The sequence below is a fragment of the Arcobacter pernae genome (genome assembly GCF_049472135.1).
GTDB lineage: Bacteria > Campylobacterota > Campylobacteria > Campylobacterales > Arcobacteraceae > Arcobacter_B.
Genome location: NZ_JBMOVV010000009.1, coordinates 57,672 through 107,467, shown reverse-complemented (window position 1 = coordinate 107,467; position 49,796 = coordinate 57,672). Strand labels below are relative to the sequence as shown.

Genomic DNA, 49,796 nt, shown 5'->3' with positions numbered 1-49,796 from the left:
TTTCACTTGTGGAAACGTAGGCCGCTGCCAGCTCTTGAGTTTTTATCTAAAGCTTAGTTCAAAACATTTTTCACATGTTTTTAACTAAGCTTTTTTTTTAGCTATTTTTTTCCCTTATTATTCTTTTTTTTTCATCTCTTTTTATTTAATATTGTTACCCTTTTGAAATCTATTTTATTTATAATCTTTTTTATTTAGGAGTTATTATGAAATTAGTTTATTTAGTTCTCTCTGATGCAAAAGAATTAGAGTTTGAGTGTTTTGATGAAAATTATGATATTTTAAGATGTGAATATATCAAATATATGAGTTCTAGTAGGCAAGATGTTTTTTGGTTTACTTTTTTAAATGAAGATGAGTTATTAATAGATTTTAAAACTATTAATGCAATTTATTGTGAAGACTACGATGATGATTTTTTAGATGATCTTAATATTGATTTTGAAAATGAAGTAGAAGAGACGAAAGAAATTTAATTTCTTTCGTTTTTTAGTAAGAGTTTTTGTTTATATATATACCTAAGTTAAATCTCATAGCATATCTAGGTTTAAAGTTATTATTTCTACTATAATAGTTTTCAGGAATAGTATCTATATATAACCACTTTTTTATAAAGTGTCTATATTTTAATTTTAAAGCATATCTCTTTACTTTCATATCAGAGTCTATATTATTTATGTTTGTATTAACTGTATATCTTATATAGTCTTTATTTGTCAATTTTTGATCTAGATAAAGTGAACTATAAAATTCACTATCATTTTCTTTTTTTGACTGCCAATAATGTTGATAGAAGTTATGTGCTGAAAAAACTTCATTTATTGGTCTATCTATATTAAAATATGATGTTGATTCTAAATCATTTAAATTTGAATATTTGAAGGCTTGGCTAATAGTATAGATATAATTACTATTTAAATCTTGAAAACTTCTATTGGCTTCAGTTTTTATAAAAGGGTCTAGTTTTGATTTTATTTTTAATCCAACTTTAGTTTTTAGATTTATTTTGTTTTTAAATGTTTTATAATATGCAATTGCTAAATTTACATCATCTTTTTTACTTTCAGATGTTTTGCTTTCTACATTATCAATTGTATCTCTTTGTTCATCAGTTTCTATTTCTAAATGAATTTTTTCTTTTAATCTAGGAAGTTTTAGTTTTATTTTTACTCTTTGATCAAAAACAATATTCTCATGTTGATTTTGTGATGCTGAAAATTCTAATAGTCCATAAGCATCATGGTAATCTAAATTTTCTATTGTATCTTGAAAAAAGAAATTATCAACATTTCTTGAAGTATTAATAATTGATGAATGTACTGATTCTCTAAAATCATTTGTATTTTTGATAAAGTCATCTAAAAAGGTTTTATTATCTACTTCATTTGCATATGTTATTGAACTTAGTGTTAAAATAGTTAATAAAAGCTTTCTTTTCATTTTATACTCTTTTTTGCTTGATATTGTATATTTAACTTGTGACACATCTTTATTCCATATAGATATATTATCCATGAGACATATATCCAAAAGAATGTAAATAAAAGTGTAGCTAAAGAACCATATATTGTAGTGTATGTTTTATTATATATAACATAATATACAAATAGATTTTTTGTTATTGATAATATTATTAGTGTAATAAATGATGAAATTAGTGCTGCTTTATCATCAATATTCCTATTTACACTATATTTAAATAAAGAGTAAAATATTAACCAAGAGAATAGATATGAAAAAATTGTGTTTAAAATATTATTATCATAAAATGCTGTGACAATATTTAAAGCAGCAAATATTATTGGTAGCATTACTAAATATAAGGAATAAAAAATAAAAGAGAAGTGTATAGATTTTCTTTTTGATTTATGTATCTTATTTACAATATACTCATAATCTTTAAAGAACATTATAAATACGAACAACATATAAACTATTCCTAACCAACCTAATTTACTTGAGTTTGATATATAGTCTTTAAGTGTATTTACTATATCAGCTGAGTGAGTTGGATTAATTATATTAAAAATATAATCAATAAAAATATCTATATAAGATTGAAATTCTTGAAAGGTTGAAATGATTGCAATTAAAAGTGCAATTATTGGTAAAATAGAGAAGATAGTAAAGAAGCTTAGACTTGCAGCATAATATGTAGTATCATCATTAAAAAAATTCTCAATACCTAGTATTATTTTTTTAGCTAAGCTATCTTTTTTATCTTCACTATTCATTTGTCATTAAAGTCCCATCTTGAAAGGATTTAGAATATTATTTGGGTCAAAAGCTCTTTTTATACTTCTAAATAGTTCAATCTCTGCTTCATTAAATGCGATATTCATAAATGGTGCTTTTGATAAACCAATTCCATGCTCACCTGATAAAGTTCCACCCATATCACAAACCATTTGGAAAATCTCTTCAATTGCTTTGTGTCCATCTTCCATTTCTTTTGGATTTGTTTTATCTTTAACCATTACATTAACATGAATATTACCATCACCTGCATGCCCAAAACAAGGAACATTAAATCCATACTTTTCACCAATTGCATAAATTGCATCTAAGGCTTCTGGAAGTTTACTTCTTGGAACTGAAATATCTTCATTTAATTTCTTTGTTCCATAAATCATAGTTGCTGGACTTGCGTTTCTTCTTGCAAACCAAAGTGAGTTTCCATGTGCTTCATCTTTTGCTTCAATAAAATCAACTGAACCAAACTTTGCAAATGCTTCTTTTAGTGTTTGTATTTGTGAGTCAACTTCTGCTTGTGATGAACCATCAACATCTCCAACTAAAATTCCACCAGCATTTTCAGGTAATTCAACTTGTGGAAATTTTTCTCTTAAAGCTTTAATTACAAGTGCATCTAAAAATTCCATTGCAACTGGATTTGCACCACTTGCAAGTGATTTGAATACTGCATTCATTGCTTTATTTACATCAGGAAATACACCCATATATGTTTGTTTGAATTTTGGTTTTGGGATTAACTTTAAAGTGATTTCTGTAATTACAGCAAGTGTTCCTTCGCTTGCTATTAAAATACCTGCTGTATTATATCCTGCAACATCTTTAATAGTTTTTTTACCAGCAGTGATAATTTCACCATTTGGAAGTACTGCTCTTAAAGCAACTACATAATCTTTTGTAATTCCATATTTAGCAGCTCTCATACCACCTGCATTTTCACTTACATTTCCACCTAATGTAGAGTAGTTTTCACTTGCTGGGTCTGGTGGATAGAAAAGTCCAACTGCTTCTACTGCTTTTTGAAAATCCATATTAATAAGTCCAGGTTGAACAACACCAACCATATTTTCCATGTCAATTTCAAGAAGTTTATTCATATGTCTTTCAAGTGATAAAATAATACCACCATTTGAAGGTAAAGCTCCACCTGTAAAACCTGAACCTGCACCTCTTGGTACAATTACAATTTTTTCTTCATTACAAAATTTTAAGATTTTTGAAATATCTTGTTCATCTCTAGGGAAGACAACTGCATCTGGTTCAAATCTCTCTTTTGTTGCATCGTAACAGTATGCAATTAAGTGAGCTTTATCAGCTTTTACATTTTCTTCTCCAACAATAGATGTTAAATAATCTAAATGTTCTTGTTTTATCATTAGTTAATTCCTAAAATATTTTTATAATAGTCTTCATAGCTATTTTTGTTATATGATTTTTTATTATCAATTTTATCTTCTTCATCTAACAGAAAATTGAAAATTGAAAAATCAAAACTAAAATCAAAATCTAGAGGTGCACCTTTTATATCTTCTATTCTTGTATAGAAAGGCATTTCTGATTTTGCAGAAGTATATTTAATATCATAATTAGTTAATGTTTTAAATGTTTTTGCATCAACAACATATACTTTATTTTCAATTACAATAAATATAGTTCTTAGATTTTGTTTGATCGCAAACTCTTGAATAGACTTTTTAGAAGGTAGTTCTTCTTCATTTACTTTAAGTTGTGCTGCAAATATATCTGAGTGTAAGAAATTATTGTATTTAAAGTTTTCTCTAACAATCTGGAAAGATTCTTGATTTGGTGCTATTAACATTGATGAAGTATATAAATAGTTCAATGCTAAAATATCACCTTTTTGAACACCTCTTTTTGATGTAGGAAGAGCATCTTGTTTAATATCATCGAACTTACTAAATTCTATAGTTGAGCTTGTATCATCTGAGTTAACAACTTTTGCATTTGCAACAATAAGTCTTTTATCTCTATCATGTAAGTGAATAACAACTCCACTTTGACCAACTATTAAATTTCCAATATCAATAACTGTTTTATTATCTTTAATATTGTCAATTTTTATCCCAAATGCTTGATAAGAAAGTTTTTGTGTAGTTTCATTTGTATCAACTTTTTTTACTTCTTTTTTCTCAAGTGTTTCATTTGTTAAAAGATATTTATAGCTTAAAGAGTTTTGATTTGAGTCAATCTTAATATCTAAAACTCTCCATCCTTTCTCTTCCATGTCTTTGATTGAAAACTTTCCTTGACATAAACCACCATCTAGTTTAGTTGTTTCAATAGTTGATGGTGTGTTCCATTTATCTTTATAACAAACTGTAGTTTCTGCACTTGCAAGTGTTGCACTTAATAGTAAAGATGAACCAATAATTGTAATTTTATTTAAAAGTCTATTCATTATAAATCCTAAGTTTATGCTTCTTGTAGTTCTTGAAGTTTTTTTCTAACTTCTTCTACATGAACAATTTCAATTTTTTCACCTTTTACAGTTTTCTTTTTTCTTACATTTACTTTTTCCCAAATAGCAGCTATATCTCCTTCAGGATTAATGATAAATGTACTTCTTACTACACCCATGAACTCTTTGCCCATAAATTTTTTTAGTTGCCATACACCATAATCTTCACACATTTTTTTGTTAACATCTGCTAATAATGTGATACTTAAATCTTTTTTCTCAATAAATTTTCTATGTTTTTGAGCATCATCAGGACTTACTCCTAGAATAACTGCATCTAAATCATCAAATTGAGGATGTGCTTCTGTAAAATCACAAGCTTGTGTAGTACAACCAGGAGTCATATCTTTTGGATAGAAGTATAAAACAATCCATTTACCTTTTAAATCTCTTGAGCAAATCTCAATATCATCTTGGTTTGGTGCACAAAAATCAGGTGCTTTTGTTCCAATTTCTAACATATAATTGTCCTTTAGTTTTTTATTGCAATAAATGTGGCAAAATTTACCCATTTAAAAATAGTCTCACAATGTGAGAAACCAGCGTCTTTTATCATTTGTTTATTTTCATCTTCTGTATATGGTATTAAAACATTCTCTAATGCTTCTCTTTTTTGAGCTATTTCAAACTCAGAGTACCCTTGTGTTTTTTTGAAATCATAATATTCATCAATAGATTGTTTGTTTAATGTTGGGTTTGAAGAGATTACTTTCTCACTAAAAATAAAAATTCCTTTATCTTCTAAAGAATCATAAATTTTTTTTACTAATTTTTCTCTTTGAAGAGGTCTTATAAACTGTAAAGTGTAGTTTGAAAGTATTAATTTTGCATTGTCATAAGAAATGTCATGTAAATCTGCATTTACTAAATCAATTTCAACTCCAAAAGCTTTAGCTTTTTTTGAAGCACGACTAAGCATAGCTTCTGAATTATCTATACCTATAAGTTTTAAATTTTTTTCAAAATGTTTTGATAACTCAATAAGTGTTGAAGCTGTTGAACAGCCTAAATCATAGACTACGTCATCTTCTTCTAGAAAGTTACAAGCAAAGTTTATAGATAACCTTTGCATTTCTTTATAAAAAGGAACTGACCTATTTAACATATCATCAAATACTGATGCAACATCTTCATCGAATTCAAATTGTTTTGTTATTGATTTTTCAAATACTTTATCTACCATAGGGATATTTTATCCAAATTATTATTAATCTAGATGAAAATAAATTTTTTTATTTTAACAATTGAAATCAAATTGTAAATAAGAAATAGTATCATTTTAAATAATTATAATTAAGTTAATAAAAGTATAGAATTATTCTTTTTAATAGTTAAAAAAACAATTTTTTTATAGGAAATTTATCTTTTTTTATGAAAAACATTAAGTTTTATTATGTAAAAATAATGTAAGAGTATTGTAGTAATAATTTAAATTATTAACTTTGTATATATTTTAAGGAGATATAAAATGGGAAGTAATATTGTAAGGAATACTTTAATATCTACAGTTGTTGCAGGTATGTTAGTTGGTTGTGGAGGTGGAGGTTCTTCTTCCTCTTCTGGTGGAGCAGGTGGTTTACCATCTAAGGGACCTTTTGTAGTTGGGACAACAGTTAAAGCAGTACATTTAGATAATTCTGGTAATGAAATTGCAGAAGACAGTGCTACTACAACTATTGGATCTGATTATAAGTTTTCATTTTCTAGTTCAGATTTTACATGGAGTGGTCCTACTAAGTTTGTAATTGAAGATGGTCAGTACTATAATGAGGCCACAGGAGGGTATTCTCAGGGTACTTTAATGGCTATTGAAGAAGTTGGTGGAACTAGTGAATTAAAATTGAATATTAATATTCTTACTGATATAGCAGCGAAAACTATCTTAACTAAGATGCAATCTTCTCCTACTGCTGATATTTCTACATATAAAACAGAAGCAAAAGATGCTGTTGTTGAGACATTTAATATCTCTTTACCTTCAGGAACTGATTTAGAAGATTTAGACTTAACAAGTGGTTCTGGTACAACGGAAGAACAAGCTGCAAATACACAACTTTTAAAGCTTACTACGGCTATTTTATCTACAGATGACCCAGAAAAAGTTATACAAGATTTAGCTACTGACTTGGGCGATGGAAATATTGATGACGAGGCACTTGCTTCTTTAGAAGAAGTTCAGCAAGAAGCAGCTTCTGTTGATTTAGCTGTTGTTGCTTCAAAAATGGAAACAACTCTTCAATTAGAAAGTGTTCCAAATAGTGATGATTTACTTGATGGTACTTTAGCAATTGGACATGGTATTTCTTTTACAGCAATTAAAGATGCAGCAAGAAATAGTTCTTATACTGCTACTACAACTATCCCAACAAAGGCTATTTATGGTTCTTCTGCTACGATTAGTATAGCTAATGGTGAATATAGAATAAACGGTGGAGCATGGAGTACAACAGCTGGAACTATTAGTAATGGTGATACTTTAGAGGTTAGACATACTTCTTCAACTTCATATTCAACAAATACTATATCTAATGTTACAATTGGTGGAACAAAAATCTCTTTCGTATCTACGACAGAATCTGATCCATTTGTTGCAGATATTACACCTAATAGTTTTGATTTAGGGTATAAGAAAGGTATTACTCCAGGTACAACTAATGTAGAAAGTAATGCAATCACTGTAACTGGTGTAAACACAGATACTTCTATTTCAATCACTGGTGGAGAATATCAAATAAATGGTGGTAGTTGGACTTCTATTGCTGGAACAGTTCAAAATGGAGATACAGTAAAAGTAAGAACAGATGCTTCTTCTAATTTTTCTTCTGATACTGAAGCCACTTTAACAATTGGTGGTATTGAAGATACATTTAAAGTATTTACTACTTTAGAGGATAAAAATCCTGATTTAATTTCATTTGATAAAGTAGAAGATACAGAAATTTCTACATTGACAACAAGTGGAACTAAAACATTAACAGGATTTAATACTGCTATTGAAATTGATGTTGTTGATGAAGGTAATAATACTGAATATAGTATAAATGGAGGAAGTTTTGTAACAACAGCTGGAACTGTATCTGTAAATGACACTGTTCAAGTAAGACATACTTCTTCTTCAGAGTTTAGTACAGAAACAGTATCAAAACTTAAAATTGGTTCAAATGTATATGAATTTAAGTCAAATACAAAAGCTGACCCATTTGTAGCAGATACAACACCAAATGCAATAATATTCTCATTATTTGAAAATCAAGAACTTGATACTGAAATTACAAGTTCAGCAAGAACTATTACTGGTATAAATACAGATACAGCTATTTCAATTACTAATGGTACTTATTCTATTTCATCTGATAATGGTACTACTTGGTCTGATTTTACAAATGAAGCAGGAACTGTAAATCTTAATGATCAAATCAAAGTAATGCAAACTACTTCTTCTGAATATCAAACTAAAACTGAAACTGTTCTAACAATAGGTGGAGTTGCTAATAAATTAGTATCATATACTAAAGTAAAAGATGCTTTAGTTGATGCATTTACATTTACTTCTCAATCAGATGTAACACAAGATACTGAAATAACTTCGAGTACTATAACTATTAAGGGTATAAATGTAGAAGTTCCAGTTTCTGTTGATAATGGAGTATTAATTATTGATGGCATCGAATCTGGAACATCAGGAACAATTTCTGCTGGACAAACTTTAGCTGTTAAGCATACATCTGCTTTAACGGGTGGAGCTAATACTTATTCAAAAGTTACTGTTGGTACATATACAACTACATTTAAATCAACTACAGCCTATGCAGCACCTCAAATTTCAGGAACACCTTCATCAAGTGTTGTGACAGGTACTGCTTATTCGTTTATTCCAAGTGTTGATAGTGGAGATGAAATTACTTCTTGGACTATTTCAGGAAATCCTTCTTGGATGAAAATAAATAGTGTAACAGGTGAAGTATATGGTACACCTGCAAATGTAAGTGAACAACAATCAACTACAGGTATTACTATTACGGCAACAAATCCTGGCGGAAATGATACAATTGTATTTAATCTTTCAGTAGATAACTTTGTACCTGTGTTAAGTGTATCAAGTTCTGTAGAAGCAGTGTATAGAAATGGTGTATCAATTGTTACTAGTACAGAAGATACTTCAACTGATCAGTTAAGTTACAGTTTATCTGATAATACACCATCATTCTTATCTATTGATGAAAATGGAAAAATTACTAATAATAGAGATTTAACTACTGATGATGTTTCAGAGTATACATTTGGCGTTACAGTAACTGATAGTAGTTCTGCTACTGATACAGTTGAAATTACTTTGAGTATAATTGAGTGGGATACTGTAAACTTAACACCTCCAACTATTTCTGGAACGCCAAATACTACTGTAAATGAGGATAGCTCTTATTCATTTATTCCAACGGCTAAAGATAATAATAGTAATAACTTAACATTTGCTATTGTAAATAAACCTACATGGGCAACATTTAATGAAACTACAGGAGAATTAAGTGGTACTCCTACAAATGATAATGTTGGTACAACTTCTGATATAGTTATCTCAGTTACAGAAGGAAATGATACTGTTTCTTTAGATGCATTCAATATAGAGGTTGTAAACACTAATGATACTCCAACAGCTGCAACTATTCCAAATCAAAGTGCAGTACAAGATGTATCTAAAACTATAGATTTAAGTAGTTATATTAGTGATGTTGATGTTGGAGATACTTTAACTTATGATGTTACATATGCAGATGGTACTTTATTGCCAAGTTGGATGGAATTTAATGTAAACACAGCTGTATTAACAGTAAATGCTACAGCTGATAATTTAGGTGAACATTTAATGAAACTTACAGCAAAAGATGCTTCTGATGCTTCAGTTGTAAAAGAGTTTACTGTCGTAATTACAGATGGAAGTACTCCATTAAACTCAGATGTAGATGCAGCAATGAAGATTATTGAATCAATTGATCCTGAACTTGAAAATATAGATTCAAAACTTGATGAAGCTTATGCTTTAGTGGAGTCTAATACTTCAACAGAAGCACAAATTGTAAAGCTTTCAATTGAATTAGCAAAAATTTTAAATGATTCAGATATATCTTCATTATTAGTATTTGAAAATAATGATTCAACAGTTGATTTAACAGATACTTCTACTTTAAATAAAATTGTAAGAGCCATGACTAAAGATTTAATTGATTTAGATATTATGGATAATCCAATTGATTTAAGTTTAACAATGACTAATAAGTTAAACGCAATGGCAGATAAACTTTCATTAATTAGTGATGAGTTTGGAACTCTATTTACGTCATCAGATGCTGTATATGGATATGGTGGTGAAACAATGGATACAAATGATTCTAAAGCATTAAGAGCAGGTATTTTAAGTTTTGCTGCACAATTAAAACAATTGTCTTCTTATCAATGGATGGCTGATGCAGATGTTGCAATTCAGACTGAAGATATAGGTGGAGTTTTAACTGAATATTCTAATATTGATATTGATCCTGCAAGTGTATTAAATTCAGGTAGTGTATATAAATTAACATCAGCAGCTTCTACTAGGTTACCAGAAGCCAAGGAGAATTTAGTTGCTGCAGCAAATTTATTATTAGATTTACCTTTAGGATATGGCGCAGATGAGAATGATTCTTCTGATACTGGATTAACTCAAGAAGATAAAAATGATATGACATCAATAAGAGATGCCATTTCTGGAACTTCTTCTTATATTATGAGTATTGAAGATGATGATGAAATTAAAGAAGTAAAAATTGCTTTATCAAAATTATTTGATTCAACAACAGCTATGGATATTACAAGTCTAGGTTCAAATTGGCAAAACTTATGTAGTAATGGTGATATAGTAAGTATTGAAGAAGCTAAAATAAATGGTGTTCTTGAATGTAAAGTTCTTGATTGGTATGACTCATACAATGATGTAACATATTTCCATTATGAAGGTTCTGAGCCAGAGCCTCAAACAATGCCAACAGCTGAAACTTCTAAACTAGATGATATTGTTTTAAGTATTACAAAATTAGATGATACAATTCTAACAGGTCAAGATATGATTGACTTTATAATAGATGGTGAAGATAATGTAGAAGCTTTTGGCATGACTTTAGCTAATGTAAAAGATGATGAAAAATACTTAGTGAATGGAAATGATGTAAAAGCAGATGACTATTTTGATGATTTATTTATTAATGCTTATAAGGCTGATGGTATTGATTCAAGAGCAGAAGCTAAGAAAAATTTCACGACACCTAAATCAGAAGTAAAAGCAGAAATTAGTCTTAGTGATGTTGACATTTTATCAACAGATGCAACTGGACCAATTGGTAGAGGTGCTATGATTGCTTTTATGGACAATATTAATAGTGCAGGTGAAAAGCTATTTGTAAAACTTGATTTAAGAGATGGTGACACAACTGGAAAAATCAAATACTATGTTGCTAAATATGATTCAGAATGGGCATCAGAAGTAGAATTAGCAAATGGAACAATCACTTCAACTCAAACAGTTTATGAATATGGTGAATCTAAATTTGCAGTAAGTATAGCTACTGAAGGTTCTGATATCAAATTTAATGTATCAAAAGTTGATGACTCTGGAAATACTATAGAATCTTATACAGAGGCAGTTGTAACGACAGATGCTTCTTATGATTTAGGAATTGATTCAGTTAGATTTAGAGCTGAGGTTAGACTAAGTGGTGATGATGGTACACTATATGATCAAGTTACTACACCAACAAAGTTAAGGGTTCATGACTTTTTAGCAGTTAGTGCATTAGAAACTTTAACATTTGCAGAATTGACAACAGGAAACTTCTTATCTGTTGGTGATGATTGGTATGATGTATTATCTTTTAATTCAGCTAATAATACTTTATCTGGTATAGCTTATGATTATAATGATTCTAATAGTACATATGAAGAAGATGGAACATTTAGTTTAACTGTTACACCTGATTCTACAAATAACAAGTTAGCAAGTTATGTTGATTCAGAATCAGGAGAAGAGGGAACACTTACATTAATTAGTACATCTACTGTTAATGGTTATGATAATGTATATAAAACAATATCAAATATGGAGGTAACAACAGCTGCAACAACAAAAGATTGGGATAGATGGGATAGTGCTACGAATCATGGTGCAACTGATCTAAATAGTTTAATTGATTTATTTGTTTTAAATAATTGGTATACAGATAGAGAAAATGGTACTAAATTTATGTTAAATGATAACTTTGATGTTGTAAAAGCGACTGAAGATGCTATGTATGGTGCTTCTAGAACAACTGAAGTAATAGGTACTTGGTCTGAAGATACAGTTAATAATTGGATTAAAGTTGAATTATATAAAGATGGTACAACTGAATCTAATGAAGAAGTATATATTCATTTAGTTAATGATTCTGGAACTATGTTTATTGAAACATCAACTATTCTTTTAGCTGGATATACTTTTACAGAAGAGTTTATTTCTGCTGATAGTAACACTGTATTAGATACATTTATATCTGATAATTTTTAAGTAAAAGTAGAGCTTAGCTCTACTTTTACTAAAATTAATATATAATTACTTTTATTCAGTAAAGGTGATTTTTGAACTTTTTTTTTAAAATTAATTTTTTCATCTTTTTATTTCTATCTTATTTAAATGCTACAAAAATTATTTTATCTAATGTTAAAGAATATAAAATAGATAGTCAAAATATTAGATATAGAATAGAAGCAGAATTAAAAACAATAGATTATGATAAATTAAAAGAATTTAGGTTTTATAATAAAAAAGAAGTTTTATCAAACTCTTCATTTTATATTAATGGAAATTATTCAAAAAAAGATTTATTTATTAGTTTTAAAAAAGGTTATTTTCTTGAGGGTAGTTTGTTGTTGTTTGAAATAGAAGGTAACTATAAAAATATTCCTTTTAAAGCAAAGGAAGCAAAAGTTTCAAGAAATAAAATAGATTTTAAAAGAGTATTTATAACTTTAGATAAAAAAAGATACCGAAAGATAAAATACTCATTAAAATTAGATTAACTCTTTTAAATAGTTATTCGCTTCTTCAATATCCAAAAATATCTGTTTTTTTAAAGCCTCAAAACTATCAAATTTTTGATTGTCTCTTAGTTTTTCTAAAAATTTAACTTGTACGATAAACTCTTCATTTTTGATTTCTTCATCTAATATATGTGTTTCAACAGCATAGCTTCCATCTGTTGTTACTCTATGTCCTAAGAAAGTTATAGAGTTGTACTCTTTGTCATTTAAGATAGTTTTTGTAGCATAAACACCTTCATTTGGAAGTAAAAACTCTTCTACAAAAAGATTTATAGTTGGAACAAAACTTTTAGCTCCTAATCCTTGTCCTTTTATATGCTTTCCATATATTTTATACTCTTTGCCAAGTAGTTTATTTGCAGTTTTTATATCACCATCTTTTAGGTATTGTCTTATTACTCTTGAGTGAACAGCTATATCATCTAGTTTAACCTCATCAAGAACTTCAACTTCTCCATCAAAAAGTTCATTTAGTTCTTTTACACAGTTTTTTCTACCTTTTCCAAAACAAAAGTCAAAACCTACAACTATTTTTTTTAAGTTAGGATACTCTTCTTTTAAAAGTTTGATAAACTCTTTTCCTTCTAAATGTTTGATATTATCAAGTACATAGTAGTAAATAGGGTATTTTGAGTACTCTTGTCTATGGCTTTTAGGTGTTAAGTTTGCATAGCCAGACTCAATTGATAAAATAGCACCATTTTCATCAAGTCTTTCAAAAAGTTTTTGGTGAGCAGCATGCATACCATCAAATCCTCCTATTGCTATAGAAGTAATTGTATTTTTATTTACTAAAATAGAAGAGCTCTTCTTCATTTCCATCTTTTCCTTGCAGTTTACTTTTTGAGTTATATTTTAGTTCCCAGTTTAAAAGTTTAGTATTATCTAAAAATTTTGTTCTTGCATTTTCAATTGCTTTTTTATCTTTTACCACACCTTTTTTATCTCTTTTTACATTTGTTCCAACTTCAAATTGAGGCTTAAATAAGATTATAATATCTTTATTACTTAATCTATTTATATCTTCAATAATATTTAAAATAGAAATAAAAGAAACATCACAAGTAACTATTTCAAAACCATTTTCGTTCTTGTAGTCCCTTATATCTGTATTTTCAAAAAAACTAATTCTTTCATCAGTTTTTATTTTTTCGTGTAGTTGGTTTGATCCTACATCAACACAAGTTACACTTTTTACATTTTGATTTAGAAGTATTTGTGTAAAACCACCTGTACTACTACCTATATCAAGGGCAGTTTTCTCTTCAAGTTTTAAACTCGGTATCTCTTCTAAAAAGTGTTTTAATTTATACGCAGCACGACTTACATAAAACTCATCTTCTAATATTTCTATATTATTTGTTTCATTTACATCAAAAGATGCTTTAGTGATTATTTTGTCATCTACTTTTATTTTATTTGCTTTTATAAGTTCGCTTGCTTTGTTTCTACTTTGAATTTGAAAGTTGTCTTTTAGGTATTGGTCTAATCTCATGCGAAATTATAGTTAAATTTTTATCAAGAATAGTTTATATATACTATAATTTATTTTAATATAACGGGATTTTATTTGAAGTTTGTAAAAGAAGAGTTTGAAAACACTTATGAAGAGAAGAAATCAAAGTTTATTGCACATTTGATGCCTTATGATAAATTTGATGAAGTTATGAAAAGACTAAGAGAAGAGCATCCTAAAGGAAGACATTTTGTTTATGCTTATAGATATTTAAATGAGTTTGAACAAGTTGTTGAAAATAGTAGTGATGATGGAGAACCAAAAGGAACATCAGGTAAACCATCATTAGCTGTTTTAGCAGGAGCAGATATTATAAATAGTGCAGTTATTATTGTACGATATTTTGGTGGAATTAAGCTTGGAACAGGTGGTTTAGTTAGAGCTTATGGTGCAAGTGTAAATGAGGTTTTAGACAAAGCTGAACTATTTGAATATAAATCATTAATAACTAAAAAGTTGTATTGCCAGTATCATGAATTATCAAAATTAGAATATCTTTTGAACTCTTTGAATATTGATATAAAAGATAAAGATTTTACTGATAGTATTGTTGTTTATATATCCTTAAGTAAAGAGGAGTGGAACAGTTTAGTTACACAGCTTCCAAGAACAATAAAATACGAATAAATAACAATTTGTTTTAAGAAAAAAACAATATAATTATATAAATTTCAAAAAAGGTTACATATAGTGAAAAAAGCATTTTCTTTAATGGAGTTAATGGTAGTAATTATAATTTTAGGATTACTAGCTGCTTTTGTACTACCAAATCTTACAGGTAAAAGTGACGAAGCAAAAGATAAGATAGTTTGTATTCAAATGAAAAGTATTGCACAAACTTTAAAAATGTATAAACTAGATAATTCTACATATCCTCAAACACAAGAAGGTTTAGGTTTATTAGTTGAAAAGAAATATTTTGAAGATGGTAAACTTCCAAAAGATGCTTGGAATAATGAGTTTATTTACATCTCAAATGAGAGTGGATTTGATTTAGTATCAAAAGGTGCTGATAAAAAAGAGAGCACTGAAGATGATATTTACTACTCAAAGTGTAAATAATAAATGAGTAATATTAGAGTAAAAGCTTTTACTCTAATAGAGCTTACTATTGTAATAGTTATAATTTCCACTACATATTTTTTAGTTTTTTCAACTAATAGTTTTAATTCAAATACTCAAAATAAAAAAATTAGTTTAGAAAACTTGAAAAAAACTCTACTTGATACTTATGAGTTTAATAAAAATTTAGAATTTATTTGTATTGATGATAGTTTTGATTGTTTTGTAAAAATAGATAACACATTAAATGAAACAAAAGTTGTTGAAAAGTTTTTTTCAGTAAAGCCAGAAGTTTATGAATATGATCAAATACAAGTTCAAAAAGAGTTTGATACAGCAAGAATTGATGATATTGATTATGATGTGGTTTTTAAGTTTAAAATAAATAGTGATTATAAAACAAATGAGTTTATCCTAGATACTTTAGAAAACAAAGTTTATGTTTTTAATTCTTTGTATGAAGAAGTTTTTGTTTATGAGTCATTAGGTGATGCATTTGATATGTTTAATAAAAATATAGTTGAGGTTAAAGATGCTTTTTAAATATCAAGGTATTGATTCAGATGGAAATAAAGTAAAAGCTAAACTAGAAGCCTCAAATTTACAAGAAGCTAAAGCTAAATTAAAAGCTAGGAGTATTTTGTATACTTCTTTAGAAGAAGAAAACTTTAACTTCTCAAAAATCTCTCTAAAAAGAAAAAAGAGTTTAGATTTATCAACTCTATCTTATATAAGTAGAGATTTAAGTATTTATCTAAATTCAGGCATTTCTTTAATTTCAGCCATTGAACTTTTGAAACAAAGATATAAAAAACATAAAGTATTAAGTGCTTTTTTTGAATCAATAGGAACTTACTTAGATGAGGGGAAAAACTTTTATGTCGCACTTGATTCTCAAAGTGTAGTAAAGCTTCCAGAGTTTTATAAACAATCAATAAAAATAAGTGAAAATGGTGGACTTTTAGAGTCTGTTCTTTTAGAGTTAGCAACTTTTTTAAAAGAACAAGATAGAGTAAAAAAACAAGCAGGACAAGCTTTGGCTTATCCTTTATTTATTCTATTTATTTCACTTTTTATGGTTGGTTTTATGCTTAGTTTCATAGTTCCAAAAATTACTGATATTTTTACTCAAATAGATCAAGAACTTCCACAAAGTACTAAAATTGTTATTGCTTTAGGGGATTTTTTCTCTAATAATTATAATTATATTCTTTTATCAATAATAGCTGTGGTGTCTTTATTTGTATTTTTGATGAAAAAGTCCACAGCTTTTAAATATGCTTTTGATAAATTAGTTTTAAAATTACCATTTTTCTCAACTATGATTGAGCAAGCAGAGCTTTCAAGGTTCTCATATATGAACTCTATTTTGATAAAATCAGGAGTTCCAATAGTTCAAGCTATAAACTTAAGTGCAAATATCTTAAAAAACAGTGTAATAAAAAAGGTTTTTGTAGATGCTTCTTCAAGTGTTGTCGAAGGTAAGAAACTATCAAGTTTACTTCACTCAAATAAAACTTACAAGATTGATGAAGCTTTTATTCACTCAATAGCTATTGGTGAAGATACAAGTAGGCTATCAGAGATTTTAAATAACTTAGCAAGTTTATATAATGAAGCAAATAAAGATAAAACTACACTATTTTTATCTTTATTAGAACCTGTTTTTATGCTTTTTGTTGGTGTAACTATTGGGTTTATTGTAATTTCAATGTTGCTTCCAATTTTCTCTATGAATTTAGGATAGTTAGGGTAGTTTTGAAAAAATCAATTGTTCTTTTAGTCTCATTACTTTTTATAACTGCTATTTCAACATTGATATTGAAAAACTTAGATGATACAAATGAGTATATAAGTGAGCAAAACTATAAACTAAATCAATCACAACTTTTGATGATGATAAACAATGCAAAAAATGAAGCTTCTAAATTTATAGAAAAGTATCCTGATGATTTAAAGGCTTTAGAAAATATTCCTTTTACATTAAAAGATGTTGAATTACAACTTTCGCTTATTGAGTATGATAAATATGATTTAAATCTATTAAGAGAAAATGATATAGAAAAATATAAGAGTATTCAAGAGTTTTTTTGGGATAACTCTGTAGATGGTTTTGAAAATTTACAATATCTTTTAAAAGGTAGTGAGCCTATCTCAAATAGTAAGCAACTAGATGATATAATAACTACTTTTATTAAGCAAATATACAGTGATGATATTTTAAAAATAAAAGATAGTTTAGGCTTTATAAAAGCCCCAGATGATAGTAAACTATATGAACTAAAAATAAGAGTTAATTATCTAAAACAAATGGCAAAGGCATATTATATTTTAGATAAAGATGGAAAGGTTAAATACTTTGAGCTTAGTTTCAAATAAACATAAAAAACTCTTTTTATGTTTAGATAGCAAATTTGATGTAAAAGAAAGAGTAGATATTATACTTTCACCTGAGTTTTATTGGGTAAGAATTTTTGATATTCCTGTAAAAAATACTACTCAAGCAAGACATGTTCTTCCTACACTTTTTGAGGATATTTTAGAAAATACTTTTGAGTTATCATATCAAGTATTGAAACTTGAAGATGGTAAATATTTATGTTTTGCATATATAAATAAAAAAATATTTGAAGCTATTAAAAGTGCTGGTATTTCAAACTCACAAGTAAACTCAATTTATTTTGCCCAAACAGAGTGTAAAGACTTTCCTCAATTCAAGATTTGCAATAAAGCTTTTTTATATACTAATGAAAATATTTTAGTAAAAGTTCCTTCCTCTATTTTAACAAACGATATTGATTTGGAAAATAGTCTTCAAGATTTAAAACTCTCTTCAAACAAAGTTGATATTAAACTTTATAATAGTTCTTTATCTCAAAAACAGATTTATTCACTGTTGATAGTGATGTTAATTGTTTGTTTTGTAAATATTTTTAAAATCTTTGATTACAAAAGTGAACTCTCTTTATTAGATGATAAAATAGATTCAACTAAAAAAGCAAGTAAACTTCCAAGCTCTATGATTCAAACAAACTCTATACTAGATTCATACAAAGTTACTTTTAAAGAACAAACTAATATCAGAGAAGCAATTTCTTATATCCTAGAAGATAGAAGATTTGTGTTAGATAGTATTGAAATAAATAAGCAAAATTTTGATTTAGATTATAAGAGCGTGTCTATTGATACTCTAAAGGCTTATTTATCAAAAAAATATGAGATTGTATCTATAAGAAAAGTAGGTGATATAGTAAAAGTGAGGATTAAAATATGAATAAAATAAATCCATTATATATTCTTGCTTTAATGTTTACTTTTGTAGTTTTATCGTTTGTACAAGTAGATGAATCAAAAAACAGTTTTATGCAAAAAGCACAAGAATTTGAGAACTTAAAATATAAAGCAAAAGAGTATAAACAGCTAAGTGCTTCTTGGGCAAGTAAAGAAAATAGTATAAAAACAGTAAATCAAATTGTAAATAGTGCTCAGTTTAGAAAACATAAGATTTTAAAAGTTGAGACGCAAAAAAACATAAAAGTAAAAATAGAATCACAAGATGCAAAAGTTTTAAATAGTTTTTTAAATAAGATTTTAAATAAGCAATTAATCATAAATAAAATGGAAGTTCAAAAAGATTATATTGCTTTGGAAATAGGGTATAGATAATGAAAAAGATATTTAAGTTTTTAGTATATTTGTTTTTCTTTGTATTTATATCTTTAGTTTTATTACCAAAACAAGAGCTTTTTTTTGCACTAGAAAAAGAACTTGAAAAACAGAATGTTATTGTTTCAAATGAAGAGTTTAAAAATAAAGCTTTAGGCTTTGATATTAAGTATGTTGATATATATTTAGAAGGTATAAATGCTGCAAATATTCAAAACATATCAATTGATAGTTATCTTGTTTATAATAAAGTAGCCATAAAAAATGTAAGATTATTAGATAGTTTCAAAACAATGTTTCCTACTCCTTTGACAAATATATATTTAACATACTCTATTTTAGATTATGAAAACATTCAAATAAACGCAGATGGTATTTTTGGAAAAGTTGAAGGCTCTTTAAATATATTTGATAGAAAGGCTACTATTTATTTAGATGCTTCAAGTAGTATGAAAAGTTCTTATTCAAATCTTTTAAGACAAATGAGATTAAAAGATGGAAGGTATATTTATGAATACAAGTTTTAATAAATTAGTTCAATTAGCTATACCTTTTATTTATTTAACATTAGTTGTTTATATTGTTATGAGTGTACTAAGTTCTTTATTACCAAAAACAAGTGTAGAGTATGTAGATGAATCAAATACTTATGTGGAATTCAAAAAGTATGATGGTTTTTATAATACTTCAATCCCAAAACAAACAATAGTTAAAAAAACACCTAGTTCAAGTATAAAAAATCTTTCTTCTTATAGTTTAAAAGGTATATACTCTACTGATTCAAATGGTGGTTGGGCAATTATAGAGAATAAAAGAGATAAACAAAGCTATTTTATAGCGCAGTATGAAGAACTTGATGGATATATCTTAACTAAGTTATATAAAAACCATGTAATCTTTGAAAAGCAAGCAAAAGAGTATAAACTTCAAATAGAAAAAAAAGACGAAAATGTAAGCTATGAAGTTTCAAGAAAAACAAATAATATAAATGAAAATATTGTAGTTGACAATGATAGTGTAACAGTTAAAAGAGATTATTTAAACTCATATGTTCAAAATCCTCAAAAGGTTTGGGATAATATTGCTATTAGTGAAATAAAAGAAGGTTCTAAAATAAGTGGTTTTAAAGTAGGACGAGTAAATCAAAACTCAGTATTTGGTAAACTTGGACTTAAACCAGGTGATATAATAAAATCTATAAATAATAAAGTTTTAGACTCATATGCAGATGCATTTGCAGTTTATAATAATATAAATAATACAAAATATTTAAATATTGAAATTCTAAGAAACAATGAGATAATGGAGTTAAACTATGAAATTGATTAAGGTGCTGTTTGTAATTATATTTTTAAGTCTTACGCTTAGTGCAAGTGAAAAGATAAATATAAACTTTAAAGATTTAAAGATTATGGATTTAGTAAAAATTACATCAAAGATTATTGATAAAAATATTTTGCTTACTACTGAAATAAAAGGTAATGTTGATTTTATTTCAAATAAGCCTTTACAAAAAGATGAGTTAGTTAAAATACTGATTTTTGTACTTGAATCAAAAGGTTTTACACTAGTACAAAATGATGAGATTTTAAGAATAGTAAAACTAAATGAGGGTGCTAAGAAAAATGTTCCTGTTTTAAACTCTTCAAAACAAAAAACTCATTATCAAATGGTTACAGAAGTATTTACAGTTCATAATGCAAATGTTGATTATGTAGCTTCAAAAATCAGACACCTTATCTCTCAAAACGCAAAACTTGTTACTAATAAAGAATCAAACTCTTTAGTACTAACTGACTTTATTGATAATATAAAAACAGTAAAAAAAGTAGTATCTATCATGACTTATGGAGCAAAGAAAGATACAAAGATAGTTGAACTTAAAAACATTCAAGCAATTGAAGCTAAGAAAAATCTTGATGCAATCGCAAAATCTAAATTTGATGTAAAAATTGAGACTCAAAAAGTTGATATTATTGCAAATAAAGATGATAACTCATTGATTTTTATAGGTCAAAAACAAAATATTGATTACCTTGCAAAATATGTAAAAAGTGTTGATGCAAATGATTCATTAGTAAAAAGAGTAGTTGAAGTAATACCTTTAAAAAATGTAGAAGCAAAAAATGTAATCAAAATAATTGATGGTGTAATTGGAAAGAAAAAATATATAGACCCAAATGACAAACCCTTATCTTCTATAGATGAAGAATCAAATGCCATAGTTCTAATGGGTCCATCAACAGAAATTGCTTATATAAAAGAGTTATTAAAAGAGCTTGATAAAGAAAAAGCTCAAGTATATGTTCAGGCTAGAATTATTGAACTAAATGATAGTTTAGTAGATGAAGTTGGTATAAAATATGGAATATTAGGTGGAAAATCTGGTAATAATGGTTTAGGAACATTTTCATCATCTTTAAATGGTGGAGAAGCATTAGCTTTTAAACCTGATAGTATTGGACTTAAGATTCCTGATATTACTTCTGGTTTAGCTTTAGGAGCATCTATTAGTTTACTAGATCAAGATGGAGCTTTAGATATTGTTTCTGAACCATCTATTTTAGCTATTAACAATAAAGAAAGTTCTATTTATGTTGGTGAAACTATTTCTGTTAAAACTTCTTCAACTGTTACTGATGGTGGAACAACAAATGAAAACTTTAAAAGAGAAGATGTTGGACTTACTTTAAAAGTAAAACCAAGAATCTCAAATGATAATAAAGTTACATTAGAAATAAATACTATTTTAGAAGATGTAAAAACAACTGAAACAACAAGTGGTAATGCTGATACAACTAAAAAAGAAGTAATTACTAGTGCTATTGTTAAAAATGGTGAGTCTGTAATAATTGGTGGATTAATAGAAGATAAAGAAGAATCAACTGAGAGTAAAGTTCCTGTATTGGGAGATGTACCATTACTTGGTAATTTATTTAAACATAATAAAACAGACTTTAGAAAAAGAAGTTTAGTTATTGTTGTAACTCCTTATATTATTCCTAAATCAAAAGATTTATCATATGTTAGAAATCAGTTAGCTCAATTGAAATTATTAGAAGACAAATATTTAAAAGAGTCATTAATAAGATTAAAAGAAAAGCAAATTGATAAACTTGAAAGAGAAAAAGAGTATCAAAAAAAGTTAGAAGAATTGGAAAATAAATATACTTCTTTAAAAAACAATGAAAATTTAGAACAAAAAGTTGATACTCAAACAGAACATGAAAAAAGAGTAGCAGAGATTTTAGGAAACTAGTATGAATATAAATGAAGTTCACAATTTAAATCTTACTGCTTATGAGATAGATAACTATTCAACTGCTTTAAAAAACTATGTTCTTTTCACTCAAATTGACGATGAAATAGTTATTGCTATTTCAAAAGAGCATATGAGTTTATCTTTAGATTATTTATCTAAGTTAAACTATGAGTATGAAATTGTATTTTTAGATGAAATCTCTTATGAAAAGCTTTATAATAAGTTTTTAGAGATTAAAACTGATAGTGAAATGAGTGCTATTCAACAAGAGCAAGAAGATGCTACTTTAGAGGATGAAGATTTCTCTGTAAGTGACTTTTTAAAAGTTGGAAGTGATATTTTAACTTCTGAAGAATCAGCTCCTATTATCAAGTTTGTAAACTCACTTTTCTATCAAGCAATAAAGAAAAAATCATCAGATATTCATATTGAAATGCATGAGTTTAAAGCTGAGGTTAGATATAGAGTTGATGGTGTTTTAGTTAAGCATATTGAGCTTGATAAGAATATCATGTCTTTAGTAATCTCAAGAATTAAAGTTATTTCAAATCTTGATATTAGTGAAAAAAGAGTTCCCCAAGATGGTAGAACACAAATCAAAATTGCAGGTAAGACTTTAGATATTAGGGTTTCAATTCTTCCAACATTTTATGGTGAAAGAGTTGTTATGAGGATTCTTATGCAAAGTGAAGATATTTTAAGTGTTGAGGAATTAGGTTTCCCTTCATACATCACTAAAGAGCTTGAAAATGTTCTTCAAAACTCATATGGAATGGTTTTAGTAACTGGTCCTACAGGAAGTGGTAAATCAACTACTTTACACTCATTATTACATCAAGTTGTAAGCGATGAAAAAAATATTATTACAGTTGAAGACCCAGTTGAGTATAAATCAAACGAGTTTTCTCAAATACAAGTAAATACAAAAGTAGGGCTTACTTTTGCTTCAGGACTTAGATCTATTTTAAGACAAGACCCAGATATTATTATGGTTGGTGAGATAAGAGATAGTGAGACTGCTTCTATTGCTGTTCAATCAGCTCTTACAGGTCACTTACTTTTCTCAACTCTACACACAAACAGAGCCCCTGCTGCTATTACAAGACTTATAGATATGGGAGTAGAGAAGTTTTTAATCTCTTCTTCATTACTTGCTGTACTTGCTCAAAGATTAGTTAGAAAACTTTGTCCTCATTGTAAAGAAGAGGATAATTCAGAAGGCTCACATAAAGTATTTGGTTTAGATAATAGTACTAAAATTTATAAAGCAAATGGTTGTAAGTCTTGTAACTTTACAGGATATAGTGGAAGAGTTGCAATTGGTGAACTTTTTGTTATTGATGAAGATATAAAAGAGTATTTAAAAGGTGAAGTTGACGATACTACACTTATGAAAAAAGCTATTTCAAATGGTATGATTTCATTAGATAAACAACTAAAACTTATGCTTGAAGCAGGTGATACTTCTGTTGATGAAGCAATTAGAATAGGTATAAAATAAAAAATGAAAAAATCTTTTTCTTTGATGGAAGTAATCGTTGCTGTTATGGTTTTAAGTGTGGTAATGGTAGCGCTTCTTCAAGTAAAAAGTGACAATATCTTTTTGATTAGTAAAGCAGATGAAACAAAAGAGTTTAAAGAGTATTTATCTATGGCTTTTAATCTTGATGAAGTTGAAAGTAGAAATGAAAACATCTTTTTAAGTAGAAAGTTTGATTTTGAAGATGATAAACTAAGAAGAGAATTAAAATCTATCAAAGTAAAAGTAAAAGATGAGCTTATTGATACTAAGTTAATCAAAAATGATTCATATGATTTTAATGTGGTGACATATGAAACTTCATATAGTATTGATAAAAAAGTTCAAAAGAAAATATATAGTTTTAAAATAGAGTTATAATGAAGACAAAAAAAGCATTTACATTACTTGAAGTAGTTATTTCAATAACTCTTTTTATGGTTTTGATTATATTTGTATATAAAACTCTTGACCAAACAAAACACTCAAACAAAATCTTTGAGAAACAAACAACAAGTATAAAAAACTCCAATAGGATTTATAATATTTTTTTAGAAGATATAGGTGAATCTTCTGAACTTTCATCTATTAGTTATGATAGAGATAAAAATGCAAGATTAATCTTTAGCTCAAATAATACTTATCATAATCCTTTTTATACAAATATAGCCTATCTTATTTCATCAAACAATAAGTTAGTTAGAATAGAAAGTAAAGATAAATTTAAATTTGAAAATACAAGTTATGAGTTTTATGAAAATGCATATGTGGATATTTTATTGGAAGATATAGAGTATTTTGATATAAAAAAAGATAAAAAACAGTATGTCTTTGCTATAAAACAAAAAGGTAAAAAAAGAGTTTTATATAGTACATATCTGATGAATTAGGAGCAATTTTGAGATTAGTATTTGTTTGTTTATGTTTAGTTAGTTTTCTTTTTTCCCAAGAAGTAAAAGAAGAGAATAGAGTGGTTAAAACATCAGAATTAGAGCTTTTTTTATTTAAAGTAGGGTTTCAATCTTTACTAAGTGATGTAGATATAACTAAAGATAAAGCAATAGAGAATGAAAAGAGTATAGTAGAACTTAAAAATAGAGTAAAAATCATAATGGATGAAGTTTATAAAGATAAAAGAGTATTAGTTGAGAAAAATGAGAATATCTCTTTAGATAGAACTTCTAAAGATGAACTTTTAAAATTAAAAGAACAACTTGAGTATTTACAAAAAGAAGTTGCTTTATTAAAAGAGATTAAAAATAAAACTATAATCAAAGAAAAAATAGCAAATAATGTTTTTGTAAATACTTCTAATTCAAATGTAAGAGTAAGACCCAATACAGATTCTAAAATAGTTTTTACTTTGAATAAAGGTGAAAAAGTAGATTTAAAAAGTTGTAATAAGTTTGATTGGTGTGAAATAGAAGTAAAAAATAAAAAGGGATTTATTGCTAAGTTTTTGTTGAATCTATGATTCAACAAACTTCATTAAGTTATCCATTACTTCAAGATTAGCCATTGTACTTCTAGGATTTTTAGAGTTTAAAATTCTATTACAATCTGCACAAAGTGTGATAATATTCTCAAGATTATATCCTGCTCCATCTTCTATATCTTTTACAAAGATACTTACTGAATCATTTAATTTTACTGTTTTAGCACATCTATTACATTTGTGATTATCTCTTGCCCAAGCAAGTTCTTTTCTTTGTGGCCAGTCAGCAGGTAGTTTTACATTATGAGCAGATTTCTCATCATATCCTGTCCATAGTCTATCTTTACTAACAGTTCCTTGTGTTTGTTTTTCATATTCATAGTTAAAGTATTGAGCTACTATGTCTTCAACAATTATAGTTTCTCTAACTCTTATGTCTTTTTCATCTGCTGTTTTTTCAACTATTGAATAATTTATTGGAACTTTTGGATGTTCTTGTTTCATATGATTTTTCACAAGATCAAGAAATGGCTCGATATTACCACTTCTATAAGCAAAGGCAAAAACTTTTTCTCTATAGATATAAAGAGGAATGATTGATGCCACTAGAAGTGATGATAATACAATAAACTCTATATCTAAAACCATGTTTTGCCTTTCTTTAGATTAAATAATTTCAGGGTTTACTTGATGTTTTTCAAGTGTTTCTTTTGCTTCTTTGTGATTTCCTGAAGCTAATTTTTGAAGTTCATTAATATGAACTACTGGAATAGCTACTTCTCTTCCACAAATTTTTTCTAACTCTTTTCTATTATAATCAAACATATAGAAATCTTCTTCTGTATCTACGATTAATAAATCTGCACCTGCATCAAATGCTTCTAATAAAATAGTGCAAGCAACAAATAGTGAGATTGTGTTGTTTTTGTTAAAAGTATTTTTAGATAAGTCTAATTTTTGTGATTCTAATTTTACTTTTTTTGCTTTTAAAGAATCTATTAATTTAGTATATTTATCTTGTGTATTTGAAGAGTAATATGCTAAAGTAAACTCATTAAAGTCATGTTTTACTTCATATTCATCTTCAAAGTTACCAAAATCTAAAATTAAAGTCTTGTTTAATCTGAAGTTTTGTTTTTCAATCTCTTCATATAAATCTAATGCTTTTTGGATTTTAACTATTCTTTCTTCATAAGAGTTGTCAAAATCTAAAATTATATTTTTTGAACTATTGTAGAAATCAGCACCAACTTCGTATGCTTTGATAGTTTTTAATATTTCATTTTTAGTTTCATTATCAGCTCTATCCATTATCATTGAAGCTAAAATTAAAATAGAGTCTCCAATATATGATGTGTCAAGATTTAAAGTATTTGAAGCATAGAAGTATGGTTTTAATTCTTGATAGACAGTTTTATCATCTTCAGAAACAAACTCTTTTAAAATTTCTAATCTTTCATTAAAGTCATCATCATTGATTAGTAAATCATCACAAGCTCTTCTAATTGAGATAGGCTCAATTTTGATATCTGTTCCAAATTGTTCTTTTAATCTTTTTAATTCAATCCCTGCTTTTACATAAATACCATTTACAACTAAGTTAAAGTTTTCGCAGTTAACAAAACCTAATTTTTGTTCTTTATTGATATTTCTTAAAATATCAAGAAGTGTAGTTTCTTCTTTTGTTTTTATAAAGTGTTTTGTATAGTATGGTAAATAATCAGAGTCTTTGTCAAATTTAAATAAAGATATTTCTAGTTTCATATTAGTATTGTCACCTTTTTTGTAGTTGAATAAATTTTATGGAATTTTAACTTAAAGAAATGACAAGAGTGTAGTTTTTTCTCTTATCATTTAAAAAGTGTCCTATTCTGTAAACCTTTTTACATCAGCACCGATTGATGTAAGTTTACCTTCTAGGTTTTGGTATCCTCTATCTAAGTGATAGATTCTATGAATATTTGTTTCACCTTTAGCAACTAATGCAGCTAAAACTAAAGCAGATGAAGCTCTTAAATCTGTTGCCATTACATCTGTACCATTTAAAGTATGAGCTTGACCGTTGATAGTTGCTATATTTCCATTTAAGTGAATATCAGCTCCTAATCTTAAAAGTTCACTTACATGCATAAATCTATTTTCAAATAGTCTTTCATCGATTGTACTAGTACCGTTTGCTTGTGTTGCAAGGGCCATAAACTGTGCTTGCATATCAGTAGGGAAACCTGGATATTCACTAGTAATAATATTAACTGGTTTTATTTCATCTGTAGGAAGAATTGTTACGCTATTTTCATCTTGAAGTATTTCAAAATTCATCTCTTCTAATTTTGAGATAATAGCTTCTAAATGTAGAGGAACTACTTTATTTATTTTCAATTTTTTATTTGTAATTGCAGCTGCACACATATAAGTTCCAGCTTCAATTCTATCAGGAATAATATCAAAATCTTTAAACTCTAATAACTCTTTATTTGAACCTTCAACTTCTAATTTTGAAGTTCCTATACCAGTTATTTTAACACCTGCATTAATAAGAACTTCACAAAGTTGCTCTATCTCTGGCTCTTTTGCAGCATTAATGATAGTAGTTTTACCTTCTGCTAATGCAGCAGCCATTAAAATATTCTCAGTTCCACCAACAGTAACTTTATCAAATACAATTTTAGCTCCTTTTAAACCCTCAGGTGCAGTAGCTTGAATATATCCATGTTTGATGTCAATTTGTGCACCCATTTGCTCTAAAGCTTTTAAGTGTAAATCAACTGGTCTTTGACCAATAGCACATCCACCAGGTAGTGAAACTTGACAGTGCCCAAATCTAGCAAGTAAAGGCCCTAAAACTAAAATAGAGGCTCTCATTGTTTTTACAATATCATATGTTGCTGTTGTTTTATCAATTTCATAAGTATTGATTTTAACAAAACCATCTTCTTTTATAAATGTTCCACCAAGCATATCTATTAGTTTTAAAAAAGTATTTATATCAACTACGTTTGGCATATTTCCGATTTTGATTTCATTTTTTGCAAGTATTGTTGCTGCTATTAAAGGAAGTGCAGCATTTTTAGCTCCTGAGATTTCAACTTCTCCAGAAATCTCTTTTTTTCCTACAATTTTTAAGTATTCCATGTCATTCCTACAATTTATATATCTAAACAAAGCTAATATATTATCTAAAAAAGCCTTTAAAAATTAATACTAATAATCTTTTTTTAATATGAGAAGCAATACAATTGCGATTTTAAAAGGTTATATATGGAAAATAGTGTCAAATTAGGCGTTAAATATATGTTATTTGCTGCAATGTTATTTGCATTAATGGGTGCAGCAGCAAAAGAATTAAGTAATTCAATGAGTTCAATAGAAGTAGTATTTTTTAGAAATGTTTTTGGGGTTGTATTAATTTTACTTTCAATTTATAAAAGCCCTCTAAATCAAATCGGTGGAAAAATGTGGCTTCTTATTTTTAGAGGAATGGCAGGTTTTATAGCCTTATTATTCTTCTTTTACAATATTGCCAATATACCTTTAGGTGAAGCAATGACTTTCTCTAAAACGTCAGCAATATTTACAGCAATTTTTGCTTATATATTTGTAAAAGAAAAACTAGGGTTTAGAGGTTGGATTGGTGTATTTGTTGGGTTTATAGGTATTTTATTTATAACAAAGTTTGATGGTTCATCATTAGATAAAACTGATTATTTAGGAATACTTTGTGGAGTTGGAGCAGGACTTGCATATACTTCAATTAGAGAATTAAGAAAATATTATGATAGTCGTGCTATTGTTTTATCTTTTATGACAATTGGAACAATTGGCCCTATGATTCTTTTAATTATAGGAGAGTTTTATACAAATGATAAGTTAGACTTTTTGTTTGCACCATTTGTAATGCCTAAAGGTGACGATTGGTTATTTATTATTTTATTGGGAATTTTTGCAACATTTGCACAAATTTATATGACTAAAGCATACTCTTGTGCAAAGGCGGGTATCATAGGAACCATAGGTTATAGTAATATTGCCTTTTCTATCCTTTTAGGATTGATTTTAGGGGATAGTTTGCCTGACATTTGGATTAGTTTTGGTATACTTCTAATAGTGCTAAGTGGCGTTTTAGTTTCCATGAAAAAGGATTAAAAAATGGATATTTTTTTATTATATTTTGAGATTATTGTACTTGTATTTTTTATTATAATTACAGCTTGGTATGTACATGATAAATATGTACAAAGGGATCATCAACTTTTAGTTAACTATCCAATTATTGGTAGATTAAGATATGTTTTTGAAGAGGCAAGAGAGCCTTTTAGACAATATTTTGGTGATGAAAAGTTTTATGAGTCAAAAGATAAATTAGATTGGGTTTACAAAGCAGCTAATGATGTACCTAATTATGCTTCTTTTTCTCCTTCTCAACCTTTACCAAAACCTAAGTTTATGATTAGACATGCAAATATTGTATTAAATGAAGACGAAGTTGATACAAACTTTGAAGTTACATTTGGTGAAAATAGAAAGTATCCATATACTGCAAAGACAATTATTGCAAGAAGTGCGATGAGTGATGGTTCTATTTCTCCTGAAGGAACAAGAGCTTTTGTTAGAGGTTCTCAAATGGGAGGTTTCCCTATAAACTCAGGTGAGGGTGGTGTTACATCAAACTTTTTTGTTACACATAAATCTTATAAAAAAGAGTATATGAAAATAGTTCATGGTACTTCATTTGCTAAAAAAATAAAAGATGTAGTTCAATTCTTTTTTAATGGTGCAATGGCTGCTGATGTTTATAGAAAGTTAGTTTTTAAAAAAGACCCTGAAGCAGAAACATATGTATTTGATTTAAAATCACAACTTTTCCATAGAGTAGATTGGGATGCACCAATAGAAAACTTCCCAACAGAAGTTCCAAAAGATATGCCTGATATTATTTTACAATTAAGTTCAGGACTTTATGGTGCTAGAGATAAAGATGGAAACTTTGATCCTGATAGATATCAAAAAACTATGAGATTCTGTAAAATGACAGAAATCAAAATAGCTCAAGGTGCAAAACAAACAGGTGGAAAATTAGCAGGACATAAAGTAACTCCTGCAATTGCATATTATAGAAATGTAAGACCATATACTGATGTTTTCTCTCCAAATAGATTTCCTTATGCAAATTCAATTGAAGAGTTATTTGATTTTATAGGTAGATTACAAGAATTATCTGATAAACCTGTTGGAGTTAAGATAGTTATTTCTGATATTGAAAATATCGAACCTTATGCAAAAGAGATTAAAAAAAGAATAGATGCTGGTGATACTAGATATCCTGACTTTATTTCTATTGATGGAGGTTCAGGTGGTAGTGCAACTGCGCCAATTGAAATGATGGAAAGAGTTGGTTTAAATATTAGAGATTCTATTTATTTAGCTAATAAAGTATTAGAAAACTTTGGTATTAGAGATAAAGTTAAACTTGTTGCAAGTGGTAAAATTCTAACTCCTGATGATATTATTGTTATTATGTCGTTAGGTGCTGATTTTATTCAAATTGCTAGAGGGTTTATGATGAGTGCAGGGTGTATTAGAGCTAGATACTGTTCTGGTACAACAGGGCATGATTGTCCAGTTGGTCTTGCAACACAAAATAAACAAAAAAGACAAAAATACTTTGTTTATAAACAAGCTAAAAAAGTTAGAAACTACCATAATAACTTATTAAAAAGTGTAAGAGGTATGCTTGCAATTATGGGACTTAAAAATGTTAACCAATTAAATAAACACAGAATTCTATTCTTAGATAAAGATTCAAGAGTGCATGATAACATTGATAATGTATTCAAAAGAAGACTTGATATAGGAAAAGATTTAGAGGACGAGTACCATGAATCTAGATAAAGTTATTTCAGGATTTTTTATTATCCTTGCAATGACTATTAACTTTGGTTTTTTCTATGGAGATATGTATTCTTTAGAAAGCCATAGTAAATATGAACTTTTTGCTGCGATTATTATTAACCTTATTGCCACAACATTAAAAATTGGTGATAAAACGCAAATGGGTTCAGTATTATTAGCAACTTCATTAGTTGCAGATATTCAGCTAATTGCTGCGGCACTTGTATGGACAATTGCTGCATACGCATATACAATTGATGCTGAAATTATTGCTACTATTGTATCTTTATCGGGTGGAGCATTACTTGCAAATATAGTTTCTGTTACACTTTATGTTGGAGATACTTTAAAGTCAAAAAGATAGATTAGGAAATATTTTTGGAAAATAGCTCACTATTTATCATTCTTCAAAGAATGAGAATACCTTTTTTAGTAATTGTTATAACATATACTATAGCAATTACTGGGCTTATTCTAATTGATGGGGTTGATGAAAATGGTAACCCTTATCATATGAGTATTTTCGATGCTTTTTATTTTGTAACTTATACTGCTACGACTATTGGTTTTGGTGAGACTCCTTATACTTTTACTTATCCTCAAAGAATGTGGGTTACCTTTTCTATTTATTTAACTGTACTTGGTTGGTTTTATGGAATAGGAGCATTAGTTTCTTTACTTCAAGATAAACTTTTTTTACAAGAAATTCAAAAAACTAAGTTCAAAAGACAAATAGGTGATTTAAAAGATAAATTTATAATAATCTTAGGCTATAACCAAATTACAAAAGAGATAATTTATAAAGCAATTGAACAAGGCACAAGAACTGTAGTTATTGAAAAAGATAAAAAAAGAATAAATGAACTTTTATTAGAAAGTTTTACTCCAACAGTTCCTGTTCTAACTTGTGATAGTTACTCAATTAAAGTTTTAGAAGCAGCAGGTATAAAAAAATCAAATTGTAAAGCAATTGTTTCCTTATTTGAAGAAGATAGTATGAATTTAAGAGTGGCATTAACTGCTAGGCTTTTAAACAAACATGTAAAAATAGCAGCAAAATCTACAACCACAAATCAAACAGAAAATTTAAAAGATTTAGATGTTGAAATTATTGCAAATCCTTTTTCTATTATTTCTTCAGAAATAAATATAGCTTTAACAGCACCAAATATTTTCAGATTAGAAAAATGGCTTTATGGACTAGATACCTTAGTAGCAAAACTTCCAGTTTTTCCAAAAGGCAAATATATTATTTGTGGTTATGGAAGACTAGGGCGAAAAATATATGAAAAATTAAATGCAAATAATATTGAACTTGATTTAGTTGAACTTGATATAAACAAAGCTCAAAGCTATTCAGATGAAGAAATATCTCATGTAAACTTTGGAAATGCAGATGATAAGCAAATGCTTTTAAATGTTGGTGTAAAAGAAGCAACAGCAATTATTGCTGCTACAAATGATGATACAACTAACTTATCAATTTTAGCAACGGCTAGAAAGTTAAACCCACAAATTAAGACAATAGTTCGTGAAAATGAGATGGAAGATTTTTCAATTTTTAAAAATGCTAATATTGATCATATTTTTTTACCATCAAAGATTTTAATAAATAAAACTACAAATGCTCTTATTAGACCATTATCAGATAAATTTATAAGATTGATGCTAAAAAAAGATGAGAAATGGGCAAGTGAATTAGTAAAAAAACTTATAACAGTAATAGATGAAGATCCGTTAATATTTGAATTAAGTATTGATGAGCTTGAAGCACCAGAAGTATATAAACATTTAAAAAGTAATGAAACTTTAAATTTAGAGTTTTTATTTAGGTCGTTACATAATAAAGAACAGAGCAATAATGTGGTACCATTATTGCTTAAAAGAAAAGAGGAATATACTCTTTTACCTCAAAATAATTTGGAATTAGAAATAGAAGATAAAATACTAATTGCATGTGATAAATATGCTAAAAGTGATATTGAATATATCTGTCAAAATATTTATGAGTTTCATTATGCCTTAACAGGTAAAGAAAAAGAAACAATTTTTAAAAGGAATTAAATGAAGATTTTAACTGGACCTTGTGTTTTAGAAGATAGAGATACAGTAATGAGAATTGCTGAAAAGCTAAAGCCTTTAAGTGAAGATAAAAGAGTAGAATTTTATTTTAAGGCTTCATTTGATAAAGCAAATAGAACAAGTTTAGACTCATATAGAGGACCAGGACTTGATGAGGGTTTAAAATTATTCCAAGAGATTAAAGACCAGTTTGGATACAAACTAGTAACTGATATTCATGAATCATATCAAGCAGCACCAGCAGGTGAGGTTTTAGATATTTTACAAATCCCTGCATTTTTATGTAGACAAACAGATTTATTAGTAGAAGCTGCAAAAACAAATTGTAAAATCAATATTAAAAAAGGACAGTTTCTAGCAGCAGGAGCTATGAAACATCCAGTTGAAAAAATATTAAAAACTAGAGGTGTTCAAGAAGTTAATTATGAAAACTCAAATGAAAATGGTGTTTGGCTTTGTGAAAGAGGAAACACATTTGGTTATGGGGCATTAGTAGTTGATATGAAAAACTTAATTGCTATGAGAGAGTATGCACCAGTTATTTTTGATGCAACACACTCTGCACAAGTTCCAAGTACAGGTGGAACAACAGGTGGTAACTCAGCTGTAGTACCAAGTCTTGCAAAAGCAGCAGCAGCAGTTGGTGTTGATGGTTTCTTCTTTGAAACACATACTGATCCAAGTGTAGCTTTAAGTGATGGTCCTAATATGGTTCAAGTTGATGAACTGTATAAAGTAATTGAAGATATTTTTGCAATTCAAGAAGTATTAGGTTACAACAAATAAAAGCCATTTTTAGGCTTTAATCAAGTTTTGGATATAATCGCCAAATATTATAGAAAATTCGGAGAAATTTTATGAAAATTATTGAAGGAAAAATGAGATTAAATGGTAACGAAAAAGTTGCTATTATCAATGGAAGATTTAATCACATTATTACAGACAGACTAGTTGAAGGTGCTAAAGACGCATTTGTTAGACATGGTGGAAATGAAGATAACTTAGATTTATTATTAGTTCCTGGTGCATTTGAAATTCCTTTTGCATTAGAAAAAGCTTTAGCTTCTGGTAAATATGATGCAGTATGTTGTGTTGGTGCAGTAATTAGAGGAGCAACTCCTCACTTTGATTATATTTCTGCTGAAGCAACAAAAGGTATTGCAACAGTTGCTTTAAAATACGGAAAACCTGTATCAAATGGAGTTTTAACTACTGATACAATTGAGCAAGCAATCGAAAGAGCTGGTTCAAAAGTTGGAAATAAAGGTGCAGAAGCAATGACTACAATCATTGAAATGTTAGACCTTTACGCTGAAATGGAGAAATAATTTGGCTACTAGAACACAAGTAAGAGAGTCAGTTATTGGTTTACTTTATGCTTATGATTTAGGTAATGAGGGTATTGCTAAATTTGTTGATGATATTTTAGAAGATAAAAAAATCAGAAATAAGCAAAAAGAATTTGCATTAAAACTTTTCAATGGGACAGTTGAAAATATTGAAAAAATTGATGAAGAGATTATAGGTCATTTAAAACAAGGTGGTTTATCTGATATTGGTTCAGTTGAAAAATCTATTTTAAGACTTGCAATTTTTGAAATTTTTGATGGTTTAGATAAGGCTATTGTAATTAATGAAGCAATTGAATTATCAAAGAAACTTGCAAGTGATGGTGCACCTAAGTTTATCAATGGACTTTTAGATAAAGTAAAAAAGGCTTAGTTTATGAGTAATGCTATGAAACTTTGTGTATCTTTGGATTTACCAACGGCAAAAGAAAACTTAGAAATCGTAAAAGAAATCAAAGATTTTGATGTATGGTTAAAAGTAGGTTTTAGATCGTATATAAGAGACGGGAAAGAGTTTTTAGAGGAATTAAAAGCTATAAATCCTAATTTTAAAATATTTTTAGATTTAAAACTTTATGACATTCCAAATACTATGGCTGATGCAGCTGAAGAAATAGCTAAATTTGGTTTAGTAGATATGTTTAATGTTCATGCAAGTGCAGGAACTAAAGCTATGAGTACAGTAATGCAAAGAATTAAAGATATTCCAAATAAGCCTTTAGTTTTAGCAGTAACTGCCCTTACTTCTTTTGATAATGAGTCATTTAAAGAAGTATATAATGAAGATATTGAAACAAAAGCTACTAAGATGGCAAAAGATACACATAACTCAGGAATTGATGGGGTAGTGTGTTCTGCTTTTGAAAGTTTAGATATTAAGGCTAATACTTCAGATAGCTTTATTACTTTATGTCCTGGAATCAGACCTTTTGGTGAAGATGCAGGTGATCAGCAAAGAGTTGCAGATATTCCTTTTGCAAAAGAGAATAAAGTAGACTTTATTGTTGTTGGAAGACCTATTTATAAAGCTTCTAATCCTAAAGAGGTAGTAGAAAAAATATTAGCTAATATCTAGTTTTATTTCTTCCACTATTTTTTGCTTCATAGAGCAGTTTATCTGCTCTTTGAATTACACTATCTAAACAATCATTCTCTAAGTCAAACTGGGCACAACCAATACTTATTGATACATTATTTTTAATTTTCTGTATATTTAATCTATGTATTTCTTCTCTAACCTTTTCAGCAAGTAAAAAAGCATTTTCTAGATTAGTATCTATTAAAACTATTAAAAACTCTTCTCCTCCATATCTTGAAACTAAATCAGTTTTTCTTAGTGAGTCTACTAATGTAGAAGAAACAGATTTTAATACTATATCGCCAATTGCATGGCCATAGGTATCATTTATTTGTTTAAAGTTATCAATATCAATTAATAAAAAAGAAATATCATTCTTTTGCCTTTTTGCAAGTTCTAAAAGTCTTAAAGACTCTTTTCTTATGGCTCTTCTATTTAAAAGTAGTGTTAATGCATCTTTATTTGCTAAGTTCTCTATTTTTGTTACAAGTCTAGTAAGATAATAAGACATGTAGACAATTGATAAAATAAATAAAAGAACTAATACTTGAGACATAGACTCTTTAATTATTATTGCATGTTTTAAAGAAGGGTTCTCTTTATAAGCTAAAACAATTTTATCATTAAGTACTTTGCGAATTATTAACTCTTTATTTTTTATATCAAGTTTATCTTTTTTATTAAAATTTGTTGTGGATGAAATAATAGAGTTATTGTGATTGAGTAAATAACTATTTCCACTGAGATAATCTTTTTTAGTAAAAAGATTATCTAAAAAGTCAAGTTTTATATCTATTGATATTACACCAACAAGATTATTATAATCATCTGAAATCGGTAAAGATAGGGTAGTTAATAAATCATTACTAACACCATCAATATATAAATCAGTCAAAACTATATCTTGTGTTGGGTTGTTCTTTTTTATTGCTTCTACCCAAAAATTCTTTTCGTATTGCTCTTCTATAAAATTTGCTGTAGGAGTAAAACTATAAGGAGCAAGAAAGATATATTTTCTATTTGATGTAAAATATATCCATTTTATATCAGGTAGTGTTTCTAAAGCAGTTTTAAAAATATAATCAAGATTAAGTATTTTATTGATTTCTTTTTTATGCTCTTTTGAAATATTATTAATATTATTGCCAATACCATAAAGAGTAGAGTTAAATTTATTGTCAATTAAATATTGAATATTGTATGTATCTTTGATATTTAAAGCTTTAGAATAGTTAGAGCTTAGAATATACTCTTTTGTTCTATTTGAATTAACGGCATTTTTAAAAGTATATAAAATTGTTTTTGATATATAAAAATACTCTTCAAGTATTTTTTTTTGATTATCTAAGTATGTATTAATATTTTTTTTATGGTTGTTTTCTTCTTTTTTATAAATATAAAAGATGCCAACAATAAAAATAATAGTTAATATTAATAGAATATAATAATTTTTATTCAATTTTTTCAACATTTTTTATCCCATGATATTTATTTAATTTTACAATTTTAATCATTTAAATCTAAATAGTGTGACAAAACAGTTACAAACACTTATTAAAACTTATGTTTTGAAAAAAAAACAAAAAAATATTTTTATTGAAGATAATTTAAGTAATATTTAAGTGTATTACTATTATAATTCCCATCCAAATTTGATACATTGTTATCAAAAACGACGGATAGATGGGTGAGTTGGCTGAAACCACATCCCTGCTAAGGATGCGTACTGGCAACGGTACCGAGGGTTCGAATCCCTCTCTGTCCGCCATTAAGTGAGGGTCTATAGCTCAGCTGGTTAGAGCACTCGGCTCATAACCGAGTGGTCGAAGGTTCGAGTCCTTCTAGACCCACCACTTAATGCGGGAGTAGCTCAGTTGGCTAGAGCCTCTGCCTTCCAAGCAGATTGTCGCGAGTTCGAGTCTCGTCTCCCGCTCCACTAATAAATAGAGTTGGTAAAGCTATTTATTTTTTATTAATTTACCATTTGAGCGGGAGTAGCTCAGTTGGCTAGAGCCTCTGCCTTCCAAGCAGATTGTCGCGAGTTCGAGTCTCGTCTCCCGCTCCACTTTTATTTTTATTAACGCGGAATAGAGCAGCTAGGTAGCTCGTCGGGCTCATAACCCGAAGGTCACAGGTTCAAATCCTGTTTCCGCAACCAATTTAGCCATAGTGTCAAGGTAGCTCAGCTGGCTAGAGCGCTGGTCTCATAAGCCGGAGGTCGAGAGTTCAAGTCTCTCTCTTGACACCATTTTAAAATGCATGAAAATGCTTTTAACAAACACACTACGGAAGCTGGTGTAGCTCAGTTGGCTAGAGCAGCTGATTTGTAATCAGCAGGTCGGGGGTTCAAGTCCCTTCACCAGCTCCACTTTATTTATAAATTACACAACATTATTTCAGACTCAGAATGGGGTATCGCCAAGCGGTAAGGCCACGGTTTTTGGTATCGTTATTCGGGGGTTCGAATCCCTCTACCCCATCCACCTAATTAAATCTAAATTCATTTTTCACAAATATTATTACGACCATTGTTTTTAACTTGATATAGAGCATCATCTGCATTTTTAATAATATCTTTTATATCTAAACCATCTTTATATACACTAATCCCAAAACTTGCGGTACAGTTGTTTACAGTAGTAAAATTATAGTTTTCTATTTTATCTTTTATTTTTTTTGCTATGATTAAAGTCTCTTCTGAATTTGTTTTAGGACAGATGATTATAAACTCTTCTCCACCCCATCTTCCAAGCATATCTGTTTGCCTAATATTTGATTTTAAGATATGTGAAAACTCCTTAAGAATAATATCTCCTATTTGATGTCCATAGGTATCATTTATTTTTTTAAAGAAATCTATATCCAATAAAATCAAACTAAAAGACTCTTTGTATCTTTTTGCATATTTATATTGTTCTTCTAAAAAACTATCTATTTTTGTTCTATTGTATAGCTTAGTTAACTTATCTGTAATAGATAATTCTTCAAGTTGTTTGTTTAATTTTGTTAGTTCATTTGATTTTCGCTCAGTTATCTCTAGAAGCTTATTTTTTTCTTTTAAAAGAATCTCTATTTTTGATTTATCATTTAATGCATTTTGTTTTAAAAGTTGTTCCAACTCTTTTTCTTGTTCTATCTTTTTAAATTTATAAGATATTAAATAAGATAAAATCAATGCTTCAATTATTATACCTATTCCTATACTACGAGATGAGATATAGTTAAAGTCAGCTATTCCCATGTAAAACATAAGACCATAAAGACTAAATAGTATATAAAAAACATGTGCAGTTAAGAAAATCTTTATAAATTGATTACCTTTTTTATAAATTGTTATACTAATTAATAAAAAGATAATTAATGAATAGTTTAGACTTAAAGATAATAACTCTAAGGCATGATTGAAATTTATGACTGCATAAATTACATTTGATAAAAGTAAAACTATAATACTATTTAAAAAGAGATGTTCTGTTTTATATTTTTCTTTAGTTTCAAAAACTGATTGAATGAATAGAGCTAAGAAAATAGGTGTAAGCATCAAGGCAAAATTAAACCTCATGGCTAACTCTCCATATATATTAAAATAGTGAGATAATGAGCCATACATATATAGTATCCATACAGTAGCACTTAACAGATAGAGAAAGTAGTATAAATACTCTTTATATCTTGTTGATAAGAAGATTAGCAAATTATATAAAGCAAGAGCTATTAATAAGCCAAAAAAGAAAATTCCATCAGCTTTTTCATAAATCAAATATTTTATTGATTCATCTTTTGTTAGTATAGAATAATCATAAAAATGGTAAGCATAAGTTTTTTGATTTATGTATATAAATTTGGTTTCATTTTTTTCTAGATTTATAGAATAAACGCTATTAGCTCCTAAAAGTTCTGATTTCTCTTTTGAGTAACCTGTATGTATTTCTGTTTTTTTTATAAGTTCATTTTTTATATTTGTTTCATAAAATACAATTTCTTTAAATGTAAAAGCTAAGTTTTGATGAATAAATAGTTCAATTGTATTATTTGTGTTATTTGTTAATTTAATCTTTAACCATGTATTTGTAATATCTGTACCTAAGCTATCTTTATTCTTGCCTTTTTTAAATTCAACTTTACTTAGATTTTCAAAGCTGATATTTTCATTGTTATTTATAATATATTCAAGTTCAAAGTCTGTTAACTTTGAAGTTTCCTTATTTATATCTATAGCATTTAAAGTACTTATTTGTATGAATAATAATATTAAAATGAAAAATGGTTTCAATGTTTTGCCTTAAAAATAATTAATATTTGATGTTATTAAATTATAACATTTATTTACAAAATATATTTAAAACAGCTTCTTATATAAAACTATTAATATAACGTCTTTTATAACAATAATATTATTTATATGTAAGATTATTTTATATATAATTACAAAAAAATATCTAAAAAGGGTTAATTAGTGACATACATTTTTAACTTTATTTTATTAACTTTCATAATTATAATATTCTCAGAAAATATTGATAGATATTTTACTTCAGTAGCAAAATATATAGTTGAGAATTTAGTATAATATCTAAAAAATATATTAAGGCTATAAATGATTAAAACTCCTTATTTAAGTGTTGATGGAATTATCAAATTATATGATAACAATAATAATTTTAAAGGTATTGTATTTATCGAGAGATTAAATAAACCTCATGGTATTGCAATACCTGGTGGTTTTGTTGATATCGGTGAAAGTGTTGAATCAGCATTAATTAGAGAAATGAAAGAAGAAACTTCATTAGATGTAGAGATTGAAAGTTTGATTGGTGTATATTCAGACCCCTCAAGAGATCCTAGATTTCATACAGCCTCAATAGCATATGAATGTAAAGCTTATGGAATACCAAAAGCTTGTGATGATGCAAAAGAAGTATTTGTTTATACTTATGATGAAATACCATTTGATAAGCTAGTTTTTGACCATGAAAAGATTATAAAAGATTTTCTTTTGAAAATAAATAAGTAGTTTAACTTTTTTAAAGTTCTAATAGATGAAAGAAATATCTTTCATCTATTCTCTAAGAAACATCCACTTTCTTTTCTAAGATTTTAATTATTTCTTCATGGTTTACAAGTTCTGTAAACTCTTCTTCGGTTTCTATTTTATAAATATAGTCTTCATTTAACTCAATGGCTTTTTCTAAATCTGAAATCGCATTATCATCTTGTCCTAGTACTGCAAATACTTTTGCTCTTTGATAGAAGGCATTTGGATAGTCACTATCTATTTCTAATGCTTGGTTCGTAAGACTTAAAGACCAGTTAGCTTCTCCTAAATCTAAAGTGGCATCTGCTTTATATGTAAGTGCTTCAACTTCATCTGGTCTTATTCTTAGAATTTCATCATAAATCTCTATTTTTCCACTAGGAGTTGTTTCTTGCGAGGCTCTAAGCCATAAAGAGTGAATAGTATTCATAATCTCTATTTCTTGTTCATTTTGTTTAACTTGTTTAGCTCTTTTTGCTAAATCTTTTTCAAAAATGGACATTCTTTCTTCATACTCATAAATAGTTTTTGATGTTTTTTCATCAATCATATTTTTTACTTTTTCATTAATATCTTTTATTGATGACCAACCAATAATAACTAAAATAGAACTGGCTGCAGCAATAATATAAAACATATTATTGATAGTTGAAGTAGCATAGTTAATAACATTTGTTGAAATATCAACCTCTTTTTTAGCTAGTGTTTTATGTAGCTCAATTTTTAAATCCCTATTTTCATCTCTTAACTGTTTTATCTCATTTAAGATATAGTTCTCTACAAAGGGATTGTAAAGAGGCTTTTGTAAAGAGTTCACTTTCTTGGTAATCTCTTCTTTTGAGATAGGTTCAGTTTTTGATTGGGCTAGTAGGGCAGTGCAAATAAGTAGTAATAAAACTGCAATTTTTCTCATGTCTTTCCTTTCTAAAATTATGAATTCATAATCATTATATCTTTTTTAGCAAAAATAGAAATAAATAAAGATTTAGAATAAAATTATTGAAATAGTTGTATAATTCGTAAAAACAAAGGACAATCTTGGCACTATTAAATAACGATAAAGACATTTTACCTTTAAGTAGTATTGCAGAACTTTTAACTGCAAAAGTAAGAACACTTAAAATGTATGAAGATAAAGGTTTACTTCCTAAAAAGACAGATGGTAAAAAACTTTACTCTATTAATGATGTTAAATTGATTGCATTTGTACACTACTTAGCTAGTGCAAAAAAAATTAATGCAAATGGTATAAAATATATCATAGAAATGTTAGAAAATAATATGGATGAGAAAAATAAAGCAGACTTTTTAGACATCGTTGAAGGTAAAATGGAAAAACTTTCAGGTATTGATGTAAAAGATGTAGATGTAATTTAGTTCCAATTTTAAAAAATTGGAACTAATTTATAATCTTGTGTTTGCCAACCAATCAAAGAAATAAATCCATCTGCAATAATATCCATCTCTTCTGGAATAGTATTATTATCTACATTGAATACTTTTGTAGCAACTGCACAAACTTCCATTCTAACTCCAAGTTTAGCTAATGTTTTAATTGAATCTTGAATTGATTCTAAATGCTCTTCATTTTCCATTTCAAAGGCTTCATCTTGAACAGTACTTAAATATTTAACAGTTTTTCCTATAAATACTAAAACCATCTTAGGTTTTACACCTTGTTTTACTAAACCTTGGTGAGTACCTTCTATAATATCTAAGTAAAAAGCTGTTTTTCTAACATCTGTGAAGTCAATTAAAAAAACACTTTTTGCTTCTTTTATTCCATTTAATGCAACCTTGTCATTTATCTCTTTTGCATTTAATATGTTGAAAGATGCAAGTGAAATAAAAAGTACTAATAATAATTTACTAAATAGTTTCATAAGTCTCCTTTTTAATATTATTATAATTATATATTATACTTTAGAATTAAAACTTTAATAATATAATTAAAATTTATATATAGTTTTAAAAGTATAATAAAGTAACATTTACAAAAGAGTACTTTATACAAAAACACAAATATCTTTGGATATAATCTTTAAAATATAATATAAATTAATATAGGAATAATTATGAGTGATAGACTACATGAAGTAATAGCACAAATAGGTGTATTACATAATGAACTTATAAATAATGAAAAAATAAATGATGCTAATTTAGTATTTGAATATATAGAAGATTATGATAATGATGTTCAAGAACACTATTTAAATTTACTTTTACAATACTATTTTCAAAAAAATCAATTAAGTAATTTAAAAGAACTTCTTTTAGTTGGTGCTAAATTTGATATGAGATTTTCTGATGTACAAGAAGCTTTTTTAAATATTAAAAATAATCAAGAAAATGTAATCGAGTTTATGGAAGAGAGTATTATTTTTATTAAAGATGAAATAAAAGATGAGTTAGAAAAAATGTTTGAGTACTATAATCAAGATATAGATAATCAAGTAAACTTAGAGCAAAGTATTGAAGTGATAAAAAGAAATAGATATATTTGTGCTTATTGCCATAAAAATATTGAAAAAGAAGAGTGTAAGTTTTTCTTAAATGAAGATTTATTAGAGAGTCTTAAAAGAGATTTACCATATCTTTTAAAGTAGTATAGATGCCAACATCTTTTGAGTTTGTAATACCAGAAAATTTTTTATTTATACCTGCGAATTTATCATATATATCATTTTGTATATTTGTAAGTTTTATTATATTTAAAATATTTAGATCAAAAATAGTTTTTCTAATATCAATTGTTTTAACTTTAAGTCTATTTTATAATGACATTTTTTTAAAGTATCTTGTAAAAAACTTTTATAGTTTAACTTCATATAATAGCACTTTTTATAAAAAAGCTGTTAAAAATGAGTATAACCGAATTGAAAGTTTGTCTACTATTAAAGTATATGGCCATGATTTAAAACAATTAGCAAATTTATCTTCAAGTTCAAAACAAAAACTAGTAGATGAACATGAAAGTTATATTGAAAAATTTGTTGATATACCGGCTTTAGAATATAGATTTAATAGATATAAATATAAAAAAGTTAGACTTTTTTTAAATGGCTATGAATATACACAAGAGTCTAAAAATAATGAAATAAAAGCTAAATACTCTATAAAAGTTGAAAAGACAAAAAGTCTTCTTCCTAATATTTATGATGAATATAAATATAGATTTGTAGATAATAAAACAAAAGAGGTTTTAGCGACAGCTTATTATGTGAAGTTTTTAAATAAAAAGGGTTTAAGACATAAACTTTTATATTGGAACGAACAAAGAGATAAGGCTTTTACACCTTTAGATATACAAAACTTTGATGAGATTTACAAAAAAGTATTTATTGAGTAGTATTAAAAAATACTACCCATCTCATCATTTAGATACTCGTCTATTTTATCTTTAAAATCTTTATACTCTACAGAACCCTGTCTGTTGAATATAACTATCTCTTCTCCAAAGTCATCATGGATAAAATGATCTTGATTTATGATTTCATTATATAGTTTCTGAATATCTTCTTCACTCTCATCTTTATTAAATAAAAACCAGTTTGCAGTTGAATCTTCTATTCTTATTAGTCCGTAAGTTTTTTTATCATCAATATAGTCTTGAATAGTGCCATTATCAAATTTTGCACCAACAACTATGTCATTTTCATTTAAAATCATTTCCATTTTTGAACCTTTGTTTTGAACTTAAATCGAATTATAATTAAACTACAATTACTTAAGGCTTTAAGCTGCTTTGTTTTATGAACTATTTGATACAATTGCTAAAATTTAAAAAAGGCTATAAAATTAAAAAATTTAAAAAAGTTCATATTGAAATTACTAATATTTGTAATCTAAAGTGTACATTTTGCCCTCCTAAAATCAAGCCAAATCAAACAATGAGTCTAGAGCATTTTGAAGATATAAATGCACAATTAAAAGAGTATACAAAACAGTTAGCTTATCATGTTGTAGGAGATCCTTTAGTACTATCAAATTTAAATAAATATTTAGATATTAGTTTAAAAAATGATTTAGAAGTTAACATCACAACTACGGCAAATAATTTAAATGAAAAGCATTTTGAATCATTGCTGCATAAAGCTATAAGACAAATAAATTTTTCTATAAACTCTTATAATGCAAATTCTCATAAGAAAAGTTTAGATGAGTATTTAGACCCAATAATTTCTTTTATAAAATATGCCCAAGAACATAATCATGAATATTTTATAAATCTTAGAATTTGGAACTTAGATGAAGAACAAAGTGCAAAACAGTTTAATCAAAAGGTATTTGACAAAATAAATAATAGTTTTAATACTCAAATTCTTTTAGATGAGGTTTATTCAAATAAGCCCAAAAATATAAGAATAGCTAAAAAACTATTTTTTAATTTTGATGAATATTTCAACTGGCCTAGTTTAGAAAATAAGTTTGTTTCAAAACAAGGATTTTGTTATGGTTTAGACTCACATTTTGGAATATTGTCTTCTGGTGATGTAATTCCTTGTTGTTTAGACCAAAATGCTTGTGTAAACTTAGGAAACACTAATGATTCACAAATAAAAGATATATTAAATTCAAAAAGAGTAAAAGATATTCAAAAAGGTTTTAAAGAAGGTAAAGTAGTAGAAGAACTTTGCCAAAAATGTGAATATAGACTTAGATTTGATAAGTAAAACTAAGCTATAATTCAAAAAATTATTAAAGGTTTCATTTGACAGAAATAGATATATTATCAAGAAGTTTAAAAGATTTTTTAACCTCTAAGATGTTAAGAATAGCACTTGTTCCACTTATTATTACAATGATTTTAATTTATTCATTGTTTTTTGCAGCAGCTGATTTTGGAATTACAGCACTTCAAGAGATAGCACAAGCTTCAGAAAATGGTCAAGAAGTAGTTATAGATGAGAATGCACCATTTTATTTCGTGTGGTTAACATATATAATTGTATTTTTATTTAAATACTCTTTTACTTCATGGATTGCAGGATTTTTATTATATACAATTGGTTCGATAGTTGTTTTACAAGCATCAGTTATTTTGACATTAGTTGTAATTGGATTTTTAACACCAATGATTTTAGGAATTGTTCATAAAAGGCATTATAGTCATTTAACTTTACATGGGCATGGTACACTTTTATCTCCATTATGGGTTTTACTTAAAAGTCTATTTATGATGATATTTTTATTTGTAATCTTGATTCCAGTATATTTCGTACCAGTTTTAAATATTTTGGCATTTTCTTTACCTTTGTACTATTTCTTTCATAAACTTTTAAATCATGATGTTGCTTCAACACTTTTAAGTCAAGAAGAGTATAAAAGAATATACAAAAAAGAGGCAAATGCTTTTAGGGGAAGAACATTATTCTTATATTTGGTATCTATGATTCCTTTTATTACTTTATTTACCGCAGTATTTTATATCATTTATTTAGGTCATGCATACTTAATAAAACTAGATAAAATGTATGAGTTTGAAGTACCTGATATGAAAAATGATATAAATAGTGAAAACAAAGAGAAGAAAGAAGATATTAAACTTTTAGAAGACAAGTAAGATTTTCTTACTTATCTTTATGGATTAAGTGAGGCTTGCGCAGCTTCTATAGCTTTTTTTGCGTTTATTTTTCCATAAGCTCTTTTTGTATCAAAACTTCCTACTGAATAGTCTGCATTTGTTCCTCCAACTTTATCTGTAGTTGAAATCAAAATATTTCTTACTTGTGCAAAAGTAAGATTTGGATTTACTGATAACATTAATGCAACTAATCCTGTAGTTGTAGGAGCTGCAAAGCTTGTACCAGATGTTAAAGTATAGTTATCTAGATTTTCATTTGTATATGAAAGTTGAGTATTTTTATTTTCTCCTGCACTTCCACTTTGATCTAGGGATAAAATACCTAAAAGATTAGAACTATTATTAACACCACCTCCACCAGGTGCTATAACATCAATCGTTGAACCATAGTTTGAGTAAGAAGTAACATCATTAAGTATACTAGAAGCACCCACTCCAATAACTGTATCTATCTCTGATAAATCTTCATTCCCAGCTTGGTCTAAATCTGCACCATCATTCCCTGATGAGAATACTACAATAATACCAGCATCTTTAAGTTCTGTAATTTTATCTGACACAGTTTGAGGAATTGAACCTAATCCCCAACTACAATTTATAACTCTTGCACCATTATTCTGAGCATAAGTAAAAGCTTCTATAACATCTGCTTCACTTAAAGTATTATTTTCAAAATCTAAGTTAATAAGTATAAGTTGAGTTTGTGGTGCAACACCAACTTCATCTCCTGCAACTATACCTGCAACTGCAAGACCATGATAGAATGTATCTCCATCACTATCTGCTATATTAGATGAACCATCCATTGCATTATAGACTTTAAATATTTTACTTTTAATATTTGGGTGATTTACTTCAAAGTCTTCATCAATGATAGCTACTTTTATAGCTTGGCCATTTGTTTGCTGTCCTTTTGTAACTGCCCATGCTTCTTCTAAGCTTATATGTGCTTCATCATCTATATTATTGCTTGTTTTATATGTTGTATTAATATTTTTATTTATATGCCAAGCAAATTGAAACATATTATCATCAATAACTGAAGCAACCACATTTTGAATAGATGAAGATGAAGTTCCTCCACCTCCACCACCACAAGCTGTAAGACTAAGTGCTAAAGTAATAGCAATACCATATTTTTTTATGTTAGTTGGGCTCATCTTCTTTGTATCTTTAGTAGTTTATTTGGTGTAGCACTTTTTATATCTTCTTTTTTATAAAGTTCTTGTGCTAAGTTAAAAATATTTTGAGTATCTTCTATTTTTATTAAGAAAAAATTTTTACTGATTTCTTTATAATTTGTGATATTTAAATCACTAAAATCATCTTCACAGTAAGCATCTTTCTGACATTGAACTATAATTTCATTTTTGAACTTTATAGTTTTTCCATCAGTTGTTTCATAACTATGTATTTTTTCAGAATTATTTTGAGAATCTAAACTATAAGATTTTGCTTCTAATGATTTAGTTAGTTCTACTTTTTTATCAAACTCATAATAAAAGTCTTCAGCAAATAATAGTGTTGAAAATAGTGTAAGTGAAACTGAAAGTAAAAACTTTTTCACTATTCTTCTCCTAAAATCAATCTATATCCTGTACCTTGAACATTTTTAAGGCATTTTTCTGGTAGTTTTTTTCTAAAGTTTTTGATAAATAATCTCATTGCATTTTGAGTCATAACAGAATCTTCATCCCAGATTTGGTTTTCCATTTCTTCATATGTAATAATTCTATTTTTAGTTATTAGAAGTTTTAAAAACATATTCTCTTTTTTTGTAAGATTATGTGTCTCTTCTTTATTTGAAATAATAGATTTACTGTAATCAAAATACCACTCTTCATTTAAAGTATAAATTTTATTATCATCATGAGTTTTAAGAAAAGCTTCTAATGCATCCATTAGTTTTTCTTGAGTTATTGGTTTTATTATGTATTTTACCAAATGAAGTTCAGTTGCTTGAAGCATATACTCTAAATCTGTATGGGCTGATGTAATTATAATTCTTGTTTTTGAGTCTGATTCTCTTATTTTTTTTACTAAATCAATTCCAGTTTCACCTGGAGGCATTCTAATGTCAGTAATAATTAAATCAGGTTTGTTTTGTACATATTTTATATATCCATCACTGGCATTTTTTGCTGTAATTGTCTCTTTAAATAGGTGCTCTAATATCTCTTTAATATTATTTCTTATTCCATCTTCATCCTCTATATAAAGTACAGAAAAAGCATTTAACTTAGTTGTTATATTATCTTGCATTGCGATAAAATCCTTATTAGAAATATTATGCTATCATATCATATTTATGGTTACAGGACAAGAAAAATTGAATTTAATAACAGAAAATAATTTATCAAAAATAACAATATACATCTTTATAATAATTATGTCGTCAATGATATTTATGATTTCATATTTTTATGTAAAAAATACATATGATGATTTTGAAAAACAAATGGAAAAGTTTGTGCAGGAGTATTATGAAGACCAAAAAAGAATACTTAAAAAAGAAATTGATACAGTTATTGATGTATTAAATTACAATCTTACAAAAGTTGATACAAATGAAAAAGAGATAAAAGAAGATGCAATAAGACTTTTAAATAATATTTCTTTTCAAGAAAGTAAGAGTAACTACTATTTTGTTTATGATATTTTGGATATAAATGGAGGAGATGGTTTTGCTAGACTTATTGTAAACCCAAATAGACCTGATTTATTAGGTAAATTAATATCAACAAACTATCAAGATGCAAATGGCAAAAAATTTAGAGAAGAGTTTTTAAAAAACATTAGAGTTAAAGGTGAATCTTTCACTCAGTATGCTTATAAAAAGCCAAATACAAATGATGAGATTAGACAAAAGCTTTCATATTTTAAATATTATAAAGATTGGAATTGGGTGATTTCAGTTGGTGTTTACATAGATGATATAGAAAAAGAGATTAAGAAAAAAAGAGAAGCTTTAGAAAAAACTGTACGAAATCAAGTAGGGCAGAATATAGTTTTATTTGTGATGTTTTTATCTATTGCTATCTTAATTTCAATTGCTGTATCTCAAAAAATTGATGAGGTTTTAAAAACTTATCAAAACAAAGTAAAAGCAAAAACAAAAGAGCTTGAAGAATTAAATCAAGATTTAGAAAACAGAGTATCTTACGAAGTTAGTAAAAATAGAGAAAAAGAACAACTTCTAATTCAAAAGTCAAGATTTATCGCTTTAGGTGAGATGATTTCAAATATTGCCCACCAATGGAGGCAGCCTTTATCTGAGTTGTCATCTATTTTGATGTATATAAAATTTAAACATAGTATTGGTGCTTTAGATGATGAAACTATGCAAAAAAAATCAAAAGAGGCTGATAAAGTTCTTGATTTTATGTCCCATACTATTGATGACTTTAGAAACTTCTTTATGCCTAAGAAGGAGAAAGAAGAGTTTTTCTTAAATAAGATGGTTGATTCTGTTATGACT

The 49,796-nt window shown here is 27.3% G+C and carries 51 protein-coding genes and 8 tRNA genes (1 of these 59 only partly in view); 40 read left to right on the top strand and 19 right to left on the bottom strand.

The window, feature by feature from the left end:
- Positions 1-206: 206 nt before the first annotated feature.
- Positions 207-476, top strand: coding sequence for a hypothetical protein (locus ACH5BF_RS11120; protein WP_423274303.1), 270 nt, complete (start codon positions 207-209; stop codon positions 474-476).
- Positions 477-489: 13 nt separating this feature from the next.
- Here the strand turns inward: ACH5BF_RS11120 and ACH5BF_RS11115 are convergent, their stop codons facing one another.
- The 6 genes from ACH5BF_RS11115 to cmoA are packed head-to-tail and all read right to left on the bottom strand — an operon-like array spanning position 490 to position 5,915.
- Positions 490-1,440 carry a hypothetical protein gene (locus ACH5BF_RS11115; protein ID WP_423274302.1) on the bottom strand — a complete coding sequence of 317 codons (951 nt, stop codon included), beginning with the start codon at positions 1,438-1,440 and terminating at the stop codon, positions 490-492.
- Complete coding sequence (locus ACH5BF_RS11110; protein ID WP_423274301.1) at positions 1,437-2,234, bottom strand: YihY/virulence factor BrkB family protein; 798 nt, start codon at positions 2,232-2,234, stop codon at positions 1,437-1,439. Before ACH5BF_RS11110 ends, ACH5BF_RS11115 begins: the two co-directional genes overlap by 4 nt.
- A gap of 6 nt (positions 2,235-2,240) precedes the next feature.
- Positions 2,241-3,629 (bottom strand): FAD-binding oxidoreductase, encoded by a 1,389-nt coding sequence (locus tag ACH5BF_RS11105; protein ID WP_423274300.1) that lies wholly within the window; start codon positions 3,627-3,629, stop codon positions 2,241-2,243.
- Entirely contained in the window at positions 3,629-4,672 is a 1,044-nt protein-coding gene (locus tag ACH5BF_RS11100) for a plasminogen-binding N-terminal domain-containing protein (RefSeq protein WP_423274299.1), read from the bottom strand. The genes ACH5BF_RS11105 and ACH5BF_RS11100 overlap by 1 nt, the downstream gene beginning before the upstream one ends.
- Before the next feature lie 14 nt (positions 4,673-4,686).
- Positions 4,687-5,193: a thioredoxin-dependent thiol peroxidase gene (bcp, locus tag ACH5BF_RS11095; protein WP_423274298.1), complete on the bottom strand. Its 507-nt coding sequence runs from the start codon at positions 5,191-5,193 to the stop codon at positions 4,687-4,689.
- A gap of 11 nt (positions 5,194-5,204) precedes the next feature.
- Positions 5,205-5,915 (bottom strand): carboxy-S-adenosyl-L-methionine synthase CmoA, encoded by a 711-nt coding sequence (gene cmoA, locus ACH5BF_RS11090; RefSeq protein ID WP_423274297.1) that lies wholly within the window; start codon positions 5,913-5,915, stop codon positions 5,205-5,207.
- A gap of 285 nt (positions 5,916-6,200) precedes the next feature.
- Here cmoA and ACH5BF_RS11085 point away from each other — a divergent pair, with 285 nt between their 5' ends.
- Together ACH5BF_RS11085 and ACH5BF_RS11080 are read left to right on the top strand one after the other, a co-directional pair.
- Positions 6,201-12,305 (top strand): beta strand repeat-containing protein, encoded by a 6,105-nt coding sequence (locus ACH5BF_RS11085; RefSeq protein ID WP_423274296.1) that lies wholly within the window; start codon positions 6,201-6,203, stop codon positions 12,303-12,305.
- A 71-nt stretch (positions 12,306-12,376) separates the two neighbouring features.
- Positions 12,377-12,817: a hypothetical protein gene (locus ACH5BF_RS11080; RefSeq protein WP_423274295.1), complete on the top strand. Its 441-nt coding sequence runs from the start codon at positions 12,377-12,379 to the stop codon at positions 12,815-12,817.
- Here ACH5BF_RS11080 and ACH5BF_RS11075 read toward each other — a convergent pair.
- The gene (locus ACH5BF_RS11075; RefSeq protein ID WP_423274294.1) at positions 12,809-13,654 is read right to left on the bottom strand and encodes a bifunctional riboflavin kinase/FAD synthetase; all 846 of its coding nucleotides are present in this window, start codon (positions 13,652-13,654) and stop codon (positions 12,809-12,811) included. The two genes, ACH5BF_RS11080 and ACH5BF_RS11075, sit on opposite strands and share 9 nt — an antisense overlap.
- Positions 13,623-14,333, bottom strand: coding sequence for a 23S rRNA (cytidine-2'-O)-methyltransferase TlyA (gene tlyA, locus ACH5BF_RS11070; protein ID WP_423274293.1), 711 nt, complete (start codon positions 14,331-14,333; stop codon positions 13,623-13,625). The genes ACH5BF_RS11075 and tlyA overlap by 32 nt, the downstream gene beginning before the upstream one ends.
- Before the next feature lie 75 nt (positions 14,334-14,408).
- Here tlyA and ACH5BF_RS11065 point away from each other — a divergent pair, with 75 nt between their 5' ends.
- From ACH5BF_RS11065 to ACH5BF_RS11000, 14 genes are all read left to right on the top strand, one after another.
- Positions 14,409-14,981, top strand: coding sequence for a YigZ family protein (locus tag ACH5BF_RS11065; protein ID WP_423274292.1), 573 nt, complete (start codon positions 14,409-14,411; stop codon positions 14,979-14,981).
- A gap of 63 nt (positions 14,982-15,044) precedes the next feature.
- On the top strand, positions 15,045-15,416 hold the full coding sequence (gspG, locus tag ACH5BF_RS11060) for a type II secretion system major pseudopilin GspG (protein ID WP_423274291.1): 372 nt from the start codon (positions 15,045-15,047) through the stop codon (positions 15,414-15,416).
- A 3-nt stretch (positions 15,417-15,419) separates the two neighbouring features.
- Positions 15,420-15,959, top strand: a complete 540-nt coding sequence (locus ACH5BF_RS11055) for a type II secretion system protein (protein WP_423274290.1) — start codon at positions 15,420-15,422, stop codon at positions 15,957-15,959.
- A complete protein-coding gene (locus tag ACH5BF_RS11050; protein ID WP_423274289.1) occupies positions 15,949-17,163 on the top strand; it encodes a type II secretion system F family protein in 1,215 nt (404 codons plus the stop codon). Before ACH5BF_RS11055 ends, ACH5BF_RS11050 begins: the two co-directional genes overlap by 11 nt.
- Positions 17,164-17,174: 11 nt before the next feature.
- Positions 17,175-17,795, top strand: coding sequence for a hypothetical protein (locus tag ACH5BF_RS11045; protein WP_423274288.1), 621 nt, complete (start codon positions 17,175-17,177; stop codon positions 17,793-17,795).
- Entirely contained in the window at positions 17,776-18,690 is a 915-nt protein-coding gene (locus ACH5BF_RS11040; RefSeq protein WP_423274287.1) for a hypothetical protein, read from the top strand. The genes ACH5BF_RS11045 and ACH5BF_RS11040 overlap by 20 nt, the downstream gene beginning before the upstream one ends.
- Positions 18,687-19,082: a hypothetical protein gene (locus tag ACH5BF_RS11035; RefSeq protein WP_423274286.1), complete on the top strand. Its 396-nt coding sequence runs from the start codon at positions 18,687-18,689 to the stop codon at positions 19,080-19,082. Before ACH5BF_RS11040 ends, ACH5BF_RS11035 begins: the two co-directional genes overlap by 4 nt.
- Positions 19,082-19,609, top strand: a complete 528-nt coding sequence (locus ACH5BF_RS11030) for a hypothetical protein (protein ID WP_423274285.1) — start codon at positions 19,082-19,084, stop codon at positions 19,607-19,609. The genes ACH5BF_RS11035 and ACH5BF_RS11030 overlap by 1 nt, the downstream gene beginning before the upstream one ends.
- Positions 19,593-20,411, top strand: coding sequence for a hypothetical protein (locus ACH5BF_RS11025; RefSeq protein ID WP_423274284.1), 819 nt, complete (start codon positions 19,593-19,595; stop codon positions 20,409-20,411). The genes ACH5BF_RS11030 and ACH5BF_RS11025 overlap by 17 nt, the downstream gene beginning before the upstream one ends.
- Positions 20,398-22,341: a secretin GspD/PilQ domain-containing protein gene (locus ACH5BF_RS11020; protein WP_423274283.1), complete on the top strand. Its 1,944-nt coding sequence runs from the start codon at positions 20,398-20,400 to the stop codon at positions 22,339-22,341. The genes ACH5BF_RS11025 and ACH5BF_RS11020 overlap by 14 nt, the downstream gene beginning before the upstream one ends.
- Position 22,342: 1 nt before the next feature.
- On the top strand, positions 22,343-23,845 hold the full coding sequence (locus ACH5BF_RS11015) for a GspE/PulE family protein (RefSeq protein ID WP_423274282.1): 1,503 nt from the start codon (positions 22,343-22,345) through the stop codon (positions 23,843-23,845).
- 3 nt (positions 23,846-23,848) lie between these two features.
- Entirely contained in the window at positions 23,849-24,244 is a 396-nt protein-coding gene (locus tag ACH5BF_RS11010; protein ID WP_423274281.1) for a type IV pilus modification PilV family protein, read from the top strand.
- Positions 24,244-24,753 (top strand): PulJ/GspJ family protein, encoded by a 510-nt coding sequence (locus tag ACH5BF_RS11005; RefSeq protein WP_423274280.1) that lies wholly within the window; start codon positions 24,244-24,246, stop codon positions 24,751-24,753. Before ACH5BF_RS11010 ends, ACH5BF_RS11005 begins: the two co-directional genes overlap by 1 nt.
- Positions 24,754-24,761: 8 nt before the next feature.
- Positions 24,762-25,337, top strand: coding sequence for an SH3 domain-containing protein (locus tag ACH5BF_RS11000; RefSeq protein WP_423274279.1), 576 nt, complete (start codon positions 24,762-24,764; stop codon positions 25,335-25,337).
- Here ACH5BF_RS11000 and ACH5BF_RS10995 read toward each other — a convergent pair.
- The 3 genes from ACH5BF_RS10995 to murA all read right to left on the bottom strand — a co-directional run bounded on the left by ACH5BF_RS10995 (position 25,332) and on the right by murA (position 28,430).
- Complete coding sequence (locus ACH5BF_RS10995) at positions 25,332-25,946, bottom strand: HNH endonuclease (RefSeq protein WP_423274278.1); 615 nt, start codon at positions 25,944-25,946, stop codon at positions 25,332-25,334. The genes ACH5BF_RS11000 and ACH5BF_RS10995 overlap by 6 nt on opposite strands.
- Positions 25,947-25,964: 18 nt before the next feature.
- Entirely contained in the window at positions 25,965-27,062 is a 1,098-nt protein-coding gene (locus tag ACH5BF_RS10990) for a DUF5644 domain-containing protein (protein WP_423274277.1), read from the bottom strand.
- A 102-nt stretch (positions 27,063-27,164) separates the two neighbouring features.
- On the bottom strand, positions 27,165-28,430 hold the full coding sequence (gene murA, locus ACH5BF_RS10985) for a UDP-N-acetylglucosamine 1-carboxyvinyltransferase (protein WP_423274276.1): 1,266 nt from the start codon (positions 28,428-28,430) through the stop codon (positions 27,165-27,167).
- A 126-nt stretch (positions 28,431-28,556) separates the two neighbouring features.
- Here murA and ACH5BF_RS10980 point away from each other — a divergent pair, with 126 nt between their 5' ends.
- The 8 genes from ACH5BF_RS10980 (at position 28,557) to pyrF (ending at position 35,693) form a co-directional block, all read left to right on the top strand.
- Entirely contained in the window at positions 28,557-29,441 is an 885-nt protein-coding gene (locus tag ACH5BF_RS10980; RefSeq protein ID WP_423274275.1) for a DMT family transporter, read from the top strand.
- Between the two features lie 3 nt (positions 29,442-29,444).
- Positions 29,445-31,187, top strand: coding sequence for a glutamate synthase-related protein (locus tag ACH5BF_RS10975; protein ID WP_423274274.1), 1,743 nt, complete (start codon positions 29,445-29,447; stop codon positions 31,185-31,187).
- Positions 31,174-31,551 carry a DUF6394 family protein gene (locus ACH5BF_RS10970; protein ID WP_423274273.1) on the top strand — a complete coding sequence of 126 codons (378 nt, stop codon included), beginning with the start codon at positions 31,174-31,176 and terminating at the stop codon, positions 31,549-31,551. Before ACH5BF_RS10975 ends, ACH5BF_RS10970 begins: the two co-directional genes overlap by 14 nt.
- A 14-nt stretch (positions 31,552-31,565) precedes the next feature.
- Positions 31,566-33,251 (top strand): potassium channel family protein, encoded by a 1,686-nt coding sequence (locus ACH5BF_RS10965; protein WP_423274272.1) that lies wholly within the window; start codon positions 31,566-31,568, stop codon positions 33,249-33,251.
- Positions 33,252-34,055, top strand: a complete 804-nt coding sequence (gene kdsA / locus ACH5BF_RS10960; protein WP_423274271.1) for a 3-deoxy-8-phosphooctulonate synthase — start codon at positions 33,252-33,254, stop codon at positions 34,053-34,055. It abuts the gene before it with no gap.
- Between the two features lie 71 nt (positions 34,056-34,126).
- Complete coding sequence (gene ribH, locus ACH5BF_RS10955; protein WP_423274270.1) at positions 34,127-34,597, top strand: 6,7-dimethyl-8-ribityllumazine synthase; 471 nt, start codon at positions 34,127-34,129, stop codon at positions 34,595-34,597.
- Between the two features lies 1 nt (position 34,598).
- Positions 34,599-34,991: a transcription antitermination factor NusB gene (nusB, locus tag ACH5BF_RS10950; RefSeq protein WP_423274269.1), complete on the top strand. Its 393-nt coding sequence runs from the start codon at positions 34,599-34,601 to the stop codon at positions 34,989-34,991.
- Positions 34,992-34,994: 3 nt separating this feature from the next.
- Positions 34,995-35,693 (top strand): orotidine-5'-phosphate decarboxylase, encoded by a 699-nt coding sequence (pyrF, locus tag ACH5BF_RS10945; RefSeq protein ID WP_423274268.1) that lies wholly within the window; start codon positions 34,995-34,997, stop codon positions 35,691-35,693.
- On the opposite strand, the gene ACH5BF_RS10940 is transcribed toward pyrF, so the two are convergent.
- On the bottom strand, positions 35,683-37,167 hold the full coding sequence (locus ACH5BF_RS10940; RefSeq protein WP_423274267.1) for a diguanylate cyclase: 1,485 nt from the start codon (positions 37,165-37,167) through the stop codon (positions 35,683-35,685). The two genes, pyrF and ACH5BF_RS10940, sit on opposite strands and share 11 nt — an antisense overlap.
- 206 nt (positions 37,168-37,373) lie before the next feature.
- On the opposite strand from ACH5BF_RS10940, the gene ACH5BF_RS10935 reads away from it, so the two are divergent.
- From ACH5BF_RS10935 to ACH5BF_RS10900, 8 genes are all read left to right on the top strand, one after another.
- Positions 37,374-37,464: transfer RNA gene (locus tag ACH5BF_RS10935), tRNA-Ser, on the top strand.
- An 8-nt stretch (positions 37,465-37,472) separates the two neighbouring features.
- Positions 37,473-37,549 (top strand) — tRNA-Ile (locus ACH5BF_RS10930).
- A gap of 6 nt (positions 37,550-37,555) precedes the next feature.
- A tRNA-Gly gene (locus ACH5BF_RS10925) sits at positions 37,556-37,632 on the top strand.
- Between the two features lie 52 nt (positions 37,633-37,684).
- Positions 37,685-37,761, top strand: a tRNA-Gly gene (locus ACH5BF_RS10920).
- Positions 37,762-37,777: 16 nt separating this feature from the next.
- Positions 37,778-37,854, top strand: a tRNA-Met gene (locus ACH5BF_RS10915).
- Positions 37,855-37,867: 13 nt separating this feature from the next.
- Positions 37,868-37,944: transfer RNA gene (locus ACH5BF_RS10910), tRNA-Met, on the top strand.
- Positions 37,945-37,987: 43 nt separating this feature from the next.
- Positions 37,988-38,064: transfer RNA gene (locus tag ACH5BF_RS10905), tRNA-Thr, on the top strand.
- Positions 38,065-38,104: 40 nt separating this feature from the next.
- A tRNA-Gln gene (locus tag ACH5BF_RS10900) sits at positions 38,105-38,179 on the top strand.
- Between the two features lie 17 nt (positions 38,180-38,196).
- Here ACH5BF_RS10900 and ACH5BF_RS10895 read toward each other — a convergent pair.
- Positions 38,197-39,969: a sensor domain-containing diguanylate cyclase gene (locus ACH5BF_RS10895; protein WP_423274266.1), complete on the bottom strand. Its 1,773-nt coding sequence runs from the start codon at positions 39,967-39,969 to the stop codon at positions 38,197-38,199.
- Between the two features lie 324 nt (positions 39,970-40,293).
- On the opposite strand from ACH5BF_RS10895, the gene ACH5BF_RS10890 reads away from it, so the two are divergent.
- Positions 40,294-40,710, top strand: a complete 417-nt coding sequence (locus tag ACH5BF_RS10890) for an NUDIX domain-containing protein (RefSeq protein ID WP_423274265.1) — start codon at positions 40,294-40,296, stop codon at positions 40,708-40,710.
- Positions 40,711-40,762: 52 nt separating this feature from the next.
- Here the strand turns inward: ACH5BF_RS10890 and ACH5BF_RS10885 are convergent, their stop codons facing one another.
- Positions 40,763-41,644 (bottom strand): tetratricopeptide repeat protein, encoded by an 882-nt coding sequence (locus ACH5BF_RS10885; protein WP_423274264.1) that lies wholly within the window; start codon positions 41,642-41,644, stop codon positions 40,763-40,765.
- A 125-nt stretch (positions 41,645-41,769) separates the two neighbouring features.
- On the opposite strand from ACH5BF_RS10885, the gene ACH5BF_RS10880 reads away from it, so the two are divergent.
- Positions 41,770-42,108 (top strand): MerR family transcriptional regulator, encoded by a 339-nt coding sequence (locus ACH5BF_RS10880; RefSeq protein WP_423274263.1) that lies wholly within the window; start codon positions 41,770-41,772, stop codon positions 42,106-42,108.
- Between the two features lie 8 nt (positions 42,109-42,116).
- On the opposite strand, the gene ACH5BF_RS10875 is transcribed toward ACH5BF_RS10880, so the two are convergent.
- Positions 42,117-42,614 carry a DsrE family protein gene (locus ACH5BF_RS10875; protein ID WP_423274262.1) on the bottom strand — a complete coding sequence of 166 codons (498 nt, stop codon included), beginning with the start codon at positions 42,612-42,614 and terminating at the stop codon, positions 42,117-42,119.
- A gap of 192 nt (positions 42,615-42,806) precedes the next feature.
- On the opposite strand from ACH5BF_RS10875, the gene ACH5BF_RS10870 reads away from it, so the two are divergent.
- Both ACH5BF_RS10870 and ACH5BF_RS10865 read left to right on the top strand, forming a co-directional pair.
- Positions 42,807-43,340 carry a hypothetical protein gene (locus ACH5BF_RS10870; RefSeq protein WP_423274261.1) on the top strand — a complete coding sequence of 178 codons (534 nt, stop codon included), beginning with the start codon at positions 42,807-42,809 and terminating at the stop codon, positions 43,338-43,340.
- Between the two features lie 5 nt (positions 43,341-43,345).
- Entirely contained in the window at positions 43,346-44,083 is a 738-nt protein-coding gene (locus ACH5BF_RS10865; protein ID WP_423274260.1) for a hypothetical protein, read from the top strand.
- 2 nt (positions 44,084-44,085) lie between these two features.
- Here the strand turns inward: ACH5BF_RS10865 and ACH5BF_RS10860 are convergent, their stop codons facing one another.
- Positions 44,086-44,409, bottom strand: a complete 324-nt coding sequence (locus tag ACH5BF_RS10860; protein WP_423274259.1) for a hypothetical protein — start codon at positions 44,407-44,409, stop codon at positions 44,086-44,088.
- A gap of 77 nt (positions 44,410-44,486) precedes the next feature.
- Here ACH5BF_RS10860 and ACH5BF_RS10855 point away from each other — a divergent pair, with 77 nt between their 5' ends.
- Positions 44,487-45,407, top strand: coding sequence for a radical SAM/SPASM domain-containing protein (locus ACH5BF_RS10855; RefSeq protein ID WP_423274258.1), 921 nt, complete (start codon positions 44,487-44,489; stop codon positions 45,405-45,407).
- A 38-nt stretch (positions 45,408-45,445) separates the two neighbouring features.
- A complete protein-coding gene (locus tag ACH5BF_RS10850) occupies positions 45,446-46,297 on the top strand; it encodes an EI24 domain-containing protein (protein WP_423274257.1) in 852 nt (283 codons plus the stop codon).
- Between the two features lie 17 nt (positions 46,298-46,314).
- Here ACH5BF_RS10850 and ACH5BF_RS10845 read toward each other — a convergent pair whose 3' ends face one another.
- The 3 genes from ACH5BF_RS10845 to ACH5BF_RS10835 are packed head-to-tail and all read right to left on the bottom strand — an operon-like array spanning position 46,315 to position 48,580.
- Positions 46,315-47,478, bottom strand: coding sequence for a S8 family peptidase (locus ACH5BF_RS10845; protein WP_423274256.1), 1,164 nt, complete (start codon positions 47,476-47,478; stop codon positions 46,315-46,317).
- Positions 47,475-47,885 (bottom strand): hypothetical protein, encoded by a 411-nt coding sequence (locus tag ACH5BF_RS10840; protein WP_423274255.1) that lies wholly within the window; start codon positions 47,883-47,885, stop codon positions 47,475-47,477. Before ACH5BF_RS10840 ends, ACH5BF_RS10845 begins: the two co-directional genes overlap by 4 nt.
- Entirely contained in the window at positions 47,885-48,580 is a 696-nt protein-coding gene (locus ACH5BF_RS10835) for a response regulator transcription factor (protein ID WP_423274254.1), read from the bottom strand. Before ACH5BF_RS10835 ends, ACH5BF_RS10840 begins: the two co-directional genes overlap by 1 nt.
- A 145-nt stretch (positions 48,581-48,725) precedes the next feature.
- Between ACH5BF_RS10835 and ACH5BF_RS10830 the strand changes: the two genes are divergently transcribed.
- Positions 48,726-49,796, top strand: the 5' portion of a protein-coding gene (locus ACH5BF_RS10830; RefSeq protein ID WP_423274253.1) for a cache domain-containing protein. It continues 408 nt past the right edge of the window; the window shows 1,071 of its 1,479 coding nt (coding positions 1-1,071); its start codon is at positions 48,726-48,728; its stop codon lies beyond the right edge, outside the window.

Coding starts and splice junctions, on each gene's coding strand:
- ACH5BF_RS11120 (WP_423274303.1), top strand. CDS start 207: ATGAAATTAGTTTATTTAGTTCTCTCTGATGCAAAAGAATTAGAGTTT.
- ACH5BF_RS11115 (WP_423274302.1), bottom strand. CDS start 1,440: ATGAAAAGAAAGCTTTTATTAACTATTTTAACACTAAGTTCAATAACA.
- ACH5BF_RS11110 (WP_423274301.1), bottom strand. CDS start 2,234: ATGAATAGTGAAGATAAAAAAGATAGCTTAGCTAAAAAAATAATACTA.
- ACH5BF_RS11105 (WP_423274300.1), bottom strand. CDS start 3,629: ATGATAAAACAAGAACATTTAGATTATTTAACATCTATTGTTGGAGAA.
- ACH5BF_RS11100 (WP_423274299.1), bottom strand. CDS start 4,672: ATGAATAGACTTTTAAATAAAATTACAATTATTGGTTCATCTTTACTA.
- bcp (WP_423274298.1), bottom strand. CDS start 5,193: ATGTTAGAAATTGGAACAAAAGCACCTGATTTTTGTGCACCAAACCAA.
- cmoA (WP_423274297.1), bottom strand. CDS start 5,915: ATGGTAGATAAAGTATTTGAAAAATCAATAACAAAACAATTTGAATTC.
- ACH5BF_RS11085 (WP_423274296.1), top strand. CDS start 6,201: ATGGGAAGTAATATTGTAAGGAATACTTTAATATCTACAGTTGTTGCA.
- ACH5BF_RS11075 (WP_423274294.1), bottom strand. CDS start 13,654: ATGAAGAAGAGCTCTTCTATTTTAGTAAATAAAAATACAATTACTTCT.
- tlyA (WP_423274293.1), bottom strand. CDS start 14,333: ATGAGATTAGACCAATACCTAAAAGACAACTTTCAAATTCAAAGTAGA.
- ACH5BF_RS11055 (WP_423274290.1), top strand. CDS start 15,420: ATGAGTAATATTAGAGTAAAAGCTTTTACTCTAATAGAGCTTACTATT.
- ACH5BF_RS11050 (WP_423274289.1), top strand. CDS start 15,949: ATGCTTTTTAAATATCAAGGTATTGATTCAGATGGAAATAAAGTAAAA.
- ACH5BF_RS11035 (WP_423274286.1), top strand. CDS start 18,687: ATGAATAAAATAAATCCATTATATATTCTTGCTTTAATGTTTACTTTT.
- ACH5BF_RS11030 (WP_423274285.1), top strand. CDS start 19,082: ATGAAAAAGATATTTAAGTTTTTAGTATATTTGTTTTTCTTTGTATTT.
- ACH5BF_RS11025 (WP_423274284.1), top strand. CDS start 19,593: ATGAATACAAGTTTTAATAAATTAGTTCAATTAGCTATACCTTTTATT.
- ACH5BF_RS11020 (WP_423274283.1), top strand. CDS start 20,398: ATGAAATTGATTAAGGTGCTGTTTGTAATTATATTTTTAAGTCTTACG.
- ACH5BF_RS11015 (WP_423274282.1), top strand. CDS start 22,343: ATGAATATAAATGAAGTTCACAATTTAAATCTTACTGCTTATGAGATA.
- ACH5BF_RS11010 (WP_423274281.1), top strand. CDS start 23,849: ATGAAAAAATCTTTTTCTTTGATGGAAGTAATCGTTGCTGTTATGGTT.
- ACH5BF_RS11005 (WP_423274280.1), top strand. CDS start 24,244: ATGAAGACAAAAAAAGCATTTACATTACTTGAAGTAGTTATTTCAATA.
- ACH5BF_RS10995 (WP_423274278.1), bottom strand. CDS start 25,946: ATGGTTTTAGATATAGAGTTTATTGTATTATCATCACTTCTAGTGGCA.
- ACH5BF_RS10990 (WP_423274277.1), bottom strand. CDS start 27,062: ATGAAACTAGAAATATCTTTATTTAAATTTGACAAAGACTCTGATTAT.
- murA (WP_423274276.1), bottom strand. CDS start 28,430: ATGGAATACTTAAAAATTGTAGGAAAAAAAGAGATTTCTGGAGAAGTT.
- ACH5BF_RS10980 (WP_423274275.1), top strand. CDS start 28,557: ATGGAAAATAGTGTCAAATTAGGCGTTAAATATATGTTATTTGCTGCA.
- ACH5BF_RS10975 (WP_423274274.1), top strand. CDS start 29,445: ATGGATATTTTTTTATTATATTTTGAGATTATTGTACTTGTATTTTTT.
- ACH5BF_RS10970 (WP_423274273.1), top strand. CDS start 31,174: ATGAATCTAGATAAAGTTATTTCAGGATTTTTTATTATCCTTGCAATG.
- kdsA (WP_423274271.1), top strand. CDS start 33,252: ATGAAGATTTTAACTGGACCTTGTGTTTTAGAAGATAGAGATACAGTA.
- ribH (WP_423274270.1), top strand. CDS start 34,127: ATGAAAATTATTGAAGGAAAAATGAGATTAAATGGTAACGAAAAAGTT.
- pyrF (WP_423274268.1), top strand. CDS start 34,995: ATGAGTAATGCTATGAAACTTTGTGTATCTTTGGATTTACCAACGGCA.
- ACH5BF_RS10940 (WP_423274267.1), bottom strand. CDS start 37,167: ATGTTGAAAAAATTGAATAAAAATTATTATATTCTATTAATATTAACT.
- ACH5BF_RS10890 (WP_423274265.1), top strand. CDS start 40,294: ATGATTAAAACTCCTTATTTAAGTGTTGATGGAATTATCAAATTATAT.
- ACH5BF_RS10885 (WP_423274264.1), bottom strand. CDS start 41,644: ATGAGAAAAATTGCAGTTTTATTACTACTTATTTGCACTGCCCTACTA.
- ACH5BF_RS10875 (WP_423274262.1), bottom strand. CDS start 42,614: ATGAAACTATTTAGTAAATTATTATTAGTACTTTTTATTTCACTTGCA.
- ACH5BF_RS10870 (WP_423274261.1), top strand. CDS start 42,807: ATGAGTGATAGACTACATGAAGTAATAGCACAAATAGGTGTATTACAT.
- ACH5BF_RS10865 (WP_423274260.1), top strand. CDS start 43,346: ATGCCAACATCTTTTGAGTTTGTAATACCAGAAAATTTTTTATTTATA.
- ACH5BF_RS10860 (WP_423274259.1), bottom strand. CDS start 44,409: ATGGAAATGATTTTAAATGAAAATGACATAGTTGTTGGTGCAAAATTT.
- ACH5BF_RS10855 (WP_423274258.1), top strand. CDS start 44,487: ATGAACTATTTGATACAATTGCTAAAATTTAAAAAAGGCTATAAAATT.
- ACH5BF_RS10845 (WP_423274256.1), bottom strand. CDS start 47,478: ATGAGCCCAACTAACATAAAAAAATATGGTATTGCTATTACTTTAGCA.
- ACH5BF_RS10835 (WP_423274254.1), bottom strand. CDS start 48,580: ATGCAAGATAATATAACAACTAAGTTAAATGCTTTTTCTGTACTTTAT.